32 protein-coding genes, 5 tRNA genes and 1 pseudogene are annotated in these 52,193 nt (G+C 61.6%); 22 read left to right on the forward strand and 16 right to left on the reverse strand.

Annotated features, from left to right (window positions below; translation table 11 throughout):
• Positions 1–325 precede the first annotated feature (325 nt).
• Positions 326–2,005 (forward strand): DEAD/DEAH box helicase, encoded by a 1,680-nt coding sequence (locus GYA94_RS13775; protein ID WP_029888096.1) that lies wholly within the window; start codon positions 326–328, stop codon positions 2,003–2,005.
• An 87-nt stretch (positions 2,006–2,092) separates the two neighbouring features.
• Here GYA94_RS13775 and GYA94_RS13780 read toward each other — a convergent pair whose 3' ends face one another.
• On the reverse strand, positions 2,093–2,860 hold the full coding sequence (locus tag GYA94_RS13780; protein WP_161892506.1) for a DODA-type extradiol aromatic ring-opening family dioxygenase: 768 nt from the start codon (positions 2,858–2,860) through the stop codon (positions 2,093–2,095).
• Between the two features lie 101 nt (positions 2,861–2,961).
• Here GYA94_RS13780 and GYA94_RS13785 point away from each other — a divergent pair, with 101 nt between their 5' ends.
• Positions 2,962–3,615: a thiopurine S-methyltransferase gene (locus GYA94_RS13785; RefSeq protein WP_161892507.1), complete on the forward strand. Its 654-nt coding sequence runs from the start codon at positions 2,962–2,964 to the stop codon at positions 3,613–3,615.
• 67 nt (positions 3,616–3,682) lie between these two features.
• Here GYA94_RS13785 and htpX read toward each other — a convergent pair whose 3' ends face one another.
• Positions 3,683–4,570 (reverse strand): protease HtpX, encoded by an 888-nt coding sequence (htpX, locus tag GYA94_RS13790; protein ID WP_047150248.1) that lies wholly within the window; start codon positions 4,568–4,570, stop codon positions 3,683–3,685.
• A 479-nt stretch (positions 4,571–5,049) separates the two neighbouring features.
• Positions 5,050–6,261: a pyridoxal phosphate-dependent aminotransferase gene (locus tag GYA94_RS13795; RefSeq protein WP_009682838.1), complete on the reverse strand. Its 1,212-nt coding sequence runs from the start codon at positions 6,259–6,261 to the stop codon at positions 5,050–5,052.
• 167 nt (positions 6,262–6,428) lie between these two features.
• On the opposite strand from GYA94_RS13795, the gene msrB reads away from it, so the two are divergent.
• Together msrB and GYA94_RS13805 are read left to right on the forward strand one after the other, a co-directional pair.
• On the forward strand, positions 6,429–6,824 hold the full coding sequence (gene msrB / locus GYA94_RS13800) for a peptide-methionine (R)-S-oxide reductase MsrB (RefSeq protein ID WP_009682839.1): 396 nt from the start codon (positions 6,429–6,431) through the stop codon (positions 6,822–6,824).
• Between the two features lie 13 nt (positions 6,825–6,837).
• Positions 6,838–7,326: a glutathione peroxidase gene (locus tag GYA94_RS13805; RefSeq protein ID WP_009682840.1), complete on the forward strand. Its 489-nt coding sequence runs from the start codon at positions 6,838–6,840 to the stop codon at positions 7,324–7,326.
• Here GYA94_RS13805 and GYA94_RS13810 read toward each other — a convergent pair.
• Positions 7,316–9,673 carry a hybrid sensor histidine kinase/response regulator gene (locus tag GYA94_RS13810; protein WP_110679717.1) on the reverse strand — a complete coding sequence of 786 codons (2,358 nt, stop codon included), beginning with the start codon at positions 9,671–9,673 and terminating at the stop codon, positions 7,316–7,318. The genes GYA94_RS13805 and GYA94_RS13810 overlap by 11 nt on opposite strands.
• A 176-nt stretch (positions 9,674–9,849) precedes the next feature.
• Between GYA94_RS13810 and GYA94_RS13815 the strand changes: the two genes are divergently transcribed.
• On the forward strand, positions 9,850–10,737 hold the full coding sequence (locus tag GYA94_RS13815; RefSeq protein WP_110679718.1) for an ATP-binding protein: 888 nt from the start codon (positions 9,850–9,852) through the stop codon (positions 10,735–10,737).
• Entirely contained in the window at positions 10,738–11,220 is a 483-nt protein-coding gene (locus GYA94_RS13820; RefSeq protein ID WP_110679719.1) for a free L-methionine (R)-S-oxide reductase MsrC, read from the forward strand.
• A gap of 138 nt (positions 11,221–11,358) precedes the next feature.
• On the opposite strand, the gene GYA94_RS13825 is transcribed toward GYA94_RS13820, so the two are convergent.
• On the reverse strand, positions 11,359–12,126 hold the full coding sequence (locus GYA94_RS13825) for a hypothetical protein (protein WP_110679720.1): 768 nt from the start codon (positions 12,124–12,126) through the stop codon (positions 11,359–11,361).
• A gap of 267 nt (positions 12,127–12,393) precedes the next feature.
• On the opposite strand from GYA94_RS13825, the gene GYA94_RS13830 reads away from it, so the two are divergent.
• The 6 genes from GYA94_RS13830 (at position 12,394) to GYA94_RS13855 (ending at position 15,553) form a co-directional block, all read left to right on the forward strand.
• Positions 12,394–12,469: transfer RNA gene (locus GYA94_RS13830), tRNA-Glu, on the forward strand.
• 4 nt (positions 12,470–12,473) lie between these two features.
• Positions 12,474–12,549 (forward strand) — tRNA-Gly (locus GYA94_RS13835).
• A gap of 91 nt (positions 12,550–12,640) precedes the next feature.
• A tRNA-Glu gene (locus GYA94_RS13840) sits at positions 12,641–12,716 on the forward strand.
• A gap of 3 nt (positions 12,717–12,719) precedes the next feature.
• A tRNA-Gly gene (locus GYA94_RS13845) sits at positions 12,720–12,795 on the forward strand.
• Positions 12,796–12,846: 51 nt separating this feature from the next.
• Positions 12,847–12,922 (forward strand) — tRNA-Gly (locus GYA94_RS13850).
• A 174-nt stretch (positions 12,923–13,096) separates the two neighbouring features.
• Positions 13,097–15,553 (forward strand): hypothetical protein, encoded by a 2,457-nt coding sequence (locus GYA94_RS13855; RefSeq protein WP_161892508.1) that lies wholly within the window; start codon positions 13,097–13,099, stop codon positions 15,551–15,553.
• A 50-nt stretch (positions 15,554–15,603) separates the two neighbouring features.
• Here GYA94_RS13855 and GYA94_RS13860 read toward each other — a convergent pair whose 3' ends face one another.
• From GYA94_RS13860 to GYA94_RS13875, 4 genes are all read right to left on the reverse strand, one after another.
• On the reverse strand, positions 15,604–17,028 hold the full coding sequence (locus GYA94_RS13860; RefSeq protein WP_110679722.1) for a hypothetical protein: 1,425 nt from the start codon (positions 17,026–17,028) through the stop codon (positions 15,604–15,606).
• A 52-nt stretch (positions 17,029–17,080) separates the two neighbouring features.
• Complete coding sequence (locus GYA94_RS13865) at positions 17,081–19,234, reverse strand: autotransporter outer membrane beta-barrel domain-containing protein (protein WP_110679723.1); 2,154 nt, start codon at positions 19,232–19,234, stop codon at positions 17,081–17,083.
• A gap of 141 nt (positions 19,235–19,375) precedes the next feature.
• Positions 19,376–21,364 carry a hypothetical protein gene (locus tag GYA94_RS13870; protein WP_110679724.1) on the reverse strand — a complete coding sequence of 663 codons (1,989 nt, stop codon included), beginning with the start codon at positions 21,362–21,364 and terminating at the stop codon, positions 19,376–19,378.
• Positions 21,365–21,721: 357 nt separating this feature from the next.
• A complete protein-coding gene (locus tag GYA94_RS13875; RefSeq protein WP_161892509.1) occupies positions 21,722–26,767 on the reverse strand; it encodes an RHS repeat domain-containing protein in 5,046 nt (1,681 codons plus the stop codon).
• Positions 26,768–26,966: 199 nt separating this feature from the next.
• On the opposite strand from GYA94_RS13875, the gene GYA94_RS13880 reads away from it, so the two are divergent.
• The 6 genes from GYA94_RS13880 (at position 26,967) to GYA94_RS13905 (ending at position 38,396) form a co-directional block, all read left to right on the forward strand.
• Positions 26,967–28,772: a hypothetical protein gene (locus GYA94_RS13880; RefSeq protein WP_161892510.1), complete on the forward strand. Its 1,806-nt coding sequence runs from the start codon at positions 26,967–26,969 to the stop codon at positions 28,770–28,772.
• A 74-nt stretch (positions 28,773–28,846) separates the two neighbouring features.
• Positions 28,847–29,470 (forward strand): hypothetical protein, encoded by a 624-nt coding sequence (locus tag GYA94_RS13885; protein ID WP_161892511.1) that lies wholly within the window; start codon positions 28,847–28,849, stop codon positions 29,468–29,470.
• Positions 29,421–31,145, forward strand: a complete 1,725-nt coding sequence (locus GYA94_RS13890; RefSeq protein ID WP_161892512.1) for a hypothetical protein — start codon at positions 29,421–29,423, stop codon at positions 31,143–31,145. Before GYA94_RS13885 ends, GYA94_RS13890 begins: the two co-directional genes overlap by 50 nt.
• A gap of 193 nt (positions 31,146–31,338) precedes the next feature.
• Complete coding sequence (locus GYA94_RS13895) at positions 31,339–34,029, forward strand: hypothetical protein (protein WP_146226865.1); 2,691 nt, start codon at positions 31,339–31,341, stop codon at positions 34,027–34,029.
• Positions 34,029–34,505: a hypothetical protein gene (locus GYA94_RS13900; protein ID WP_161892513.1), complete on the forward strand. Its 477-nt coding sequence runs from the start codon at positions 34,029–34,031 to the stop codon at positions 34,503–34,505. Before GYA94_RS13895 ends, GYA94_RS13900 begins: the two co-directional genes overlap by 1 nt.
• 36 nt (positions 34,506–34,541) lie before the next feature.
• Complete coding sequence (locus GYA94_RS13905; RefSeq protein ID WP_161892514.1) at positions 34,542–38,396, forward strand: RHS repeat domain-containing protein; 3,855 nt, start codon at positions 34,542–34,544, stop codon at positions 38,394–38,396.
• A 20-nt stretch (positions 38,397–38,416) separates the two neighbouring features.
• Here GYA94_RS13905 and GYA94_RS13910 read toward each other — a convergent pair whose 3' ends face one another.
• The 6 genes from GYA94_RS13910 to GYA94_RS13935 all read right to left on the reverse strand — a co-directional run bounded on the left by GYA94_RS13910 (position 38,417) and on the right by GYA94_RS13935 (position 46,624).
• Positions 38,417–39,517, reverse strand: a complete 1,101-nt coding sequence (locus GYA94_RS13910; RefSeq protein ID WP_161892515.1) for a fimbrial protein — start codon at positions 39,515–39,517, stop codon at positions 38,417–38,419.
• Positions 39,518–39,570: 53 nt separating this feature from the next.
• Positions 39,571–42,057, reverse strand: a complete 2,487-nt coding sequence (locus GYA94_RS13915; protein ID WP_161892516.1) for a fimbria/pilus outer membrane usher protein — start codon at positions 42,055–42,057, stop codon at positions 39,571–39,573.
• A 31-nt stretch (positions 42,058–42,088) separates the two neighbouring features.
• Positions 42,089–42,832 carry a fimbrial biogenesis chaperone gene (locus GYA94_RS13920; protein ID WP_110679734.1) on the reverse strand — a complete coding sequence of 248 codons (744 nt, stop codon included), beginning with the start codon at positions 42,830–42,832 and terminating at the stop codon, positions 42,089–42,091.
• A 69-nt stretch (positions 42,833–42,901) separates the two neighbouring features.
• Entirely contained in the window at positions 42,902–43,444 is a 543-nt protein-coding gene (locus GYA94_RS13925; protein WP_110679738.1) for a fimbrial protein, read from the reverse strand.
• Positions 43,445–43,679: 235 nt separating this feature from the next.
• Positions 43,680–44,084: a PA2817 family protein gene (locus GYA94_RS13930; protein ID WP_110679739.1), complete on the reverse strand. Its 405-nt coding sequence runs from the start codon at positions 44,082–44,084 to the stop codon at positions 43,680–43,682.
• 92 nt (positions 44,085–44,176) lie between these two features.
• On the reverse strand, positions 44,177–46,624 hold the full coding sequence (locus GYA94_RS13935; protein ID WP_110679735.1) for an acyl-CoA dehydrogenase: 2,448 nt from the start codon (positions 46,622–46,624) through the stop codon (positions 44,177–44,179).
• 286 nt (positions 46,625–46,910) lie between these two features.
• Here GYA94_RS13935 and GYA94_RS13940 point away from each other — a divergent pair, with 286 nt between their 5' ends.
• The 3 genes from GYA94_RS13940 to GYA94_RS13950 all read left to right on the forward strand — a co-directional run bounded on the left by GYA94_RS13940 (position 46,911) and on the right by GYA94_RS13950 (position 49,389).
• Complete coding sequence (locus GYA94_RS13940; protein ID WP_110679737.1) at positions 46,911–47,534, forward strand: glutathione S-transferase; 624 nt, start codon at positions 46,911–46,913, stop codon at positions 47,532–47,534.
• Positions 47,535–47,680: 146 nt separating this feature from the next.
• A complete protein-coding gene (locus tag GYA94_RS13945) occupies positions 47,681–48,613 on the forward strand; it encodes an ABC transporter ATP-binding protein (RefSeq protein ID WP_009681882.1) in 933 nt (310 codons plus the stop codon).
• Positions 48,610–49,389 (forward strand): ABC transporter permease, encoded by a 780-nt coding sequence (locus GYA94_RS13950; RefSeq protein ID WP_009681883.1) that lies wholly within the window; start codon positions 48,610–48,612, stop codon positions 49,387–49,389. The genes GYA94_RS13945 and GYA94_RS13950 overlap by 4 nt, the downstream gene beginning before the upstream one ends.
• 9 nt (positions 49,390–49,398) lie before the next feature.
• Here the strand turns inward: GYA94_RS13950 and GYA94_RS13955 are convergent.
• A pseudogene (locus tag GYA94_RS13955) lies at positions 49,399–49,905 on the reverse strand (DUF2062 domain-containing protein); the annotation flags it as partial.
• A 142-nt stretch (positions 49,906–50,047) separates the two neighbouring features.
• Here GYA94_RS13955 and GYA94_RS13960 point away from each other — a divergent pair.
• On the forward strand, positions 50,048–52,193 hold a 2,146-nt coding region (locus GYA94_RS13960), incomplete at its 3' end, for a DNA internalization-related competence protein ComEC/Rec2 (RefSeq protein ID WP_161892517.1).

The following is a 52,193-nucleotide window of genomic DNA, read 5'->3' on the forward strand; positions in this document are numbered from 1 at the left end:
GCCCCTTTCGCGACACAAGTCCGCTCCTACGGGGATCGTGGCAGCGTCAGGGATTATCGTTTCAGCCCCTGAAAATATTCCTCACCTAACCGTACATTTCAGGTATAGTACGCGCCGGTCTTTTAGCGGACCTCAAAATCAGGTGGTGCAAATCCTCCGAGTCCAGCTTCGGCTGCACGTCCGCTAGGCGGACCTTCCCAAGTTTTCTTTTTCAATCGTTTTCGCAAATCCCCGCCGCCAAAGCTGCCTGGGTGACCTGACGGTCTTTCAAGGCATGTGCAGCTTTGGAGCATGGGTCTTTGCGGATGCACCTAGAGGCAGACCCATGACCCAGGAAACCGGCGGCTTCGCCGCTCTCGATCTCAACCCGAATATCGTTGCTGCCGTAGTGGCTACCGGCTATGAAGAGCCGTCCGCCATTCAGCAGCAATCTATCCCGATCATCCTCGCCGGTCATGACATGATCGGCCAGGCGCAGACTGGCACCGGCAAGACCGCTGCCTTCGCCCTGCCGATCCTCAACAAGATCGATGTGAGCAAGCGCGAACCGCAAGCCCTGATCCTGGCGCCAACCCGTGAGTTGGCGCTGCAAGTTGCTACCGCTTTCGAAACCTACGCCAAGCAGATGCCAGGCGTGAACGTGGTTGCTGTGTACGGTGGTGCCCCAATGGGCCCACAGCTGCGCGCCATCCGCAACGGCGCGCAAATCGTCGTCGCCACCCCGGGCCGTCTGTGCGACCACCTGCGTCGCGACGAAAAAGTCCTGTCGACCGTGCAGTACCTGGTACTGGACGAAGCCGACGAGATGCTCAAGCTGGGCTTCATGGACGACCTCGAAGTGATCTTCGACGCCATCCCTGCTACCCGCCAGACCGTGCTGTTCTCCGCCACCCTGCCATCGTCGATCCGTTCGATCGCCGAGCGCCACCTGCGCGAACCCAAGCACGTCAAGATCCAGAGCAAGACCCAGACCGTTACCGCGATCGATCAGGCCCACCTGATGGTCCACGCCGACCAGAAGATCCCGGCTGTACTGCGTCTGCTGGAAGTGGAAGAGTTCGACGCGCTGATCGCCTTCGTGCGCACCAAGCAAGCCACCCTGGACCTGGCCGCCGCGCTGGAAGCCAAGGGCTACAAGGCTGCTGCGCTGAACGGCGACATCGCCCAGAACCAGCGTGAGCGCGTGATCGACTCGCTCAAGGATGGCCGCCTGGACATCGTTGTCGCCACCGACGTGGCGGCCCGTGGCCTGGACGTACCGCGCATCACTCACGTATTCAACGTTGACATGCCGTACGACCCGGAGTCCTACGTGCACCGTATCGGCCGTACCGGCCGTGCCGGTCGCGAAGGCCGTGCGCTGCTGCTGGTCACGCCACGTGAGCGCCGCATGCTGCAGGTGATCGAGCGTGTAACCGGGCAGAAGGTTGCCGAAGCGCGCCTGCCGAACGCCCAAGCGGTGCTCGATGCGCGCATCAAGAAGCTGACCAACAGCCTGGCGCCACTGGTTGCCGAGGCTGAAGCCACCCATGGTGACCTGTTCGACCGCCTGACCAACGACCTGGGTTGCAGCGCCCGTGCCCTGGCCTCGGCCCTGCTGCGCAAGGCCACCAACGGCCAGGCGCTGGACTTGGCGGCGGTAGAGCGTGAGCAGCCGCTGGTGCCGAGCTTCGCCCCGCGTGGTGAGCGTACCGAGCGTGGTGAGCGCAGCGAGCGCCCTGACCGCGGCGACCGCGAGCGTCGCGCGCCGCTGCCGTTGGCCGAAGGCCGCGTGCGTTGCCGTACCGCGCTGGGTGCCCGTGACGGCATCGCCGCTAAAAACCTGCTGGGCGCGATCCTCAACGAGGGTGGCCTGGCGCGTGACGCGATCGGTCGTATCCAGGTGCGCGACAGCTTCAGCCTGGTCGAGCTGCCGGAAGATGGCCTCGAGAAGCTGCTGTCCAAGCTCAAGGACACCCGCGTGGCCGGCAAGCAGCTGAAGCTGCGCCGCTACCGCGAGGATTGATCCTGGCGCAATGAAAAATCCCCGGCCTTGGCTGGGGATTTTTTTGCCTGTGCCATGGTGGGGTTGCGCGGCAGCCCCCGGCAATCGTCAGTCGAACCGGTAGATGTCCATCCCCAGCGCCCCCAAGGTAAAGCCTTGGTGCACAACGCCAAACTGCCCCCCCGCACCAAGGGCAAAAAACAGCGGCAACAAATGCTCATCGCTCGGGTGGTTGCGCACTGCAAACGGCGCCTGTTGCCGATAAGCCAGCAACCCCTCCCGGTCATCAGCCCGCAGTTTTTCCACTACCCAATCTCGAAACGCCAACGCCCACGGCTCGATCACGTCGGGCCCGGCATGCCAGTCCAGCTCGCCAAGGTTATGGGTAATGCTGCCCGAACCCACCAGCAGCACGCCCTCCTGGCGTAGCCCCGCCAGGGCCTGGCCAACCTTCACTTGCAGCGCCGGGCCCATCTGGGTGGGCAGCGAAACCTGCACCACCGGGATGCTCGCATCGGGATACATCAACGACAACGGCACCCAGGCGCCATGGTCGAACGGCCGCTGCGGGTCGAGGCGCGCGGCCAGCCCGGCGCCTTGCAACAGCTCGCCGACCCGGTCGGCGAGGGCAGGGTCACCGGGCGCAGGGTACTGCACCGCATACAAGGCCGGTGGGAAGCCGTAGAAGTCATGCCAGGTTTCTGGGTGTGCGCCACCGGTGATCAGCAGCTCGCGGCTTTCCCAGTGCGCCGACACCAGCACAATGGCTTGCGGCCGCGGCAGTGCGTTGGCGAGCCCTGCCAGCGCCGGGCCGCTGGCGCCGGGTTGCAGGGCAAGCATGGGGGAGCCGTGGGAAATGAACAGGCTGGGCAGCATGGCGGGGTCCTGAAGGTTAAGATGCACTCATCTTCGATCAACTAAAGATCGAAATCCAAACCAACTTTTACTGGCGAACCATCTAAAAATCGGGAGTGTTCATGGAACCAGCGTTCTGGCAGCAACGGTGGGCCGACAACCAGATCGGCTTCCACCAGGCGCAGGTGAACCCGTATCTGCAGCGGTACTGGCCAACATTGCAGCAGGTGCCCGGCAGCCGCGTGCTGGTGCCACTGTGCGGCAAAAGCCTCGATCTGGCCTGGTTGGCCGGGCAGGGGCACCGGGTATTGGGCGTGGAGCTTTCGCGGCGGGCCGTGGAGAGTTTCTTCCGCGAGCATGGGCTTGAGGCCGAGGTGCGGCAGCGTGGCGACTTTGAAGTATGGCGCAGTGGCGACGTGGAGCTGTGGTGTGGGGACTTCTTTGCCCTGCAGGCAGAAGATGTCGGCGACTGCGCGGGCCTGTACGACCGCGCGGCGCTGATTGCCCTGCCGCCGCCCATGCGTGCGCGCTACGCGCAGGCTCTGTCGGCGTTGTTGCCAGCCGGGTGCCTTGGCTTGGTGGTGACGTTGGATTACGACCAGTCGCTGCTGGCCGGGCCGCCGTTTTCGGTGGCGGATCAGGAGCTGAGGCAGGGCTTTGCGGGCTGCCAGGTGGATGAACTGGAGCAGGCGCAGGTGCTCGGGGAAAGTCCGAAGTTTCTGCAGGCCGGGGCATCCAGTGTGTTGGAGCGGGTGTACCGGGTCTGCCGGCTCTAGCGCGGGTAAGCCTGCACAGGCAGGCACAAAAAAGGGCGACCGAAGTCGCCCTTGCTTGCCTGTTGGATCAACCGCGACGGCGCAGGGCCTCGATACGGTCTTCCAGCGGCGGGTGGCTCATCAGCAAGCCGGCCAGGCCGTGCTTGAGGCCGCCGTTGATGCCGAAGGCCTTGAGCGTGTCCGGCATGTGCACCGGCAGGCCTTGTTCCACCCGCAGGCGCTGCAGGGCGCCGATCATCGCCGAAGTGCCGGCCAGTTGTGCACCGGCTTCGTCGGCGCGGTATTCGCGGCGGCGCGAGAACCACATGACGATCATGCTGGCCAGGATGCCCAATACCAGCTCGGCAACGATGGTTGCCACGTAGTAGGCGATGCCCTGGCCTTCTTCGTTCTTGAAGATGACCTTGTCGACGAAATTACCGATGATCCGGGCGAAGAACATCACGAAGGTGTTCACCACGCCCTGAACCAGCGCCAGGGTAACCATGTCGCCGTTGGCCACGTGGCCGATTTCGTGGGCCAGTACCGCACGCACTTCGTCGGGCGAGAAACGCTCCAGCAAGCCCTGGGACACCGCTACCAAGGCGTCGTTACGGTTCCAGCCGGTGGCGAAGGCGTTCGCCTCGTAGGCCGGGAAAATGCCCACTTCAGGCATTTTGATGCCCGCTTCCCGGGACAGCTCCTCGACCGTTTGCAACAGCCACTGCTCGTGGCGGGTGCGCGGCTGGGTGATGATCTGGGTGCCGGTGGTCATCTTCGCCATCCACTTGGAGATGAACAGCGAGACGAGGGAGCCGGCGAAGCCGAACACGGCGCAGAACACCAGCAGGCTGCTGAGGTTCAAGTCGACCCCGTTGGCGGCCATGAACCCGTTGAAACCGAACAGGCTCAGGGTAATGCTTGCAACCAGCACCACCGCGAGGTTGGTGGCTACAAACAACAGAATGCGCATCATGGTTGTTACGTTCTCCTGACGGATGAATTGTCGCTTACTGCGGGGTATATAAGGGGCCTGGGGTGCCGTTTCAATCGGGGGACTATTTCAAACTGTGTACGGCGGAGTATGGCAGAGGATGACGCGTGGGCAGTGGGATAGAGCGTTGCAGGATGTAAGAAACAGGTGGCGCAGATAACCGGGCTGCTTTGCAGCCCATCGCCGGCAAGCCAGCTCCCACAGGGACCTCACAAAATTCAGGCCTGTGATAACCCTGTGGCTGGCTCCCATAAGCACTCCCCAATCCTCAGGCCTGTAGTGATCCTGTGGGAGATTCTATGGTTCCTGGCAAGGGTAGCCGGAGCATCTTCAGCGCCTGTGAGATCGAGCGCCGCCCGCGCGGCGCTCGCTCTAACAGGCGCTGCATACCTTGTGGCAAACACCTGTCAGCCCTAAGGCGATCCCTGTGGGAGCTGGCTTGCCGGCGATGAGGCCGTTACTTACTGCGAGTAAGTGCGCAGGAAATTGCCGATCCGCCCAATCGCCGCTTCCAGGTCATCGACCCGCGGCAAGGTCACCACGCGGAAGTGGTCCGGCCACGGCCAGTTGAACGCGGTACCCTGAACGATCAGCAGCTTCTCCGACAGCAGCAGGTCAAGGGCGAACTTCTCGTCATTGAGGATCGGGCACACTTTCGGGTCGATCCGCGGGAACGCATACAGCGCACCCATCGGCTTCACGCAGCTTACCCCAGGGATGTCATTCAGCAGCTCGTAGGTGCGGTTGCGCTGCTCCAGCAGGCGCCCAGGTGGCAGCACCAGGTCATTGATGCTCTGGTAACCGCCCAGCGCGGTCTGGATGGCATGCTGCGCCGGCACGTTGGCACACAGGCGCATGTTGGCCAGCATGTCGATGCCTTCGATGTAGCTTTGCGCATGGTGCTTGGGCCCGGAAATGATCAGCCAGCCAGAGCGGAAGCCCGCCACCCGGTACGACTTGGACAGGCCGTTGAAGGTCAGGCACAGCAGGTCTGGCGCCAGCGAGGCGGTGCTGATGTGCACGGCTTCGTCGTACAGGATCTTGTCGTAGATCTCGTCGGAGAACACCACCAGGTTGTGCTGGCGGGCCAGCGCCAGCATGCCCAGCAGCAACTCCCTGGAATACACCGCGCCCGTCGGGTTGTTCGGGTTGATGATCACCAGGGCCTTGGTGTTCGGGGTGATCTTGGCCTTGATGTCCTCCAGGTCGGGGAACCAGTCGGCCTGCTCGTCGCACAGGTAGTGCACCGGCTTGCCGCCGGCCAGGCTCACGGCAGCGGTCCACAGTGGGTAATCGGGTGCCGGGATCAGCACCTCGTCACCGTTGTTGAGCAACGCCTGCATCGACATCACGATCAGCTCGGAGACACCGTTGCCGAGGTAGATGTCCTCGATGGTGACGCCTTCGATCTCTTTCTGCTGGCAGTACTGCATCACCGCCTTGCGTGCACTGAACAGGCCCTTGGAGTCGCTGTAGCCCTGCGCGGTGGGCAGGTTGCGGATCACATCCTGGAGAATTTCGTCGGGCGCCTCGAAGCCGAAGGGCGCTGGGTTGCCGATGTTCAGCTTGAGGATGCGGTGGCCTTCCTCTTCCAGGCGCTTGGCGTGCTTGAGCACTGGGCCGCGAATGTCATAGCAGACATTGGCGAGCTTGTTCGATTTGCTGAACTGCATGATGGGATCCCGATTGAGAATACGCGCTACGCCCCGCCGAAAGGTTTGAAAGGGCAGGAAGCGGGTGACAGACTGAACGCCTGGCACACGAAGCCACCTAATATACGTGCCGCCCGCGCCCTGGAAAAGACGGCGTGGGGTGAAATTCAGCCTGCCGAGGTTCCTGCATGAAAAAGATCGAGAAAACCCTGGAAGAATGGCGGTCGATGCTCGACCCCGAGCAGTACCAGGTTTGCCGCCTGAAGGGCACCGAACGGCCGTTCAGCGGCAAGTACAACAGCGAGCGCCGCGACGGCATTTACCATTGCATCTGCTGCAGCCTGCCGTTGTTCGACGCCCAGACCAAGTTCGATTCCGGCTGTGGCTGGCCGAGCTTCTACGCGCCGATCGAAGACAGCGCGATGATCGAGATCCGCGACACCTCCCATGGCATGATCCGTACCGAAGTCACCTGTGCCCGCTGCGATGCGCACCTGGGCCACGTGTTCCCCGACGGCCCGCCACCGACTGGCCTGCGCTACTGCATCAACTCGGTGTGCATCGACTTGCGCCCGCGCGACTGACCGGAGCCCGACCATGGCTGGATCGATACTGGACATTCCCTGCGTGACCCTGGGCGGCGAGCACAAGACCCTCGGCGACTACCCCGGCAAGGCGTTGCTGGTGGTCAATACCGCCAGCCAGTGCGGCTTTACCCCCCAGTACAAGGGGCTGGAGCAACTGTGGCAGGCCTACCGCGGGCGTGGCCTGGTAGTGCTGGGCTTTCCGTGCAACCAGTTCGGCCAGCAGGAGCCGGGCGAGGCGCGGGAAATTGCGCAGTTCTGCGAACGCAATTTCGGCGTGAGCTTCCCGCTGTTCCGCAAGGTGGACGTCAACGGCCCCGGCACCCACCCGTTGTATGTCGAACTGAAGCAGCGTGCCCCAGGCTTGCTTGGCTCGCAGAAGGTCAAGTGGAACTTCACCAAGTTCCTGCTCGACCCGGCCAGTGGCCAGGTCACGCGTTATGCGCCTTTCACCAAGCCGCAGGCACTGGAAGCGGACATCGAGCGCCTGCTCAGCCGCTGAGCGGCACCCAGTGGTCGACCAGCGCCAGCAGCTCTTCGCGGCGGAACGGTTTGGCCAGGTAGTCGTTCATGCCCGCGGCCCGGCAGCGCTCGCGCTCTTCGGGCATGGCGTTGGCGGTGAGGGCGACGATGGGCAGGTACGGCCAGCGGCCGCTCTGGCGAATGCGCCGGCTGGCCTCGTAGCCGTCCATCACCGGCATGTTGCAGTCCATCAGCACCAGGTCGAAGGGTTGCCGTTCCAGCGCCGCCAGGGCCTCGGCGCCCTGGGTTGCCAGTTCGACCTGGCAACCGAGCTTGGCCAGCATCCCCTTGGCCACCAGCTGGTTCACCGGGTTGTCTTCTACCAACAAGATGCGCGCGCGGCCTTCGCCCTGGGTCACGGGCGGCGTGGCCAGCGGGTGTTCTGGCTCATGGCCTTGCAAGGTTCGGCGCAAGGTCTGATACAAGGCGTTGCGCGCCAGCGGGCGGGCCAGCTGGTGCAGCGGTGCCAAAGCCAGCGACTGCTCTTGGGAAAGGAAGTTGCCGTAGGCGGTAACCAGCAGGATCGGCGCTTGCAGGGCCGGGCGCAGTTCGAATAGATGGTCCACGTCATCGGTGATCAACAGGTCGAACGCGGTGGCCTGCAGGGCCATGCGGCTGTCGTGCCGCTGGTAGCTCAAGCCCCAGGCGGGCAACGCGCGCTGCAGGAGCTCGTGCAGCCCGCTGCCCGCCGCACTGAGGGCGGCCACGCGGCCTTGCAGGGGCTGTGGCGGGATGGCTTCAGTGTGCGCAGCCAGCGGCAGCTCGGCGGTGAAGCAACTGCCAAAGCCCGCTTCGGAGCTTATCTGCAGGTGCCCCTGCATGGCTTTGCACAGGTTGCGGGTCAGGGCCAGGCCAAGGCCGGTGCCGCCGTACTGGCGGGTGATGCCGGCGCCGGCCTGGGTGAAGGGCTGGAAGATGCGCACCTGGGCCTCTTCAGGGATGCCGATGCCCGTGTCACGCACTTGCAGGCGCACGCCGCCGGCAATGCGCTCAAGGCGTATATCGACGCGGCCGAAGCGGGTGAACTTCAAGGCATTGGACAGCAGGTTGCTGACGATCTGCCGCACCCGCGTGGGGTCGCCCAGCACGCTGCTGGGGAAGTCGCCGGCGATCAGGCAGGTCAGTTCCACGCTCTGTGCGGTGTTCTGCGACAGCAGGTTGGCGGTGTCTTCGACCATCGAGCCCATGTCGAAGGCAATGCGCTCCAGTTCCAGCTGGCCGGCGTCGAACTTGGACAGGTCGAGAATATCGTTCAGCAGTTCGACCAGTACCTTGCCCGAGTCGTGGGCAATCGCCAGCTGCTGGCGTTGCTCGCTGGGCAACGGGTTATCCAGCGCCAGGGCGATCATGCCGAGCATGCCGTTGAGCGGGGTGCGGATTTCGTGGCTCATGTTGGCAAGAAAGGCGGCGCGGGCCTGGGCCATGTCCAGCGCCCGCCGGCGGGCCTGTTCCAGCTCCTGGTTGGTCAGGCTCAGGCTGCTGTTGCTGGCCTTCAGCTCGTTGGTGCGTGCCGAGACGATGTCTTCCAGCTCGTTGAGGTACTGGGTCAGGCGGTTTTCCGCGGTGCGCCGCTGCTCGATTTCGGTGGCCATGCTGACGAACTGCTGGTTGGCGACTTTCACCAGCACGCCGATTTCATCAAGTTCGTGGCCGTGCGGGCATTCCAGGCGGGTTTGCCGGGGTTTGCGCGGGTCGCTGCCGCTGAGCGCACTGATCACGGTGACCAGTGGCTTGGTCAGCATCAGGTAGAACAGTGCCAGCAGCAGGCCTGTCAGCACCAGGCTGCGGGCAAAACCGTTGAGCAGGGTAATGCCGGCACGGTCGAGAAAGCGGCTGCCGAAGGCGAAGGTGTCGACGTCCAGGTACAGGGTGCCAAGGTATTCCTCGGGCATATGGGTAAGGTACAGGCTTTCACTCAACTGGCGCTGTTCGCCGAACAGGAAGTCGCTCAGCGGCCGCAGACGGTCTTGCAGGCGTGGGCGCTCGACATCGGCCAGGACCGTCTGGTTGTTGTCGATCAGCCGTGCGCGGATCACCGCCGGCGACTGTAGCAGGCCGCGGGTCAGTTCCAGGGCCAGTTCCGAGTCGATGTTGTAGGCGATACGCGAGGCCGGGTTGTGGCTGATTTGCAGCAAGGCCCGCACTTCACGGTTGATGGATGCGTCTACGCTGGCATAATCGATGCCGATCTGGATGAGACTGAGCAATGTTCCCAGGATGAAGCCGACCAGGACTGTCAACCGGGCTTGCTTGTATGACAGGCGATTGGTGAACTTGATATCCATGAGTTCCGAGCTGGTTTCCCATTCCTTGCGCTGCGCAAGCATAGCCGATCATCCCCGGCTGCTGGTGGGTCTGTCTGTTCATTTCAGTTGATCGCCAAGCGTGGGCCGCTTTGCGCCCCTTCGCGGGCCCCCAGGCCTAACACAATCCCTGTAGGAGCGGGCAAGCCCGCGAAGGGGCGCGCAGCGGCCCCAAAAAACTGAAATTGCTAGGAGTCGTCATGGACGCTCGCTTGATCGCTTTCCTGGACCGCGCCGAATCGGTACTGACGCGCCTCGAACCCCTGCTGCCGGCCCCGCGCCCGCACATCGACTGGGCCACCACCCTGGCTGCCCGCTGGCAGCGCGATGGCCGCAGCGGCTACCTGCTGCCATTGGAAGTCAGCCTGGACATCCGCCTGACCGACCTGATCGGCGTCGACAAACAGCGTGACCAGCTGGGCCGCAACACGCACCAGTTCATCAAAGGCATGCCCGCCAACCACGCCTTGCTGTGGGGTTCGCGCGGCACCGGCAAGTCGTCGCTGGTGCGTGCGCTGCTGGCCGAGCACGCCAGCGCCGGTTTGCGCCTGATCGAAATCGAACGCGACCACCTGGCCGACCTGCCGCGCGTGGTCGAGCAACTGCAGAAGCTGCCGCAGCGCTTCATCCTGTTCTGCGACGACTTGTCGTTCGAGGCCGGGGAGGGCGACTACCGGGTGCTCAAGAGCGTGCTCGATGGCTCGCTGGAGCAGGCACCGGACAATGTCCTGCTGTACGCCACTTCCAACCGCCGCCACCTGGTGCCGGAAAAGGAGAGCGACAACGAAAACTGGAAAAGGGTCGACGGCGAGCTGCACCCCAGTGAAGCGGTGGAGGACAAGATCGCGCTGTCCGACCGCTTTGGCCTGTGGCTGTCGTTCTACCCGTTCACCCAGGCGCACTTCCTTGACGTGGTCGAGCACTGGATCGGCCAGCTGGCGGCCCCGGCCGGGCTGGCCTGGCAGCGTGACGAAGCGCTGGAAATTCTCGCCGTGCGCTGGGCTACCGGCCGCGGTAACCGTAATGGCCGTTGTGCCTATCAGTTCGCTCGCTACTGGGTCGGGCTGCAATTGCTGGAGCAAAAGTAAATGATCGACCTCAATGCCAGTGGCGTCGGCCTCGACGGCTACCACCTGCTGGCGGCGCAAGTGCAGGCGCTGTTTGCCGACGAACGTGATTTCATTGCCAATGCCGCGCAGTTTTCGGCATTTCTCTACCACCAGGTAGGCGATCTGAACTGGGCGGGCTTCTACCTCAACCGTAACGGGCAACTGGTGCTGGGCCCGTTCCAGGGCCAGGTGGCGTGCGTGCGCATTCCGTTCGGCAAAGGCGTGTGCGGCGCGGCGGCTGCCACCGGCAAGACCCAGCGGGTCGAGGACGTGCATGCGTTCCCGGGGCACATTGCCTGCGACAGTGCGTCGAACAGCGAGCTGGTGATACCGCTGGTGAAGGAGGGCAGGCTGATTGGTGTGCTGGACCTGGACAGCCCGAGGCTGGCGCGATTCAGCGAGGCGGACCAGGTGGGGCTGGAGCGCCTGGCGGCTATCTTCTTGGAGCTGACTGACTGCTGATTGTTGTGTTGCCTGGGCTGGCCCTATCGCCGGCAAGCCAGCTCCCACAAGGTAACCGCAGGCTCGAAGACCTGTGCAGTAACCTGTGGGAGCTGGCTTGCCGGCGATAGGGCCATCAAATCCACAACAAATTCCGGATCAGTCGTACATCACCTTCTTCTTCCAGGTCTCGTCCTCATCGGTCTTGAGGCCCTGAGTCAGTTCGTTGTGTTCGTCCTCAGCCGGTTCCATCTGGTCCAGCACCTGGGCGTTGGCCCGGCCCAGCAGTTTCTCCAGGTACGTCAGCTGCTCTTCATACACCTTCGGCTCCGGCTGCTTGCGCAGGTACTGCACCCCCCGTTCGAATGCCAGGCGGGCTTGGCCTGGCTGGCCTTTCTGCAGGGCCTGCTGGCCGAGGTTGTTGAAGAACTCGATATGCAGCAGCACCAGGATGTGGCGGATCTCCTTGACCCAGTGCTTGGCCTCCGGCGCAGGCAGGAAGCCCTCTTGCGCGGCGCGGGTCACCTGGTTGTGCAGTGCTTCCAGCAAGAAGCGCACATCCTTGGCCTTGACCTCGGTCTGGATCGGGTTGGGCGGGTTGTTCACCGGGATCTTTTCACCCAGGGCGATCAGCCCTTCCAGTTCGGCCATGCGTGCCTTCACCTGGGCATTGTGCTTGTCCACCGCCAGCTGGCGCTGGTTGAGGTTGAGCTCCAGGCGGGTCAGCAGCAGCTTCAGCGCCGGGGTCATGAACTGGCCTGGGAAGGTCTCGGTGATTTCGCCGCAGCGGCGCAGGCGGTCGGCCAGTTCGATCTTCAGGCGGGCGCGCTCCAGCTTGCCGTTCTCGACCACATTGTTGAGGTAGCCGATCACGATCAGCAACGCGATACCCGCTACGATGAGCAGGGTGATCAGAAGTGGTGTCACCGTTAATGCCTCATTGAAGAAGAATTACAGCGTTGAGTGTAGTGAGTTTGCCTCGGAGCGAATAGCGGCACAGGCAAACCCGTTCTCTATATCGACAAGCCAGCCCGCATCTGCACCCCGACCCACCCGGAAGTCATTGATTTAAATAAATTTCTACAAAGGGGTTGACGCCTGTATCAAGCATCCATAGAATGCGCGCCACTTGCAGCGTAAAGCACACAGCGAAACGCGGCAGGGAGTGAAAGCAGGCAGCGATGCCAGCAGCGTGTCCCCTTCGTCTAGTGGCCTAGGACACCGCCCTTTCACGGCGGTAACAGGGGTTCGAGTCCCCTAGGGGACGCCAAATTGCGGGAATAGCTCAGTTGGTAGAGCACGACCTTGCCAAGGTCGGGGTCGCGAGTTCGAGTCTCGTTTCCCGCTCCAGTTTCTCCGGCAACGCCTGATGGCGGGGCAGGAAAAGAAAATCCAGGCTGAATCGTGAGGTTCTGTTCTGGTGCACTGAAAAGTGTCGTGTGTCCCCTTCGTCTAGTGGCCTAGGACACCGCCCTTTCACGGCGGTAACAGGGGTTCGAGTCCCCTAGGGGACGCCATTTGCGGGAATAGCTCAGTTGGTAGAGCACGACCTTGCCAAGGTCGGGGTCGCGAGTTCGAGTCTCGTTTCCCGCTCCAGTCTTCCAAGGCTGTGGCGTTCAGCAAAACGGTACGGTCTGCTTCAAATATGCGGGAATAGCTCAGTTGGTAGAGCACGACCTTGCCAAGGTCGGGGTCGCGAGTTCGAGTCTCGTTTCCCGCTCCAAATCAAGAATGCCACTCTTTCGAGTGGCATTCTTCGTTGTGCCTGGGTGAAAAACAGGCGCATCGCTACTGATAAAACTGTCAGTACCCCCCTCTTTGCTCCCATGCGAACCTGCTCCGGTCACTCTGACAGCAGGGCATGACTCCCTGCGCACCTATCATCAGGAGGTCTGGCATGGCCAGCAAGAGCGAACTTATCGACTGGATGGCGATGGAAAGTCGGTTACTCAAGTGGGGAATGATCGCAGCATTCGATCGCGCGACGCTCAACCGTTTTTTGCTCCAGGAATACATCCGTCGTTTTTCCGATGAATCTTACTTTCCACCGATCTGTGGGATGGTCTCTTCGGCCAGTAACGACTGGCAGTACCGATTTGAAGGTTTCGTGCTCGACACCCCGAGAGTCTCGTTCGAAACGGCAGCCCTGGACAACTCCAAGGCTGACATGACCCTGCGAGTTATCGGCGGTAACTTACTGAGTAAAAAGAAAATCAACGGCCAGTGGCAGGTTCGGGAGATCGAATGGATCGACCCGCTTCAGGGGCCGGTGCTGAAGCTGCACCTGAAGTTGTCGGATGTTCCTGGGCTTGTCAGTGATGGCGGCGAGTTGCTGTTGGACCTGAAGCACAGCAGTGATTTCACGTTGACGTTCACCGACGAGTCTTATGAGAACTCGCTGGGGGGACTTGTCTTCAAGGAGCTGTTCGAGTCTTTACCCGACGCGCAACGGCGTTTTCTGCTGGGGCGCATACAGCGGGGTGAGCACGAGCTGATGCATCCACAGTCGTTCATCATGCGTACACAGTCTGCGGGGGAGGGCAGCGAGGGGGGTGTGCTCGGCTTGGTCAGGATGGAGAACGCCCGTTATAACGGCGACGAGCCCACCCCAGGGTCTGACTTCCGGTATCTGGTAGCCGATGACCATACCGCGACGGTCATGATGGATACGCGATATTTCTCAATACCTGCATTGGCCCGTGAGCTCCCGCAAGTCATATCAGGCGGCACATCCAAGATAAACTATGGCAATCAAGGGTTTCCATCTGGGCTTGAGGTGAGCGGCGGTGTTCTACCCTTGGCTGAAACAAGTTACACCGTTCGGATGCCAGTTCCGGAAGAGTTTGGTTATCCGGATCGGTACGTCAACATCCGGTACGCAATCCACGATATAAGCGTGCCCGCTGATGGATTGAAATTCGAGGCTCGCGACGGCAGGGTCGACTGTTCATGGCCAGTCAAGCAGATTTTTAACGTGCTTATCATGGGATTTGATAATGCCTGGTTTATGATGATGTATACGTTGGCCGTTACATATGCTGCGGTGTCACGCCCTGATCTGATTGAACGATTCCTGACCCTCGTACCGGTGACCGTTGATACCACTGTAACTGGGTATTATAGCGGTCAAAAAAATTCCGCTAACCTCGTCTATACCTCTACCAGCCCTGTTTCTGGCGGTCTGCCACAAACGGTCCAAGGCCACCAGCGAGTCAGAACTCATGAACCGACTCCGCCTGATGAAGATTTAGATCGTTTCTGGGAGTTTCTTCTTACCGTTCACGATGCCATCGGTGGCTTGGTCCTGAAGGATGGTCTCATCCTGCATGAGATCGCCAAAAGCATCGAAAATGAAGCGTTGAATTTGCTCCCCATCGAGATCTCCATGAAAGAGCCCATCAGTTCTGTCCTGAAGCTGAATTTCGGGGAGGTGGTGCAGGTGTCCGACATCGTGGCTCCCTATGACGCGGTGGCATTCGGAGACATCAGTCCCGCGCGCACCCAGGTGCAGCTGAATACTTATGAGCATATCCTGGCTGCTGGAGAGTCTTATCAGTTCTCCACCGCTTCCGCGTTGGTTAGGTGGTCGGTAGAGGCAGTTCCCGGCATGGGGGAGCCGGGTTCAATCGATTCGCGTGGCCTCTATACCGCACCGGCGGCAGAACTTATAGAGGGGGCGTTCACGCGTGTACGCGTCACAGCCGCTACAACCGGTTCCCAGGCCACTGCGTTGCTGACGATCATGCGCAACGTCTTGCAAGTCAACCCCCAAGTGAAAGCAGCGAGTAACACGGAAGAAGTGGAGCTCTTGGCGAGCACGCTTTCGACCGGTGGCAAACTGAGCTGGTCGGTGACCGAGCACGCCATGGCAGGTTCCCTCGAGCCCGCCGCCGATGGCCTGTCCGCCACCTACAGGGCGTACGAGCCCAAAGATGGTGAAAAAATGCCGAGCTACGTTCTGGACGAGATCACGGTGAGTGATACCTCGGGTAATACCAGAGTTTGCCATCAGATCGCCATGCATCGTGAGCCGCTGCTCGAAGTGCAGATCCACGCCATGAATGAGGGCAGCGTTCAGCTCGAAAGCCGGTTCAATGGCGGTCCGATAACGGGTGGGCTGTGGGAGGTGATAGCGGGGCCCGGCGACGTGGATGCCACGGGGCGCTACACAGTCGATGAAACGCTCCCTGCGTCCAGATACGCGGTGGTCGGCTGCGCGGTGGATGGAGGTCCACTCGGCATCTTCGACGGCTTCATCATTCTGCCCCTGCCGTTGACGGAGCCACAGCGTGCCTTGCCTGGATCGGTCGAGGTCGTCGCAGGGCAGGGCGTGCGTAAAGTCCATTCGTTGTAAGTTCTCGCCAACCTCTGGGTGATGGCCGACCGGTCATCACCCAGGGCCGATCAGTCTACGAGCAACGGAAAGATGATCGGCATCGGCTGCCAGCTTTTCTGGCTGTCGAAACTGATCGATGCCTCAATGCGCAGGGTTTCGTCGCGCTTATAGAGCGCCAGTTTGTCCTTGTCGATCTCACCCAGTTCAATACGGCCTTGCGTGCTAACGACTGCCTTCTCGCCAACTTGGGTACGCAGATTCGAGCCATCGGCAGCGCTACGCCCGTACAGTTCGATCTTGATGAACTGGCTCGTTGCGATGAACGGCCAGATGGCCGAATGCAGGCTGGCCTTGCCAGTACCCAGGCGGGTGAGGTTGAGTATGCCGGCGTCGATCGCATCGCTCTGCGGCGTAGGCAGGTGGTCGACGTTGTCCACGGTCAGGGTGTGGGCCGGCGACTTCTCCGTTTCTCTCTCGGTGAGTTCATAGTACAGCTCTATCTGCTTGCCAATATGAATGGCTACGAACTCAGGGGGCACATGATAAAGGCGGGCATCGGGCTGCAGCGGCTGGGGCTTGTACGAACCTTCCTCGCCCGGCTTGCCCCAGAATACCTCGATGCTTTCGTTAGGGCCGATGTCGGCGCTGTCCGGTATCCGCACGGTGGCGCCCTGGGCCGCCATATTCGGGCGCAAGATGCTTCGGCTCGCCCCCCCTTCGGCTTCGACCAGCGTGGGGGCTGGCAGTACCCGGCCTCGGGGTGTGGCGCGGGCGTACAGCGATTTTGGTATGGAAAAGTGTTCCAGGTTACCGGCGCGGTCTTGAACCCCATACCAGGCCCAGCGCCCGCCCTCGCCGCTGTCGCGAATGTCGGTTCCGGAGATCCTGGCGCGCAGAGGCTGGCCTAGGTCTTGCGGGGTGAGGGTGTAACGGTCGACGACCGTGCTGGTTTTGGCGTCGGGCACCTCGCCCCAGTAAATCTTCACCACATCGCCCGGGGCGGCATCGTCGTAAGGCGCGATGCTGCCCAGCAGCAGGTCGTCATGGGCCTTGAGGTAGCGGTCACTGACGCCATCCTGGATCACTTCCTCCGGAAAGTGGATCGCGTTGTCTTGCGGCAACTCCGGTGGTGCCAGGTCGATGGTGATCGGCAGTGGCTCGCAATAAGCTGGGTTGCCGTCACCTAGCACTACTTCATAGAACACTTCATGTTCGCCATCCACCAGATGCTCGACAGGGACTTCGACGAACAGTTCTTCCTCCTCGATTGGTGCCTCCCAGGTTTTGGAGTGGACGCATTGCTTGTTCCAATACAGGTTCAGTGTTTCCGGGGCTGCAGGGGTTGGCCTGGAATTGAGCCACATGACCATTTCGACCCGCAGCGGCGCCGCCAGTGCGTTGACCGGTAACAGGTTGGGCTGACCCCCGGGAATGTTCGGCAACAGGGCCGGGATGTTGGGAAGAGGGAGTTGTGCGAGTGGCGTGGGGCGCATGGTGTTTCTCCTTGATGTTACGTGGGAGCCGTGACGCCCCCACGCGAATGCGTTACCAGCGATAGTTGACGCCCAGTGACATGCCCCAAGGCTTTTCCAGCTTGTCCCCGTTGCTGTAGTCGAACTCGGCGTGCACCTGCCAGCGCTCCGCCCAGCGAGCGGCCAGGCCTGCGCCCACTTCGCCACGGGTGCCGGCAAGGTCGTTGTGGAAGCGATTGTCGTTGACCTTTACATCGTTGCCGCGCGCGAATTCGTGCAGTGCGGCGACCTTGATATACGGCTGCAAAGTGCCGCCGCCTTCGAGGGCGATGTCACGCCCCAGCGCGCTGCCTACCTTGCCCTGCAACGAGCGGCTGCGCTGGCTGTCGGCGCGCATGCCGTTGTCGAGGGTGACTTCGCGGCCTTGCACGATCAGGCCGGCGACCTGCGCGTAGGGTTCGACGAACCAGCCATCACCCAGTTTCAGATGGCGACCGGCCTCAAGCGAAACACCTGCACCGGTGGTATCGAAGTCGCCCTTGGCTCGCTGGCCATCGCTCAGGCGTACCTCGGCCTGGTTACGGAAGCGGTTGAGTTTGCCGACCGCGTCGAAATAGTAACCGGACTGCGGGTCGACCCAGGTGGCATAAACACCCAGGTGGTAGCTGTCGACTTCGCCGGAAGCGCCGCGTGGCAGGTTCAGGTCGGATTTGCTGTAGCCCGCGGTAACGCCGGCCAGCCACTGCCCCTGGCCCAACGGCATGTCGGCACCGAACGAGATGCCTTGCTGGGTCTGCTGATACTGCGTCGTGGAACTGGACGACACGTTGTATTGGTTGCCATAGCTGCGCAGCCAGGTGCCGGCCGTATCGCCACCCCGGCGTACGTCGCCCATCCGGCTGCGCAAGGTGGCCAATTCGCCGTACCACACTGTCGGGGCGGTGTTGAACAGCCCCAGCAAGGTTTGGGTGCCTGGGCTGACGGTTCTTGTGCTGGTGTCGAGGAACCAGTCGTTGTCGCGCTGGACCAGGTCGTAGGAGTAAGCGCCCAGGTCGACCGGCCCGCCGACCAGCGAGAAACGTGCATCACCCGAGCCGGTATGCACCAGGTGCATCTGGCTCTCGGCTTGCGGCTCGGTACCGCTGCTGCTGACCAGCAAACCATGGTCACCGGTAGCCTGGCCGGTAATGTTGAGGTAGTCATGTTGCAAGGTGTTGAAGTCCACAGCCATGACGAAGGTGCCGTTACCCTCCAGGCTGTCGGCGGTAAGGGTATGGAATTGGCCGTCCGCTTCGCCGAAGCGGATGCTGCCACCGTTCATCGACAAGGCGCCGATCTGGCTGTCTTCGACCAGCGTCCAGCTGGCGAGGCTGTCGATGGCTACCCGTTCGATGTTATCCAGGCGCCCACGCAGGGTCGCTCGGTTTTCCAGGGTCAGGCTGGCGTGCCCGTCGGGCTGCGCGACGATGTCACCTACCAGGTCGCTGGCGTTGACGCGTACGTTGGCGGTGGCATTGTCGCCGATGTCGATCAGTGCTTGGCCAGCACCGGCGCTGAGGGTCGAACCATTGAGTATGGCGATTTGTGCATCGGCGGGCGCGCCACCCTGGCCCACGCGGATGGCCGGCCCGGCTTGGCCGCTTGCCTGACTGGCGTCCAGCACCACGGAATTGGACGTACCGGTTGGCGTCGAACGTATCAATATCCCTTCGTTGACGCCTGAAATCACGCTGCCTTGACTGGCGCGCAGCGTGCCGTCGAGCACCACCAGGCCTGACGATGTGGCCGCGGTTGCACTGACCTGGGTGCGCGTGAGTTCCAGGGTGCTGGCATTGACCGTGGCGCCGCGCAAGGCACCGGTGATCTGGCTGTCGAACACTTGCGCCTGGCTACCCTCATTCATCAGCAAGCCTTGGTTGCTCTGGCTGCTGATCTGCGAACGGTTGACCACCGCAGAAGCGCCCAGCAACCGCAGGCCCGCGGCATTGGCGGCGACGGTGCTGTCGTTGAGCGCTACGCGAGTACCTGGTTCGGCGATGATTTCGTTGGTGGTGGCACCGTTGGCGGTGAGGCTGCCATCGATCACTTGCCAGCTCTGGCGGGGGGTGCTGGCGTCGATGGCTTGGTCGTCGAAAACAGGGGCTGCATCGGTCACTGAGCTGAACGGTAGCAGGAGAAAGCCGCTCAGCCCCAGGAGTGGGGCCGTGCGGGTACGATGGATTCGCATGAGTTATTTCCCTCAGGTCTAGGACGCAACTAAAGGTCTACGAAAAGGAAAACTGTATTCAGATTGGTCTCTAGGTTATGTAGGAAAAGTCACCAGTTGCCTGAGTGGTCATCGCTCTCGCGGACAGGAGAGCGATTCCGGTCAGGCCCCAGAAGGTATTTCGCACGAGCCACCACCATTGAAAATACTCACCGATATCTCAGCGGATAAGGCATTGATCGTTTCCGCTCCGCCGCTGATTTCATAGTCGACCCGTCCGCGCCCCCTGTTGGCGCCATCGTAGATAGGGTAGATTTTTTCGTCGTAAGGTTTTATTTCCCATCTCCCGCCGGTAGTGGGCAGGTCGGTGCCGATGGTCAGGTTCTGGAACAACTCAGCCACTTGCGTATCACCGCTTTCCCCCTTCAGCGCGGTCCAGGTGATCTTCAGCACATGGCCGGCCGAGACGCCAAGGTTTGTCAGGTCCGGGATTGTGACGAGGAACGCGGGCTCTTTGCTCCCATCATTTGGGTCCCAGAGGGAATTGCAATTCAACACCTCCGTGCCATCAGCGCGCTTGAAGGTACGCTCGAACTTCACCGCAGGTGCCCGCAGCACCACGGCATTCGCGTTCACCAAGGTGGCGAGAGAGTGCTCTTCGTTGGTTTCTCCGGGGGCGGTGATGCCGTAGTGCACCGGCAATTGCGGATCGTTACGTGCGTTATAGATATATTCCCATGGGATTTCGGCCGTCAGTTCAGCGGGCTCCTCGGTGTCGATGGTCAGATCGGCTTCCGGAACGTGTTCGCCTTTCCAGTAGAATTGAATCCGCTCGCCGTCCTTGGCCCCTGTGTAGCGAATCAGGGTGATGAGGGCAGGCTGGTTTTCATCTTCACGCGTGAGCGTATTGGCCTGGTCGGATGTCTTGCCGCGAACCTCTAGCGTGGGCAGGTTGGCGTTTCCGCCTGGCCAGTCCGGATCCGGATCAGGGCGCACAGGGCCTATGACCGAAAAGTCGACATCAACCTCCGTGTCCAGTGTTCCCTGTGACATCGTTCCCCTGAACAGCTCATAGGAGACCCGCGTACTTTGGCGGTCGGGTGCGTCGGTGTACTCAGCCTTCAAGGCTGCGGCAGGCACGCGCACCTCGAGGGGGAAGTGCGGGCTGGAGCCGATCTGCTCCCTGGGAAGCGGGGTGTTGCCCCAGCTCACGATGAGGGTGTCCGTGCTTTTCCAGTTCTCGAAGGCGGGAATTTCCACCAGCACCCCAGTTCGGGCATCCTCCAGATCCACCAAATTGTCGGGAGCGGCCAGTGGCACCACCGGGTCGCCCATACCGCTGGGCAGGGTGCCGAGCGCGACGTCCAGGGCAGTGTAAGTGGAAATGCGGCTGGCATTGCCCGCGATGTCTATCAGTACGTAGACCACATAGCAGCCACCGTCGCCATAGGTGCGCACGTCATCTTCACTGATGGTGATCTGCCTGTTGGCAGGTACGTCGATGAGGAGGATTGGGTCAGGGAGATCGTCTGAGCTATCCGGGGGGAGCTCATTGAAATAATAGACGGCAACCTTGTCGTTGCTCTTGCTGTCCTCATACTCGGGTATGGTACCCGTCACACCTTGCGGGTTTTGTTTCAGGTAGGCATCGGTGATGGGGGCGGCGGGCAGGACCAGCTTTTCAGGATACTGGTGGCCCCAAGGCGGTGTGCGGTCCACGCGCAGTGGCCGGGGGGCGGAGTCGATCGAATTGCCGTCGGCGTTCATCTGTTTGTAAAAAAGATCGAAGGCCCCCTCTTGCTCTAGATGCGCCTGGTCCATTGGCACATTCAGTGGGAATGTTGTGCTCTCGTCGACCGGGATCGATTCGCTCACAGCAATGCTTTCGTTGCTGCCATGCCTCTTGATATACAGTTGTACGGTGTCACCTTCGGCGATATTCGGCCATTCTGGGATGCCTACATCGAGGTCTTGATCGATCAGTCTCACATCCAGAGTGCCGTCGCCAGGGTCGACAATTGCCGCGACGGTTGGCTCAGCGAGGGCGTTAAAGGGCAGGCTGGCCAGGCGCTTGATCCGTTGCGCCTGGTACTGACGGCGGGCTTCGTCGGCGAGCTGTCGGGTGGGGTGGCGTGAGTCTTTACTGTTCATCCGTAAACTCCTTTGCAGGGTGCGAAGCACACAGGTGTCAGGTGAATTCGGCTCCTGGCATGCCAGGGGGCGCTGACGTTACGTTAGCGCCCGTTCAGGCCATCGGACTACTGTTAAAAATGCTAGGCATGTCCCGACCTGAATAAGGTTTACTTCCTCATTCATCAGAGCTACTGCGAAGCAAACCAGATGACCTGGCGCAGGCGAGAAAGATGGTTGATGAGGCGGTGCAGATGTCCAACGCAGAGCAGCCTCACTCCGGAAATTCGGGATGGGAGGTGTAAACCTTATTCAGGACGGGACAGTGAAAACCAAAACGCCCGATGCGGTGCATCGGGCATTTTTAGGCCGATCGGCCTACGGGAACAGACCCCTACCGTAGTGAACTTGTTGCCACTTGTACCGAATTTCCGAGGCCCTTGATTTAGTCACCTCAATCCACCCTTTAGGGGAGTCGTACCAGATTTGCCCGTACGAGTAAGTAAGCGGGACTTTGTCGAACTGCGCGAGATGAACACTTGACAGGGAACTGGACCGTGACGTTCTTGCAATCGCGGAAGAAGTTGCTGGCGAGCTCGGTGGAATGGTATTTTCGAGCTGATTCATTTCCGCGACGGCTGCTATCGATGAAGTTCGGCTGCTTGCCCCACTTGTTTGCGCATTTAGGCTGGCAGGTGAGATATACGAGGCTCGTGTTGACGTTGAAGCGCGGGGCGAGGTGGGGAGCACGGCGTCGTCAATTACCGGAGAAGCGCCCGTCGTGGAGTTGCTTCTTGATATTGATGAGCTCGATGACCGCGCCGCCGGCGACCCAGACTGTCTCCTGAATGACCTGAAAAGACTGGCCATTTTTGTAAACGCCGTGTACATGAATGACAGGACCGTCATTGCTACGTTGATCCCGAAAGCGATCGCGTTCGCTTTCTCGTCCTGCTTGATGGTGGCGTAGATTTGCATACCATACGAGATGACGGCGCCGGCAGCGATGATGGTCAGCACCGTGGCCTTGGCGATCGTTCCCGCGGTGACGCTGGCGGCTGCTACCAGTGCACTGATCGAGCTCCCTGCGGTAAACACCGCTGCGAGGGTGGCAATCAGCCCGACGCCCAGCATCAACCATCCTTCCCAGTTCCCACCGCCGCCACCGTGGGTGGCCACCTCGTCCTCGACCGGGGAGCGCAGCCGGCCGGTGCTGCCCACACCCTCGTGCCCACTGGGATCGCGGAAATTCACCGGGTCGTTGCGGCAGTAGCTGTAGGGGTTGATATCGCCGCCATCGAACACAGTCAGGCTGTCGGGGCTATGGAAGCGCCGGATACGTTCGTTGTAGACCCGATAGCCCCGCCCGAGCAGGTACCAGCCCAGTGCAGTCGTGGCCAGCTCGCCGTTGAAACGCAACAGGCCTTTGGCGGCGGCCTGTTCGCTTTCCGGCAGGCTGCCGTAAGCGCCATAGCTGAGCTTGCGCAACTCGCCCAGGTGATACTCGGCGATCACGCTGTGGCTGGCGTTGGTCTGCAACAGCAGCGTCTGGCCAGGTTCGCCACACGCCTGCTGGGCCAACGGCCCTTCGCCGTTGTATAGCACTCGTTGCGCCTGCGCGTTACCTATGGCCAGGCTCAGCCGATACCCTTCGAAAAACACCTGTGTGGCTTGTTGACCGGTGGCCTGGACCGCATGAAGGTCACCGTTACCGTCATAATGGTATTTGGTGAGTACCTGGCTGGAGGCGTCGGTCACTGACAGCAAACGGCTCTGGGTATCGTAGCAAAGCCGCCGCCCGGCTTCGTCGTTGAGCAGGTTGCCGTTGGCGTCGTACTCGAATGGCGGTATGGGAAGGCCCGGCCGTGCGGGCAGATGCTGGATGCTGGCAAGCTTGCAGGGGTCGTCTTCCCGGGGGGTGTAGAGGGTACGGTATCTCGTTCCTTCGATGGTAGTCGTGACCATTTTGATATTGTCGAAACCGTCGTAGAGGAAGATCTCTTGACTGATCGGTCGGCCAAGTTCGTCCCGGGGTAATTCGCTGCCAGTGCAGCTGTAGGTGCTCAGGCGAGCTCGGCTGTCGTAGGCGAACGTTTCACCCAGCAGCAGCGTGCCCTCTTCGGTCAGCGTGCGGCTTTTCAGGCGTTCACCTGGGTACCAGGTCTGTTCCAGGGTTCGCGTTGGTTGGCCGGTGACCCTGGTGGTACGGCTGGTCTCGCGGTCGTGGTCATCGTAGCCATGGGTGGTGACCTGCTCACTGCCACTGGCCAGATCGGAAGTGGTGACGTGCTCGAGCCGGCCGAGGGTATCGTAACGGTAAGTGACCGTTACCTGTTCGCAGGTCATGCTGCTCACCCTTCCGGCGGCGTCATAGGTATAGCGTGTGGGGGTGCGCGTCTGGTCCTCGCGCAGGTGGATACGCCCGTGCAGCGATGGCTGGTAACGAGTGGTCCAGGTGACCTGGTCCTTGCCTGTCCACTGCTCGCGGATCAAATGGCCAAAGCTGTCGTACTCGTACTGGCGCTCGCCCTCTTCGCTGGTGGCGCGTTCCAGTTGGGCGTTGCGTGGGTCGTAGCCGTAGCTGCAGGTTTGGTCGGGGGCCACACTGGCGACCGGCGCGCCGGTCAGGTTGAGCAGGTAGCTCAGTTCGATCTTCGCGCCGGCAGGTGTGGTGTAGCTTGCCGGTCGGTTGCGTCCGCCTTGGTAGTGGTAACGATGGCTCTGTTTGCCCACGTCGGTACGCGTGCGGCGATGCAGGCTATCGAACGCTTGAGAACCCAGTATCGCACGTTGGTTACGGTCCCCCTCGGGTATCAGGGCAACCTCGGTGAGCAGCGCGGCTTCAGCGTGGGCGGCGTAGCCATGCTCGAGGACCGTCCTATCCGGCAGGCTGGTGCTGCTTAGCCGCCCTAGTGCATCATAGGTGAAGCTTTGGGTGTCGCCATGTTCATCGGTTTGGCGGTCGATGCGTCCAAGGCCATCGTAGGTGAAGTTACGTGTCCACAATAGTTTGCCGCTGGCGTCCAGCGTGCGCAGCTGGTCCGGGGCCTGGAACCTGTTCATCGAAGCTTCGGTCATTGCGTTGATGCGATCGCCGCTGCTGCGCCAACTGCGAATCACCATGCCTTCGCGGGTCGGCTTGGCTTGTTCGTGGTGAATGACGCCGTCGGGGGTCGTGGTGCGATGGCACTGCCCCCAGTCGTCGTATTCGAAGCGGGTGACAAGCGGCTGCGGATTGTTCTGGTACCAGTCATGCTCGGTGCGTTCGATGGTTTGACCTAGCGCGTCATAGCGTACTTCCAGGGTTTCGTGCAGGCGCTGGGGGACGTCTTTGTCGATGTGGTCTCGGGCCTCGCCGATCACTCGTCCGAACCCGTCGACATACGTGCGGGTGGTGACCCCGCCGACAGAAGTCGAGGATGTGCCAGGGGCCTCGCCCATATCCGTACAATGCAGATAGTACTGCCAGGTGTTCTCGGCACGGTGTTGCGGGTCCTCGGGGGCGAGAATCTCGCGTAGCGGGCGCCCAAGGGCATCGTACTCATAGAGTACTTGAACCCCTTCGGCGTCCTCGCGCAGTACCACGTCCCCGGTGAACGCCGACTCCTGAACCAGGCTCGTCGATACGCTGCCGTCCCACCCGCTGAAAGTTTCCTGAGTCTGTACCACCGGTACATTGGCCAGTGTCTGGTCGGCACCCAGCTGGCTGAATGCATGCGTCACCACGGTAGGCAGGAAGTCGCGGGTGGTCACTTTCATCACCACCCGCCCATGCAGGAACGGTATGTCGATATCGTTGACATAGGTGTACTCATGCCGGGTCAGCTCGACTTCCTGTTGATTGTCCAGCTGCAGCGTTCGCTCTTGCGTCACGGTATGCCAGTCGGCCAGGTCGGCTCGCTCAGGGTCTCTCAGTGCCGGCAGGGTCCTGTAGTCGAAACGCTTGACCAGCGTTGCGGCATTTCCTGGCCCGGCTACGGGTATCGTCACCTGTCGCTTCAGGTAGCTCACGAAACCTTCAGGATGGGGGGGGCAGACACCCTCTTCGCCGTCTTCGCCCTCGGCAGGATAGTACTCGCTGATTTCCTGCACCCCGTCGCGCCGAGTGAGGGTCCTGAGGTTCCCTTGGTGGTCGTACGTGCGGGATTCCTTCTCATGGTAAACCTCGCTCGAAGCGCTCGTCAGCCACCAGGAATATTGCGTTTCGATGGGCAATTGGCAGGTGGCCGGCTGCTGATCGAAGTCGGTATCGTCGTGCAGGTTGTAGCTGATGGTCTGGCGTGCCACCGCCTCGCCCTGGCTTGTTTGCTCCAGCACCAGCAGGTGGTAACGGTTGTAATGTCGGTTGATCGAGCGCAGCGCACGTGGCGAGCCGTTACCGTCGTTTGTCCAGTACGTCTCGATGGTGCCGTACCGGTAATCGCCTCTGTGCTGGTAGAGGTAGTCCAGGCCATCGTCGAGCCAGCTGTAGTTCAATTCATAGCCCAGGAAGTTGCGGGCGTCCGGACGCTGCGCATCCATGCAGTATTGGTAGCGGATGTCGACAGGGTCGCCGTCAGCGGTAGGGTGCCGCAGGTGCCGGGTGACCCTGGGTAATGTGGGCCGGTTGGCACTGGTGGGGAAATGATGCCCACCGTCGGCGTACTCCAGCCGTTCCACACCGCCCATGGGCGTACGCATTTCCACGACACACCACATGTCCCTGATTTTTCGGTAGTCGAAGGCCCAGGTAGCCTTCTCGTCAGTAGGTAGCTCGAAGCGTTCGAGCTTGCCTTCGGCATCGAGGTGCAGAGTGTAGGAGGGGCCTGGCTGGTCGCTGATGTCGGGGTTGAACGACAGGACCACGCTGTTGCGGCCTGGGGCCCGTTCTATCCGTAACAGCGTCTCGCCGTCGCTCTGATGAACGCGTGACAGGTAGGGATGGCCGCCGTAGGTGTCGTAGTCGAGGTTCAGCCGCTGGCCCTGTGGGGTACAGATTTGCACCGGCACGGCAGTACGGAATTCGCCGCTGCCGCGCTCTTCCAGGAACTCCACCTCACCGCTGCGGTGCACCAGGCGAAAAACCGCTGCGCTGTCGCGATAGAAGTGAAAACTTTCGAGCTTCTGCTGGCCCACGGTCATGCGCCCGAGCTGTGTCGGGTCGCTGATGATCTTGAAGTTTTCGCCGCTGTTGGTAGTGAGCAGCCCCTTGCTTTGGCGAAACTGCGACAGGGGTATATCCCAGCCCAGCCCGTAGCCAGCGTCAATGGGGGTCAAGGCATTGTAGGCGAGCGCGATGTCCAGCGCCGGCCCTCGCCGATCATGCGCTTGGACGGTAGGCAGTTTCAGGTTCACGGTGAACTGACCGGTGCGTGGGTCGACACTGGTTTGCAGTTGTTCGATGAAATTACTGGCATTGCTGCGCACTTTGGAATTGAGCGTCATTGTGCTGACCTCGTAACAGGGGTACTGGGTCAGGCACCGGTCACGGTAGAAGCCGGGCCTGTTTGTCGCAGACCTTAGCAGCGTGATCCAGGTGTGCCACCTAGCATATTTGCCAGTTTCCCCGTGGGTGGGGCAGGGGTAAAAAAGGTTCCATTGCGAGCTTCTGAGACCTCAGTAGCGCTCATCGATGGAGTTCCCCATGCCGTTTTTACCGATGCCTGATGTTCCGGCACTCGATGCCAACAACAGCCTCGATGCCGATGCATTGGGTGAAATGCTCGACACACTGATCTGCTATCCGGGCATTGTCGAAGGTGACAAGCTCGATATCGATCTTCGCGGCTGTGCAGCCGACGGCAGCCCTTCGGATCACCTTCAAGTGCAATTGGCTGTAGATGAGTTGGATGACCAAGGGTGCTATCACTGCCTCATCCCGGCAGGGAGGTTCAGTGGCCTGAAAGGCGGGTGGGTGTTCTACGCTTACGCTGCGTATACCCGGGTAGGCACCCCGCGCGAAACCTGTGAAGCGTCATTGCGGCGGTTTTTCTATGTCAACCGTGAATTACCGGCACAGGGCGGCATACCGGTAGCGCAGCTCATGGAGTCGCATGACTTGACCGTGGTGGTCGATGATCTGGGCGGCCAGGATGCGCACCTTCTGCTGTTGCCCTATCAGGCAATGAGTGAAGGGGACCAGCTCACGTGCTCGTGGTCGCTTGTCTTCCCCGACAATGATTCAGAAGTCCAGAAAGGGACCATTGGCCACACGGTGGGGCCTGACGACATAGACCGTGTAGTCAGCTTGCTATTCCCCCATTCGATCCTCGCGACCGGGATCGGCCTGGCCTTGAAGGTTTGCTACCGCATCGCTTATGTGGGGAACAATCGCTTCAGCGATTCGCCCATGCAAACGCTGCTAGTAGAGAGCAGCGACCCTGGCCTGCCGGACTTGCTGCCCCCGCCACGGGTGCGCGACGTTCCCCCTGGTGCCGACGGCACGGTGATCATCGACCCCGATGCTTACCCTGAAGGTATCACCCTCGAGTTCGCAGCCTATGATGGCATGTCCGACAGAGATGGCGTGGTTCTGCTTCTGCAGTACGCCTCGGGGACCAGCGAGGCGCTCGGCATGCGGCTGGACCTTACGTCAGTGGACAGCCAGTTCTTTGCATTCAGTCTCGATGGGCAGTGGGTGCGTGACCATCGTGGCGACAAGGTGGTGCTCTCATACCAGTGCGCACGGGGTGGCTACGATAGCCGCTCGCAGGACCTGATCATCGACATCAGGACCCAACTGAAATTGCCCACTCCAAGCGTGGAAGACGCCGTGCCTGGCGACGACGGCGGAGAGTACGACGGCTCTATCGACGGCTGGAATTCGCTGAATTTCGGTTCGGCCATCTTGATACCTGACCTTTCAGACCTGCCGGTCGGAGCCGAACTCAGTGCTCACTGGCGGGGGTTCACCGAGGCGGGTTCGCGAAGCTTTCTGCTAGCGAGAGGCCAGAGGCGCTGCCCTGTCCCAGCCGACCTGATACTGCCGAATCTTGACCGGGTCGTAGAGGTTTCTTGCTCGGTCAGCTTGGGGGCGGAACACCTGGGCAGTTCCGACGCCTATCGGCTTCACGTTGCGGACACCGTCAAAGAGCGCCTCCCAAGCATCCAGTGCCAACCGGTCGAGAACGGCATTGTGTCGCTGGCGAAGGTGCCAGACAAGGGGCTGGAGCTAAGTGTTCCCTACTGGAAAGGCATGGCTGTCGATCAACTGGTCACCCTTGAAGTTCACGGACTCGTCGGTAGCGCCTCCAAAACCTTCTACCCGCGCTGCAAGGTGGCCGTCAGCGACGAGGAGGAAATGGCTGGGGAAATCGTTGCCCAGTTCGAAAAGGCCCAACTGAGTGAGTTGGCATTGAACCAGAGTTTCCAGGTTCGGGGCAGTGTGAGCTTCGACGAGGGCGCTTCTTTCAAACCGTTCAAAGCGCTAGCCCTGACCCTGATGTCGTAGCGGCTTCGATATGGCAGGCAGGGTGTCGTCCCTGATCGCCATCAGATCCATAACCAAGTAAGAGGACTATCTGCATGTCCGTACATACCGTAGAGGCAATATTAGAGTGGATGGGCCGTTATCCAGACTTGGCCAAGTGGGATTTCGTCCATGCCCTGGACGTCCGGGGGCTCAACGATTCGATGCACCAGGGGTATCTGTTGCGTTGGCGCGAAGGGAATGCCATCGACGAGATCAACGGCCAGTTCGACATCGAACATACCGATCTCTCATACAACTTGAATGATGTGCGCCTGGCGGCTCCACAGTTGGACCTGAGCATCGTTTCCGAAGCACGGCCAGTGGCGCGTGTGACGCTGCAGGTGGAAGGCACCGTGGTCATGCTGCAGCGCCTGCGCGGTATCCGTCAATTGGCCCATTACGATGCGCTGGACAGCCTGCGTTTGAGATCCGACCATACTTTGGTCGCTGCTGACGGCAGGCTTCAGCTCGACCTACCGAGCGGTGACGACTTTTTCATAGAAGGAATGGGCTCTTCGGTCGACGGTACGCTGGGGGGGGGTGTTTTTCCAGCGCCATTTCGCCCAGCTGAGCGATGCACAGCGTTACTTCCTGCTGGCCGGCATCCGCCCCTTGCCGGACAAGCCGTTGCGTGCTGGCAAGAATATGGTCGCCAGGCTGCAGCGCAGCGACGATGAGCAGCGCATGGCGCTCGTGCTGTGGTCGACGCTCGATAGTGGAGCCAACGGTGAGCTGCCGGGTGCCCCGTTACCTTTCCTGCTACCGGATGAGTTCGCCGGCCCGCAGCAGGTGACCAGTCTGTTATCGCTGGCCACTCTGCAACGTGTGGCGTTTGCCGAGGCCATTTTGGGGCTGATTCCTGATGGCAATTTCTCCTGGACGAGAGGCGAGGGTGGCAAGCTCGAGGGGCTTTCGGCGCGTGCAGGCCGGCTACATGTCCCTGGCAGTGACTACAGCTCGCAAGCGTTTGTCTTTCAGCTCGACGGTTTCGATCTAGAGGCCCAAACCCTACGAGCGACATTTTCGGCGCCGGCGAGCGAGCAGGCCTGGCGCCAGTCGTTCTCGTTGTCATTGAAATACCGCCCGCGCGAAAGCTCGTCCTGGAGCAGCCTGTCGCTGACAGGCTCGGTGACGCTGGCTCACCGTTTCGTATTGGGGCTGGCAAGTGATTCAGCCTTCATGACCGAGGGCAAACTGCAGACTTCGGCCATTGGTACACCGGTGGTCCAGCTCACCGGTGGGCTGCCGCCCGACCTGCCCATGGAGGCGCGCGCACAAATTGAAGAGGCGGTGGCGTATTCGATCCACAAGGCCTTCTACAACGCGTTGGCCCCCCACCTGACGGCGCATATCGGCGAGCAGTTACTGCAGGACTTCACAGTGGGTGAGGCCAGCCAACCGGTGCCCCAGCGGGTTGAGTCAGCGATCAACCCGGCGGTGTTCGGTAGCTTGCGGGCACAGGGCTCAACGCTACGGATTGTCGATGCACCGCTGGTGCTCAAGGCCAGAGATGTACATACCTTTACGGTCGAGCCCGCTGACGCCACGCTGCATTGGCGGTTGACCGGGTTGCCCGGCGGTTCGGGGGAGTGGGGGCGTATCGATGCCGACACTGGCACCTATACCGCGCCAAGCCTCAATGCCATGGGCGGTCTCGCCACACGCATCATGGTCACCGCGACCGATAGGGTTACCCAGCAGACGAGCGACGTCCTGGTTACCGTGTTGCCCCAAGGGATCAGCGTCAATCCCTTGATCAGGGTGCTGCAGCCAGGGGATGGAGTGCAGTTGAGCGCGGCATCGAACGGCGGCGGCAACCTGGCTTGGTCTATCGAGGACGCAGGGCCAGGAGCAGGCCACCTCGAACCGACCCCCGATGGAGCCTTCTGCACCTACACCGCAGGTAGCCCCGATCCCAAAAAGGCGTGGGTGATCGACGAAATCGTCGTGAGCGATGGGCGGGGAGTAAGCCGCAAGGTACACATGCTGGTGGAGCAGCGCCAGCCGCTGCTCGACATCGCCCTCGGCCCGCTGCAACCGGACGGCCGTGTGCAACTGGAGGCGCGTTTCAACGGCACCCTGCTGGATGAAGTGACGTGGCACCTGCCGCTAGGTGGCCCTGGCTCTATCGATAAGCAGGGCATGTACGCGGGCGATCCGTTGGCCGTCGAGCATTACGTCCTGGTCGCCGCCAGCTATCAGCAACCCGAGTACGGCACCTTTGAGGGCTACTCGATTCTGCCACTACCGCTTTCGGCCCACTCGGCACTGCTGTCGCAGCTCGTCTGGCACGAGGCAAACGTCACAGGCAGCAATGATCCGCAAATGACACGAGGCCATCGACATGCTTAGTAATTCACGTAACGACATTATCGCTCGGCTGCAAGGTCCGAGTACCCGCGGCTGGGGGGCGGTCTCGGTGTTCAGCCGCGCTCGGCTCAATCGGGCGCTGGAGCAGCAGTACTTGAGCCGTTTGGAAACGCTTACCTTCTTGCCGCCCTGCTCACTCGAATTCCAGGCAGCGGACAAGCGCATCGCCTTGGTCATGATCGAGTTCGGCACCCCGAGGCTGTCCTTCGAAACGGCCTCGCTCGATGATTCTCAGGCCAGCTTGACCATGAACATCATTGGCGGTGAGGTGCTCGAATACTGTGGTACTGGGGAGCTACTGGCCCGGTATGAGCTGTCCGAAAGCATGGGCTACACCCTGGAGATGGCCATCGAGTTGACCCAGGTGCAAGGTATCGTCGACCAACGCGGGCGCGTGGTGCTCGATCTGTCCCAAGGTACCCGCCTTGCCAGCAATCTGTACGAAGGGGAGCTCGCCGAGGCGTTGAACCCCCGGCTCGCTAGCTGGTTCGCCGGGTTACCTCGGCAACGCACCCTGTTCGACCTGGGCATCATCGACCTTCAAGGGGTGAGCCCGCTGACACCGGATCATTTCATCATTCGTACCCAGGCCGCGCCCGGGGCGCAACTGCTGGGTGCGAACAACTATGGGGCTGGGGCGGTGCTGGTGTTCATCAAGCTGCTAGGCAACGATGCAGATGGACTCGAGCCTGACCGCGACTTCCCCTACCTCATACCTGACGATGACGATGGTGAACGGTATTCCGCGTCGCTGCTGGTCCAGCGGGAGATGCTCGAGCATGTCACCGGCGACCGTCTCGATGTACTCAGCAGCCTGTTGTTTCCTGGTGGTCAGGTGTTCCAGGAGGTCGACCGGGCTTCACCCAGGGATCTGATCGTGTTTGGCGACATCGCGCCACACCGTAGTCTGTTGACCTTATCCCCGGCGACTCGAACGCTACAGGCCGGGGAGACGGTTCAGTTCACCTTGCATGATGCCGATGGCGCGTCGCTACAAGCGACGCGCTGGACGGCGATGAGCCTGCGCAGTCACCAGCGCAAGGCGGATGGCATGTTCGTGAGTGGCCGCCCGGGCTTGTACCAGGCCGCCGACGTAGAGGCCATTGGCCACAACTGCCTGACCGTGGTGATCACTGCCGAGCACGAGCAAGGCGGGGTTCTACGCACCGCCAGCGCCCGGTTGCTGGTGCAGCACCAGCCGGTCGCCTTCGCGCCTGCACTGTACAAGACCGTTGGTGGCCTGGAGCCGGTGATGTTGAACGCCTCGCGTACCGATGAGCGTGCCTTGTCCTGGCGCTTGCTGGAGCCTGCATTGGGCACCTTGGTGCCAGAGGCACGGCAAGCGAAATTCGAACCTGCTGCGGGCATAACCCACGACGTGGCGTTGCAACAGATCGCTGTCGACGCCGAAGGCAAGCAGCGCCTCGGCGTGGTGCTCAACAACAGCTATCAGCCGGCCCGCATCACTTCCAGCGAACAAGGCGCGATCAAGCCAGGCCAGCAACGCACGTTCATGCACGGCGATGCCACTTGGTTGCCCAGCGCCGAACGTCGTTGGCGCGCACTGGGCAATGGCGTACTCGATGCTCAGGGCCAGTACACCGCGCCCGCCGGCTTGCTCGCGGCCACGGATGTGGTAGCGCTGGCGTTTGTTCAGAATGGTGTGAGCTACCCTGGTGGGCACGCGGTGGTGACGGTCTCGAGCCTGGAACCGGAAAAGAGCTGGACAGATCTGACGATGTTTCAGGTAACGCTCAGTGGCGGTGTAGGGAGCACGCATGAGGGACGCGCATTCGCCAACGGTTACCACCAGTTGCAGGTAGACATCAAGGTGAAGCCGGTTCAGCCGGTTTCTGGAGACGAGGTCTACTGGCTCAGCCCTACGGAAATCGCCAGCATCCGCTTGCGCGATCGCCGGTCGGGGATAGACATCGACCTGTTGGATGAGAAGGTCGAAGGCATCGAGAGCGGCTCTACGTCTCTGTACGCAACGCGCACCACGCCCAATCGGTTCCGTATCTCCCAAGGCGGGCAGGGTCATACGCGTTTGGCCGACGCGGACGAGGGGGTTACCTTCAAAACGCTCTATTTGCACGCACGCTACGAGAACGCCCCGAGTGCCGAGTTCAACTTGGTTCTGGATAAGGATGGGGGCGGCGAGTTTGTTTCGACAGACAAGGCCCTTGATAACGTCTCGTTCACATTCAGGTATATACCACGCCCTATTTTCAAAGAGGAGCATTACAGCATGACGCGTTGGCGCGTCGAGGGCGGGTCAGCGGCCCCGGGCGACCCGGAAGAGGACAATTTCGACTTTCATCTGCGGACCCAGGATTACTTTCGTCTGGAGTACGCTCAGGGTAGTTTCGAGACATGCAAGTTCTATTGGCTCGCTGACTACGCCAAAGATTCAGTGGTAACACCGCCCTGCTCGCTGCTGACCTGGGAAAGCCGCTACAACAACGAGGTGATGGCCAGCTATACCGGCTGGATTTTCCGCGACCGCCTGGAAAAAAAGGAAGGCAGTGGCCCGCCGCCACTTGAAATAAAGTATGACAGCCGCCTGGGACCTTATGTGGAAAAAGTGATTTGGGACTTCGATCAGACGGTAAACCTGACTGGTTTCAAGGACGGCACGTTGGTAATCGTCAACTTCAGGCATGACGACTTTGCATTCAATGCGCAAGCCCTGTCTGTCGTCAATAAAGATCTAGGCGTCGAGTTGGTAGACCAGGACGGCAATGCCCACTATCTGCGTCTGTCTTACGGGCAGCCCACTCAGGTTGGGCGGCGCAATCAGGTGGAATTCAAAGTCGAGCCACCTCCGCAGAGCGTGATGCGGGCCACTTCGAGAGGAACGGTATAATGAAACTTCGTACAAGCTGCATGTTGGCGATATTGGGGCTGCTGACACTCGATACAGCGTTTGCCGGCAATATCGAATTCGCCGAAAAGTGGGACAGCGCCAATGGCCCCGGCGGGGATCGGTGTTCAATTAACGTCGAAGTAACTCAATACGAACAAATCTTTGACTTCAAAGATGCTAGTACTAATACCTGCAAGAATGATCAGATGACTTTCTTCAAGCTTAACAACGTGCCGTCATCGGCCGAGATCGGCTTGTACTCAGAGGCTAAATGTAGAGAGACAAACACACCGGATTGGTATTTCAAATTAAAGACGTATAAAGACCCTGTGTCTACGGCGTGGATAGAAATTCCTGGTTTGGAACATGTGCCTCCGAGTGGAATTGTCAAGGCGGGTTTGCGTCGCATGAGCTATGTTCATAATCAAGGAAAAATCAAAGGGAAATTGTCTTGTGTGTCAATCCATCTCTATTGACTGGTCGCACGCACAACCCTTTCTGGAGATACCAACATGACCGATTCCACTGCCGTTCATTCGAACGCCTTCAACTTCATGAGTTACCTCGCTTCCGGTGTCGACCCACGCACCGGCCAATATACATTCTCGGTAAACTTGCCCGGGCTCAATTGCAATTTCCTGCAGGGGCCGCTGTTCGAGTTCCCGTTGTTCTACAGTCCGCTCAATACCGTCGATTCGGGGTTCGGCAAGGGTTGGACGTTGCGGCTTTCGCAATTCAACCCCGCCACGGACGTCGTCTCGCTGGCCACCGGTGAAAGCTACAAGGTCACTGGCAAACCCGCCGGCAAACCCTGGGTGATGAAAGAGCAGAAACTCGAAACGTTCCATTTCTACGCGCACGGCAACGGAGGCTATCGTATCGTGCACAAATCGGGCGCTGTCGAAGTGCTCAAGCCGCAAGGCGCCCGCAACCTTGCCGTGCCCGTGGAAATCTACAATGCGCAAGGCCATGGCATACGCCTGTACTACGAGGACTTTGGTGGCTTCCCGCGGTTGGCATCGGTCACCCAGGACGATGGCGAGGTGGTGTTGCAGATCAAGCGAGAAGGGAATGCGCTGTCCGCCACGACTTTTCCCAACCTGGAAGACGCACAGGCCCGCACGGCATTCACGTTGCTTCTGGGCGGCGATGGGCAAGTGGAACGGCTCATACTGCCGACCGAGGAACAAGCTTCCTGGCGCTTGCGCTACGAAACCGTGCGCGACCTGCTGTGCATCGTCGAGGTGCAGACCCCGACGGGCGCCCTTGAAGTGTTGCGCTACGAAGACGAAGGCCATTTGTTTCCCGGCAATGCCCGCACCTCGCTCCCTCGGGTCACGCACCATTTGGTCCACCCCGGATTCGAGCAACCCACGATCGAGAAGCGCTACGGCTACGAACTCGACCCTGGCCGACCTGACAAGCACAATTTCCTCGGTAACGGGCTGCCTGTGACCTGGCAGGACGATGGCTTGGACAACCTGTTCCGCTATGTCGGCACCTATGCATACGGGTCGGTGGAAACCTGGTATGTCGCCGATGAGCAAGGCGTGGCCCAGCCCGTGCGCACCATTACCCGCGCGTTCGATCAGTTCCACCTGCAAACCAGTACACAGACCGTCCAGAACGACAGTGTTCAACGCTCGAGTACGGTGTACAACGTGCAGCTCGACAGTGACGGCAACATGATCGAGTTCGCCCAGCAACCGGCCAATGTGCAGTTGCCCACCCGGAGTACCGAGGCCTGGTGGCGCCATTCACAATCGGCTGTGCGCCGTGAACAGAGCGTCCTGACACGGTATGACGGGTTCGGCAACCTGCTGGAGCAGGTCGATGCCACTGGGGTGAAGACGCTGCAGCAGTGGTATGACGCGTCGGATCAGGACGGGCATGACGCCGACCCTGAAGGGTTCGCCCGAGACCTCAAGCAGAAGACCGTGGTGCCGGCCGAAAACGGTGTGGGGGCGGCCAGCGTCCTGGTAAGCCGTTACCGTTATGCGACGCTGGCGGCATTGGGCAATGATGGCGACGCGGGCGTGGAGCTTGCGCCGTGGTATGCACTCGACAGCGAGACCCTGGTGGAAATGTTGCCGGCCGACACTGAACGGCAGTGGCAGGAAATGACCTACGAGTACGAGACCGACCCCGCCGAACGCTGGACATACGCTCGACCGCGGCGCAAGGTTCAGCGCATGGAAGGTGGCGACCTCACCACGCGGTATGCGTATAGCCAGCAACCCTACACTGCTGGCCAGACCGCGCTGCTGGGCAATACCGTGCTCCAGGTCCAGGAAACCCTGACCGGTTCGCTGGAGGGCGACGATCAGCACTCGCCTACCCGAACCATCATGTCCCAGCATTCGGTAGTGCTTGACGAGCCTTTGCTGACGCGCGACGACAACGATGTCGAAATACGCTACGAATACGACGCCTTGCACCGGGTCACCTGCGAGACTGTCGCGCCCGACCGGCCCGAGCAAGCCAGTCGGCGTTACCAGTACCAGCTCTGTGCCGCTGCCGGCGAGCAGGCCAGCCAAGTAAGCTTTGACGTCAAGTCGGTGGTCACCCGCAGCGAGTTCGACGGTTTGAACCGGGTGATCGCTGAACTGCGTGAGGACGTCGATGCGCTCATTGATGGCAGTGGTGACCTGCATCCGACCTATCGCGCTGCCTTCAACGCGCTGGGAGAACAAATAGCGGAAGAAGACATCGACTGGGTAGACGGCAAGTTGTTGGAATTGCGCACCACATACCGTCATGACGACTGGGGGCAACGATGCTGCACGGTTGGGCCAGACCGGGTGCACCATTATGCCTATACCGACCCGGTTGGGGTCGCTGAGCACGACGGGGTGGTCACTCGGGCCTGGGACGAGGTCGAGGCGGTGGCTTCGGACGGAACCCGTCAGTGGCTCAAGTCCGGCGTGACGGTCACCTGGCTGAACCTTTTCGACAAAGAGGTACGCACCGAACGGCAAGACATCGAGGGCAACACGATCAGTATCCAGGAAGACAGCTACGATGGGTTGGGGCGCCACACCCGCGAGGTCATCGACACACGGGTCAACCAGTACCATTATGATGTCTTCGACCGCTTGCTCGAGCATAAGCTGCCGTATGATCACATTGTCGTCCGTACTTATGCCTCGCACAGTGCCGACGACCTGCCAACCTCCATAGCGATCAATGGCAAGACACTGGGCGAACAGAGCTTCGATGGCCTGGGGCGGATGAGCACCTCCACCACTGGCGGCCGACTGCAAACCTACACGTACAACGGCAGCCAACTGCGTCCGCAAACCGTGACCATGCCCAGCGGCGATTTGGTGGAATACGACTACCTGCCAACGCTTGTCGATGAGCCCGTCAGCAGGATTATCGCTCCGGCGGGAACCGATCGAGCAGGGCAGGCGAACGCGCAGGACATCTACGACTACGATCGCCAGAATGGACGGCTGTTGAGTTGCGTCGCGGGGGACCAGACAGTCGTGCGCAGCTATTACAGTACCGGGCAAGTGAAGGACGAAACACGGACTTACACTGCGCCAGCCGCGAACGGCGATGATCAGACCTTCACCATGAAGTACGGCTATAGCGTCAAGGAGCGCCTGACGAGTTATCAGGACGTTCTCGGCGGCGTGCAGACCTATCGCTATGATGAGAGCGGCCGCTTGTCCCGGACGACCCTGGGCTCCACCACGGCGGACTTCACCTACGACGCATTCGGACGCACCCATTCCATCACGACAAAAGACGGCGACCAGCAGTTGGTGACGACCTTGATGTATGACGAGTTCGATCGAGAGGTCTTACGTACGTTCGACTTCGGCGGTGGCCTGACGCAGAGCTTGACGCAGGTGTACAACGACATCGATAACTTGGTGCAACGTACGTTGTGCGAAGGCAGCACGGTACTGCGCGATGAGTTCTTTACCTACGACCTTCGTAACCGTTTGACGGTGTACCAGTGCAAGGGTGAGGGGGGGCAGCCTGCATTGCAGGCCCCCGAGGACCCATGGGGCAATGTGATCGCGCAGCAGGCATTCATGCTCGATGAGTTGGACAACATTACCATGGTGACCACCACCGATGCCGAAGGCCAGATCCACAGGACCCTGTACAATTTCGAAAACCCGTTGGATCCGGCACAGCTGACCGGTCTGGCCCATTACCCTGCAGATCGGTCGGTGCTGCCACCTGTGTCGTTCACCTACGATGCCAATGGCAATATGACGTGCGACGAGGCAGGCCGCACGCTGACCTATGATGGCCTGAACCGTCTGCGTGAAGTCGTCGATGGCCAGGCCAATCACCAGTACCACTACGATGCTCAGGACGTGCTGACGGGCACCTCTGGGCCGGCTTGAACCTATCGCGGTGTGGCACGCTAGCGGTAGCGCAGGGTGAAGTTCAGCGCGCCGCTGGCAGCGCCAGGGATAACGGTGTCCTCGGTCTGGAACAGATGGGCACCCAAGTCCAGGCGCATGTCGCCCGAGCTGAGCGGCAGCATGTCGTGCTCGACTTCCAGGGGGAAGGGCGAGCTGTCGTTCTTGACCACCTGGATGCCGACGCCGTCGGCGTCCGCGCCAGCGCCCATGCTGAAAACGCCGGGGTGGCGCGGGTCTGCCAGCGAGCCGTTGGTCGGGTCCAATTGCAGAGTCACCCGGCTATTGCCGCCAGGGTCGGCAACGCAACCTGTCAAGGCGATCGTGAAGGGTACGGTCGTGGTGCGCGACCCTGGTCCGGTGAAGTCGCTTTTCTGCCATTCCCCAAGCACCACGGGGTTCGGGCTCACTGCGTCGCCGACGATACTGCACTCGGCCTGGACGATGGTGGCCGATACCAGGAACTTGAACGCTTCACCGAAGTTATTGAAATCGAGGACGGCATTGAACATTTGCTTGGCGGCGATCCGGTGGGGGCCGGGTGCAATATCACCGGTTTTGACGAAGGTGATCTGTGTGTAAAGGAGGCCCAGTATTGTTCCGACAAGGCCGTTGTCGGTATCTCTGTAAGCGACGTAAGGCACACGCGTGTCACCGTTCTCTGGAATGAAGCTACTGGATATAACGCCGTCAAGCGGCCTCTTGACCCGGATGCGCACACCTATGCCGTCAATCCCGGTTTCGAGAATGTGTCCATCTGAGGGTTCACCGCCGATCGGTGGCAACGGGTGTGGGACAATGGGCACGCTCGCGTTGAGGTGCAAGCGCATGTAGGCGCCGTCGCCAAAATGAAAGCATGTAAGCCTTGCGCCGTCGGTCCTTTCCCAGGTTTCAGGGTCGAGTTGGCCGATGACCGTACCGACCGGGGCGTCGCGCGGCACGTGCAAGGTTCCCAGGTCACGGTGATAGGTCATGGGAATAGGCCCGGGAAGCGCCACGGTACAAAAGGAGGAATCTGCGCTTGGCGCTGCTTGGCCGTGCGGCAGGAATCCGAGCGTACAGATCAACGTGGTGATAGCGAGGGTATTGCGGGGGCTGAACATTGGATATCCTTGTCTGGCGGTCAACCCGTGGGCGACCGACCAAGGCTGGTGAGTCAGTTGCAGGTTAGGGTTTGCTGTCGGTACCCGTCCGAAATGGGCAGGCCAGCAGGGTTCAGTTGCACCTGGCAGCGTGGTTGGTCGTCTTCGCCCCAGTGCGCGGTCAGGGTGTGCTCACCCTCATCCAGGGCCAGCAATAGCTGCCCGCCCTGGCCGACCATGCCTACTACCTCTCCCGAGTGGTCGAGCAGTTGTGCGCCGAAGGGCAGCACGTGGCCGTCGGCGTTGTGCAGGGTCAGCACCATGCGGTTGATGCGGCGGGCCTCGAAGCGGTGCCTGACCACCGCTCCGCGCCGTGGCACAAGCTGGGCTGTGGCATTTTCGATGGTCACATCCGCCCCGAGTTGGTCGGTATCCAGTACCAAGGCATTAGGCTTGTAGGGGCGCAGGTGAGGAATCAGCGCGTAGCCGTTGGCGTCGGTACGGGCTGCGCCACCCTGGCGTATGCCGACGTCGGCGATCCCTGGCACCTGTACCAGGCCCATGGTGTCTCCCAGGTAGGGGCCGAAAGCCAGGCCGTCTTCATGCAGCAGCACGGCGCCGCTGGCATTTACCGATACGTTACGGTACCGCTCGCTAAGCACGCCTCCTGCACCGAGGCTGGCGTGCGGTGTTTGGTATGCCAAGGCCAGTGAAAGGGTGTCATTGCGCTGCTGATCACGCTGAACGCTGGCGTTATAGCCTAGCTCCGGTCCCGCTTGGCCGCTGAGTGAGGTGCGCAGGCTACTGCCACTGGCGCTGTACGACACGTCGGTCGACAGCCGGTGGGTGGCGCCGAACTCCAAGGGCATCGACAGGCTCAGGCCGATTTGGCGGTCACTGTGTGAGCCGGCGCTGGCCAGGGATTGCGAAGCATACAGGTTGTAGTTGAGCGAGCCATGATAGCCGCTGAAATTGAACTGGAACTGACGTTGTACGTCCTGGCGCTGCCAGTAGTTTTGCTGCGACAGGTTCAGGCTGATCGAGTGCCCTTTGCCGATTTTCTGGTAAACCGAGGCCTCGAGGCGGCTGCGACGACTGCCGAGAAAGCTGCGTTCATTGCTGCCTTGCCGGACCCATTCGTCGAAGTCCCGATACCCTTGGGTGGAATAGCGGTAACCGGCGAAGCGCAGGTGTGTGTCGGCGCCGAAGCTCTTGCTGTAACGCATCGAATAGCTCTGGCCCTGCAGGTCGCGGTGCGGCGCTGGCAGCTCGCTGCTGGCGTGGGTCACATCCAGTGAAAGCCCCCCCAGCTCGCCCAGGTCGCGCGCCACGCCCAGCGCGACTGCGCGATACCCGGTGCTGGACATCATCCCGCCGTACACCGACGAGCGCCAAGGTGTGCCCATGGCCAGGCCGGCCTGCCAGAATACCGGGGTATCGAACTTGTCGGGCGGGTTGTAGCGCCCCACTGCGGCGCTGTAGTTCCAGACCCCAGGCCGTAGAAGGTTGCCGATGCTGGCATAGGGTTGCTGAAAGCGGCGCACCTGCCCATCAGCTTCGGTCAGCACCACCTCCAGTTCTCCAGTACCTCCTACGCTCAAGTCGTCGATGGCATAGGGGCCAGGGCTGACATAGGTGGAGTAGATCGGGTAACCGTTCTGCCAAATTTCCAGCTTGGCGCGGCTCTGGGCGACGCCGCGGATCACAGGGGCATAACTGCGCAGGGCATCCGGCAGCATGTCCTGGTCTGCGTTCGCGCGTACACCGAGCATGGGAATGCTTCGAAACACTTGGCTGTCGGTGAACGACTCGCCCAGGGTCACGGCTCCCCACGTCCCGGGCAGGTCGTGCTGGGCGAAGGTATTGGTCCTGTCCCAGTGTGCCCCGCTGCCGCTGTCTTGTCGCCAGGATTGCTGGCTGCGTAGGCGCCAGCCCTGCACGTTCAGACCGGTATTCAGGTACAGGTCCTGGCTGTACTGGCTACTCTGGTAGCCGTCGCTGCGTCGCGCCGAGGCCTGGTAATTGACGAATGCTGCGTTGATGCCACTGTCCCAACGCTGAGGGTCGACATAGCCTGCCACATCACGGCGCAAGGCGATTTGCGGTATGGACAGCGATAGCTGGAGCTTTTCGCTGTCGAAGTTCACTTGCGCGCCGGGCACTACGCCCGGCAGGTCCAGGCACTGGAGGCTGGTGGCCGTCGGATCCTCCAGTGCATCCAGGCGCAACCCCAGCTCACCCAGGAGCGCCGGGGGGAGGCAGGCTTCGAGCGTTTGCGTGCGGGCATCGTTTTCGAACGTCAGCAAGTGCTCACCGATGTCCTCTAGATTGACGATCAGCCTCACCCGGTAACGCCCCGGCGGTAGTTGCTGTTCATCGCTCAAGGCGCCGAGCGCCAGGGCGCTGGCGCCAGGTTGGCGGGGGTCCTGGCGAAGAAAACCGGCTTCGAAAGGTGCAGCGATGGCTCTGCCCGGTTGCACGAGCAGGGGCAGTAGACAGCTGAGCGCGAGCAGCGCTCGCCGCACCGACTCGCTGTCAGGACAGGTTGGTGATGGGTTCATGTGTTCCATTCCTGAAGGCGACTCGCTACGCTCAGATAGCGTCCTGCACGGGGAGGGTCAGAGGCGGGGTCAGGCCACCGTAATCGTTGATGAACGTAACGGTGACCTTCAGGCCACTCGTGCCGAGTTGGCGCGGTATTGCATAGCGTTGCGTCTCTAGCGGGCGCAGCATGTCGGCCTCACGCAGCGGGTGACGCTGGTCGGCAAGCTGCAGCTCGAACCGGCTGAACACGTAGTGATAAGGCGTGGGATTACGTACTTGCAGGTAGCGGCGGCCGCCCTCCTGCACGGTGGAGAACTCCAGCTTCTTCAGCTCGCGTGCCGGGTTCCCGGCGATGGCGGTGGGCCGGTAGAACAGCTTGATGCGTGTACGCAGGGCGATGCGTAGCGTATTGCGAGCAGCCGAGTCCGGGTCGGCTTGTGGGACTTCCTGCAGGTTGAAGAAGAACAGCGACTCGCGATCCTGGGGTAACTCATTGGGTAACCCATTGATCTGCACGGTCTGCTCTCGGCCGGGGTTCAGGCGAAACAGTGCAGGGGTGGTGACGAGCGGCACGCTGGTAGTGGTGTCGTCAGCCTCGGTGTTGACCCAAGCCTGTGCGGCATAAGGCTGCGCCGAGGGATTGGCGACAACTACCGAGGCACTGCGTTGATGAGCATCGTAGACGATGCGGGTGGTGCTGATGGTGAGCGCTGCCTGGGCACCGTTAGGCGCCAGGGCGAGCGGCAACAGACAAGCGCACAGCAAGCGCCTGCCTGACGTCAGAACATTCATGTCGAGACCGTTCGAGGTGAGGTTGTAGCGGAAAACTCCAGGTGCGCGGGCGGCACCTGGAGTGAATCGTCAGGGCAGTTCGACCGAGAAATTGACGCGGGCCTCTGCGAGGCCTTCGGTCACTACCGTTTCTGTCGATTGGTAAGCTGCATAGAACTGCATGTCAGTAGGTTGCGACGGAGAAATGTCGTACTCTTCCGACTCCATGTCGGGCTTGAGGATGTTGTGATTCTGATCCTTGATCAGTACGCCCAGGCCCGATGCTGTGCCGTCGCCCCGGCGCAGCCCGTAGAGCTCGTCGCCACCCACTACGCCATGCAAAGCTTCAAAAGTGACCTTGGCTTTGGTGCTGGGCGTACAAGTCGCGTCGGGCGTAATGCGCAGTGCGAAAGCCTTTTCCGGTGAAGTGGTACCCACTACCGGGAAGTGCTTGGGCAGGAAGTTGCCCATGGAAACGGAAGGCAGGACGCCCATGCCCGGCTCTACCACCTCGATTGGGCAGGTGCCGCCAGCGTAGATGTAACCCGTGAAGTCGATGCGGCCGGTTTCCGTCGCCGCTGAAACGGTTGTACTCGCCAGTGCGAGGGCCAGCGGGAAAAGCAGTCTTTTCATCGTGATGTCCATAATAAAGTTCAGGTGGCTGCGTGAGCTCCGCAGGTTCCGGATCGCGAGTGAGCAGTGCACTTCCGGAACTCGAACAGTTTATGGACGGGCGAATAGGGCGAATGTAGGAAGACCGCGAATAACGGTAAGTAATGGGACAAGAGCGCGTAGGAAATAATGCTCTATTCGCGAAGGGCAGTTTCCCGGGGACGCTTCAACACAGTGTCACCGGGGAAACGTGGCATCAGTGGGGTAGGTCGGGCGAACCAAGCGTACGTTTCTGCAGGTTCCAGTCGAAGGGTTCGCCTCTGCGTTCAGCTTCGTAGCGCAGTTCTTCCAGGCGCTGATAGAGATCGAGTTCTTCGTCGGGCATGTAATGCAGGCAATCGCCGCCGAAGAACCATAGCAGGTCGCGGGGCACCAAGTGTGCGATCTGCGGGTACCGCTGGATCACCTGGCAGATCAGGTCCTGGCCCAGGTACTGGCTTTCCAGCGGGTCTTGCGGCAGCAGGGTCAGCAGTTCGTCGAAGCGTTCGAGGAACAGAGCGTGGCTTTCCTCTGGTACCTGCTCGGCTTCACTCAAAGCCACCAGGATGGTGCGCAGGTGGTTCAGCAGTTGCAGGTGGTATTCCAGATTGGGGGTGGCCATGGGGCGGTCCTCGGTGTCGTTGAAACGGTCGCGGAGTATACGCCAGATCATGTCTTTTGGAGACAGTGCGGCCCGCCATGGGCCGCTCCGGTCTAGCGGACCTTGCCGGGCTCGGGCAACAACTGCTCCTTGTCGAAGGCGTCCACGTCGATCACAGCCCGCCGTGCTGCCTCGGCTGCCAGCAACCGTTGCCCCTCGGTCGACTGCAGCACACCCGCCGCCACGGCGGCCTCTATGGTCGATTGCCCGGGCGCGGGCCGCACTCGGCCATCTTTGAGCGCCTGGTGCACGTCTTTTTGCAGGGGGGCCGCTTCACCCAGCAAGTCACAGGCCCGTTGCAGGGCCGCTACCGGGTCTCCCTCAGCCTGGGGCCTGAAGCAGCCGGCCAGCAGTTCTTCCAGCGCTGGGTCGCCTTTATGACGGCCGATCAGTGCAGCCACCTCGGCGTCCAGTTCATCGCTCGGCCCGGTGTGACGGCGCCCGAATGGGAAAACCAGCACGCGCAGGGCGCAGCCGACGAAGCGGTTCGGGAAGTTGTCGAGCAGGCTATCCAGGGCCTTTTCCGCTTGGCCCAAGCTCTCTTCCATGGCCCAACGCAACAGCGGCCGCATATGCTCGGGTGAGCCAAGGTCGTGGTAGCGCTTCAGGGCGGCACTGGACAGGTAAAGATGGCTGAGCACATCCCCCAGGCGCGCACTCAAACGTTCGCGCCGCTTCAGCGCGCCGCCGAGCAGCATCATGGAGAGGTCCGCGAGCATCGCGAACGCGGCAGCCTGGCGGTTCAGTGCATGGAAATACCCTTGGCTCAAGGCATCGCCCGGCACCTTCTCAAAACGACCCAGGCCGATGCCGTGGATGAACGTACTGGCCGCATTGCCGGCGGCGAACATGATGTGCTGCATCAACAGGTCGTCGAACTCGCGCAGTGCCTGGTCGTGGTCCTGGCGGCCGGCCAGGGCCATTTCCTTGAGCACGAACGGGTGGCAACGGATGGCGCCCTGGCCGAAGATCATCAGGTTGCGCGAGAGAATGTTGGCGCCCTCGACGGTGATGAAGATCGGCGCCCCCTGCCAGTTCCGGCCCAGGTAGTTGTTCGGGCCCATGATGATGCCCTTGCCGCCGTGCACGTCCATGGCATGCTGGATGCATTCACGGCCGCGCTCGGTGAGGTGGTACTTGAGAATCGCCGACAGCACCGAGGGCTTTTCGCCCAGGTCCACGGCCTTGGCGGTGAGCAGGCGGGCGCTGTCCATCAGCCAGGCGTTGCCGCCGATGCGTGCCAGGGATTCCTGGATGCCTTCGAAGGCCGCCAGCGGCACATTGAACTGCTCGCGGATAGTGGCGTACTGGCCGGTAACCAGGCTGGTGTACTTGGCCGCACCCGTGCCGACGGCGGGCAGGGAAATCGAGCGGCCCACCGACAGGCAGTTCATCAGCATCATCCAGCCCTTGCCGAGCATGGCCTGGCCACCGATCAGGAAGCTCAGCGGCACGAACACGTCCTTGCCGCTGTTGGGGCCGTTCATGAAGGCAGCGCCCAGCGGCAGGTGGCGCTTGCCGATTTCGACGCCGGGGGTGTCGGTGGGGATCAGGGCCAGGCTGATGCCCAGTTCTTCCTGCTCGCCCAGCAAATGGTCCGGGTCGTAGGCCTTGAAGGCCAGGCCCAGCAGGGTCGCGACCGGGCCGAGGGTGATATAGCGCTTTTCCCAGTTCAGGCGCAGGCCGAGGACTTCTTCGCCTTGCCATTGGCCTTTGCAGATGACACCAGTGTCGGGCATGGCGCCAGCGTCGGAGCCGGCCAATGGGCCGGTGAGGGCGAAGCAGGGGATTTCTTCGCCACGGGCCAGGCGCGGCAGGTAGTGGTTACGTTGCTCATCGGTGCCGTAGTGCAGCAGCAACTCAGCGGGCCCCAGGGAGTTGGGCACCATCACGGTCGAGGCCAGGTCGCCGCTGCGGGTGGCCAGCTTCATCGCCACCTGGGAGTGGGCATAGGCGGAGAAACCTTTACCGCCATATTCCTTGGGGATGATCAGGGCAAAGAAACCGTTCGACTTGATATGCGCCCACGCTTCGGGCGGCAGGTCGAGGTCCTGGCCGATCTGCCAGTCGCTGACCATGGCGCACAGCTCTTCTGTCGGTCCATCGATGAAGGCCTGTTCTTCCTCGGTCAGCTTCGGTGCCGGGTAGGCGAGCAGGGTGCGCCAGTCGGGGCGGCCACTGAACAGCTCGCCGTCCCACCAGACGGTGCCTGCGTCGATCGCTTCGCGCTCGGTTTGCGACATGGGCGGCAGGGTGCGCTGGAACCAGTTGAATACCCGGCCGGTGAACACCTTGCGGCGCCAGTCGGGCAGCGCCACCACGGCCACCTTGAACGCCAGCACGATCCAGATCAGCGCCAGCAGCCAGCCGGGGGCGCTGCTGAAAATGCTCATCAGCAGGACGTAGGCCGCCACGATGCCGAGAATCTGCAGGGGCGCCAGGCGCCGGTGCGTGAGGTATGCCGCGCCGATCACCAGCACTACCAACCATAACAGCAACATAATCGGTCCTCCTTGGAACCAGGGGAGCTTGAACCGTCCCAGACAGCTTAGACGTAACGCCGTGAACGGCAGGGTCAGAACAGTGACAGGGTGTGGCGGTGGGAGTTTCAGGATATTTTCAGCCTGTGCCGGCCTCTTCGCGGGCACGCCCGCTCCCACAGGGGTATCACAGGGTTCGAGACGGGTGAGACGCCTGTGGGAGCGGGCGCGCCCGCGAAGAGGCCGGTACAGGCGAGAAAACTCTGGAGTAGACTGTGCAGCCCTCCACATTCATAAGGACGTTGCCATGCTGAAGATCTGGGGCCGCAAGAATTCGAGCAATGTGCGCAAGGCGCTGTGGATTGCCCACGAACTGGGCCTGGACTTCGCGTCCATCGACGCCGGCGGCGCTTTCGGCGTGGTCAACGAGCCGCACTACCGCGCGCGCAACCCCAATGGCCTGGTGCCCCTGCTGGAGGACGGCGACCTGGTCCTGTGGGAGTCCAACGCCATCGTCCGCTACCTGTGCGCCGAGTACGGCGCCGAGCAAGGCTGGTACCTGGAAGACCCGCGCCAGCGCGCCCTGGCCGACAAGTGGATGGACTGGACCACATCAGCCTTGGCAACCCCCTTCCGCCCGCTGTTCTGGGGCCTGCTGCGTACCCCGGAAGACCAGCGCGACTGGGTGGCGATCAACGCTGCGCACAAGCGCTGTGCCGAGCTGCTGGCGATGGCCGATGCTGCCCTGGCCCAGCAGCCGTATCTTTCCGGTGACCAGATCGGCATGGGCGACATCCCACTGGGGTGCTTCGCCTACGCCTGGTTCGAGCTGCCCATCGAGCGCCCGGCCATGCGGCATCTGGAAGCGTGGTACGCACGCCTCAAGGCACGCCCGGCCTACCAGGCTGCGGTGATGACGGCGCTGACCTGAATCGAACACCACGGCTGTTTCGATAGTCACTATCAATACACATGACTGTACTTGTGCGGCCAGGCCTTGCACCATTGGCCGCACTCACTGCGCCAGTGACGTTATCTGGCGTGTCCTGCACCTTATTCTTCGGTAAGTGACCCGCTATGAGTTCTGCCCTGTCCATCCGACAGCTCACCAAAACCTACGGCAACGGCTTCCAGGCCCTCAAGGGCATCGACCTGGACGTTGCCGAAGGTGACTTCTTCGCCTTGCTCGGCCCCAACGGCGCCGGCAAGTCCACCACCATCGGCATCCTGTCCACGCTGGTGAACAAGACCAGCGGCACGGTCAACGTATTCGGCCATGACCTGGACCGCGAGCCCGCCGCGCTAAAGCGCTGCCTGGGCGTGGTGCCGCAGGAATTCAACTTCAACCAGTTCGAGAAAACCTTCGATATCGTGGTGACCCAGGCCGGCTACTACGGTATCCCGCCCAAACTGGCCAAGGAGCGCGCCGAGCAATACCTGACCCAGCTGGGCCTGTGGGACAAGCGCGACGTGCAGTCGCGTTCGTTGTCTGGTGGCATGAAGCGCCGCCTGATGATTGCCCGCGCGCTGATTCACGAACCGCGCCTGCTGATCCTGGACGAACCTACCGCCGGGGTGGACATCGAGCTGCGCCGGTCGATGTGGAGCTTTCTCACCGAGCTGAACCAGAAGGGCATCACCATCATCCTCACCACCCATTACCTGGAAGAGGCTGAGCAGCTGTGCCGTAACATCGGCATCATCGACCACGGCACCATCGTCGAGAACACCAGCATGCGCCAGTTGCTGGGCAAGCTGCATGTCGAAACCTTCGTCCTCGACCTCAAGCAGGACCTGGCCACGGCGCCGGTGTTGCAAGGCTACCCTTGCCGGCTGCTGACCCCGCACACGCTGGAAGTGCAGGTGGACAAGGACATCGGCATTACCGCGCTGTTCGGCCAGCTGGCCCTGCAGAACATCGAAGTGCAAAGCCTGCGCAACAAGACCAACCGACTCGAGGAGCTGTTCGTGTCCCTGGTGGAAAAAAACCTGTCGAAGGTGGCCGTATGAGTGTGGAACTGCGTACCAACTGGGTCGCCCTGAACACCATCGTCTACCGTGAAGTGCGGCGTTTTCTGCGCATCTGGCCGCAGACCCTGCTGCCGCCCGCGATCACCATGGTCCTGTACTTCGTGATTTTCGGTAACCTGATCGGCCGGCAGATCGGTGACATGGGTGGTTTCACCTACATGCAGTACATAGTGCCCGGGCTGATCATGATGTCGGTGATCACCAACTCTTATGGCAACGTGGTGTCGAGCTTCTTCGGCAGCAAGTTCCAGCGCTCGATCGAAGAACTGATGGTGTCGCCGGTATCGCCGCACATCATTCTCGTCGGCTATGTGCTGGGCGGCGTGTTGCGTGGCCTGGCGGTGGGGGTGATCGTGACCATCCTGTCGATGTTCTTCACCGACCTGCAGGTGCACCACCTGGGCGTGACCGTGGCCGTGGTGCTGTTGACCGCGACCATTTTCTCGCTGCTGGGCTTCGTCAACGCGGTGTTCGCGCGCAACTTCGATGACATTTCGATCATCCCGACCTTCGTGCTGACGCCACTGACTTACCTGGGCGGGGTGTTCTATTCGATCAACCTGCTGCCGCCGTTCTGGCAGACCGTGTCGCTGGCCAACCCGGTGCTGCACATGGTCAACTCGTTCCGCTACGGCATCCTAGGGGTGTCGGATATCAGCATCGGCACGGCGATCACCTTCATGCTGGTGGCCACCGCGGTGCTCTACCTGCTGTGTGTGCGCCTGCTGGTCAGCGGCCGCGGCATGCGCGCCTGAGGCCTTGCACCGGCATTGGCGCCGCCGCCACTGCCGGCCCACCCACCAGCGCCAGTACAGCATGGTGCCGAAGTAGCCAAGGATGCCCAGCACCACGCCGCACACCACCGAGCCGAGCAGGAAGGGTTGCCACAGCGTCGACAGCTGGTCGGTGATCCACTCGAAGGTCAGTTCGTCAGGCAATGTGCGCGGTGGTACCTGCATCAGCCAGGCGCCGGTCATGTAGGTGACGAAGAACACCGGCGGCATCGTCAGTGGGTTGGTCAACCACACCAGGCTGACCGCGATCGGCAGATTGCCGCGTACCGGAATGGCCAGCGCGGCGGCCAGCAGCATCTGCGCCGGCATCGGGATCAGTGCCGCGAACAGGCCAACGCCCATGGCCCGTGCCACCGAATGGCGGTTCAGGTGCCAGAGGTTCGGGTCGTGCAGCAACTTGCCGAAAAAGCGTAAGGACTTGTGTTCCCGAATACTGGTCGGGTCCGGCATGTAGCGTTTGAAAAGTCGGCGCGGCATGTAGGCTCCCGGAGCGTTGACCCGGGCAGTATGCCCTTATTCCCGCTCAGCCTCGTTCAGAGTTTGTGACAATTGTTGAGCAAGCCGTGCCGGCAATTGGGCTATGCCTCAGAAGGTGATTTCGCTTCTGGAGCTCTACCTCATGCGCACAGGGATGTTGGCGCTTGCGCTCGGGCTGCTGTGCCTGGGCTTTCTTCCTGCATTGCCACCGGACGGGTGGTTGTGGGTGCTGGCGGCTTGCGCTGGCGTCTGCCTGTTCACCCGCGGGTGGCCATTGGGCTGTTTTCTGTTGGGGCTGTGCTGGGCCAGCTGGTCTGCCCAGCAGGCCCTGGATGACCGGCTGGCGGCCGCTTTGGATGGCCGCACCTTGTGGCTGGAGGGGCGGGTGGTCGGCTTGCCGGCGCGCACGGCGCACGGTGTGCGTTTCGAGCTGGAGGCCGCCCGTTCGCGCCGTGCCGAACTGCCACAACGCCTGCAAGTCAGCTGGTTCGACGGGCCGCCGGTACGGGCCGGCGAGCAGTGGCGGCTGGCGGTGACCTTGCAGCGCCCGGCCGGGTTGTTGAACCCGCATGGGCCGGACCGTGAAGCGCAGCTGTTGGCCCGGCGGGTCGGCGCTACCGGTACGGTGAAGGCGGGGCAGCTGCTGGCGCCGGCCAGCTATGGGTGGCGGGACTCGCTGCGCCAGCGCTTGCTGGCGGTCGATGCCAACGGCCGGCAGGCCGCGCTGGTGGCCCTGGTGCTCGGCGACGGGGCCGGCCTGGCGCGGGAAGATTGGCAGACGTTGCAGGCCACCGGCACGGTGCACTTGTTGGTCATTTCCGGCCAGCACATTGGCCTGGTCGCCGGTTTGCTCTATGGCCTGGTCGCCGGGTTGGCCCGCTGGGGGCTGTGGCCCGCACGGCTGCCATGGCTGCCCTCGGCGTGCGCGCTGGCCATGGGTGCGGCACTGGCCTACGGCTGGCTGGCCGGCGCGGGGGTGCCGGTGCAGCGTGCCTGCCTGATGCTGGCCGTGGTGTTGCTCTGGCGGCTGCGTTTTCGGCACCTGGGGGCGTTCCTGCCACTGTTGCTGGCGCTGGTGGCCGTGTTGCTGGTCGAGCCGCTGGCGGCGCTGCTTCCGGGCTTCTGGCTGTCGTTCGGCGCCGTGGCCACGCTGGTGTTTTGCTTCAGTGCCCGCCTGGGGGCATGGCGGCCATGGCAGGCCTGGACGCGGGCGCAGTGGGTGATTGCCATCGGTTTGTTGCCGGTGCTGCTGGCCGTGGGCTTGCCGGTGAGCCTGAGTGCGCCGCTGGCCAACCTGGTGGCGGTGCCATGGGTGAGCCTGGCGGTACTGCCGTTGGCCTTGCTGGGCACCTTGCTGTTGCCGTTGGGTGAGGCTGGGGAGGCCTTTTTGTGGCTGGCAGGTGGCTTGCTGGACGTGCTGTTTCGGGTGCTGGCGCTGGTTGCGCAGCAACGCCCGGCATGGGTGCCGCCAGCCCTGCCGCTATGGGCCTGGCTGCTGGTCTGCCTGGGGGCTTTGCTGGTGCTGCTGCCCCGTGGTGTGCCGCTGCGAGGGTTGGGCGGGGTGATGCTGTTGGCCCTCTGGGTGCCGCGCGAGCCGGTGCCTTTCGGGCAGGTGGAGGTCTGGCAACTGGACGTCGGCCAAGGCTTGGCGGTGCTGTTGTGCACCCGGCATCACAATCTGCTCTATGACGCCGGGCCGGCGAGGGGCGACTACGACTTGGGGGAGCGGGTGGTGTTGCCGACCTTGCGCAAGTTGGGGGTGAGTCACCTGGACGTGATGCTGATCAGCCATGCCCACGCTGATCATGCCGGCGGTGCTGGGGCGATACAGCGGGGTTTGCCGGTCGAGCGGGTTATCGGTGGGGAAGCGCTGGATGATGTTCAGTTGCAACCCTGTGCCAGTGGCGAGCAATGGGAATGGGATGGCGTGGGTTTTTCGCTGTGGCGCTGGGCGGATGGGCGCAGCAGTAATGACCGCTCCTGTGTGTTGCTGGTCGAGGCGCAGGGCGAGCGGTTGTTGCTGGCCGGCGACATGGAGGCAGGGGCGGAGCGTGCCTGGCTGGCGGCGACCGAAGCGCCACGCATCGACTGGCTGCAGTCGCCGCACCATGGCAGCCGCAGTTCTTCCAGCGAGGCCTTCATGCGTGCCACGGCGCCGCGTGGGGTGCTGATATCGCGGGGGCGCAACAATAGTTTTGGGCACCCGCATGCGCAGGTGGTGGAGCGGTACAGGCGGCATGGGGTGGTGGTGCATGACACGCCGGCAGAGGGGGCTTTGCGGTTGGTGC

It is taken from the genome of Pseudomonas juntendi, from assembly GCF_009932375.1.
In the GTDB taxonomy this organism is placed as follows: Bacteria; Pseudomonadota; Gammaproteobacteria; order Pseudomonadales; family Pseudomonadaceae; genus Aquipseudomonas; species Aquipseudomonas juntendi.

Bases quoted from the DNA above. Each gene is read 5' to 3' on its own strand.
- GYA94_RS13775 (WP_029888096.1), top strand. From the start codon at position 326: ATGACCCAGGAAACCGGCGGCTTCGCCGCTCTCGATCTCAACCCGAAT.
- GYA94_RS13780 (WP_161892506.1), bottom strand. From the start codon at position 2,860: ATGCTGCCCAGCCTGTTCATTTCCCACGGCTCCCCCATGCTTGCCCTG.
- GYA94_RS13785 (WP_161892507.1), top strand. From the start codon at position 2,962: ATGGAACCAGCGTTCTGGCAGCAACGGTGGGCCGACAACCAGATCGGC.
- htpX (WP_047150248.1), bottom strand. From the start codon at position 4,570: ATGATGCGCATTCTGTTGTTTGTAGCCACCAACCTCGCGGTGGTGCTG.
- GYA94_RS13795 (WP_009682838.1), bottom strand. From the start codon at position 6,261: ATGCAGTTCAGCAAATCGAACAAGCTCGCCAATGTCTGCTATGACATT.
- msrB (WP_009682839.1), top strand. From the start codon at position 6,429: ATGAAAAAGATCGAGAAAACCCTGGAAGAATGGCGGTCGATGCTCGAC.
- GYA94_RS13805 (WP_009682840.1), top strand. From the start codon at position 6,838: ATGGCTGGATCGATACTGGACATTCCCTGCGTGACCCTGGGCGGCGAG.
- GYA94_RS13810 (WP_110679717.1), bottom strand. From the start codon at position 9,673: ATGCTTGCGCAGCGCAAGGAATGGGAAACCAGCTCGGAACTCATGGAT.
- GYA94_RS13815 (WP_110679718.1), top strand. From the start codon at position 9,850: ATGGACGCTCGCTTGATCGCTTTCCTGGACCGCGCCGAATCGGTACTG.
- GYA94_RS13820 (WP_110679719.1), top strand. From the start codon at position 10,738: ATGATCGACCTCAATGCCAGTGGCGTCGGCCTCGACGGCTACCACCTG.
- GYA94_RS13855 (WP_161892508.1), top strand. From the start codon at position 13,097: ATGGCCAGCAAGAGCGAACTTATCGACTGGATGGCGATGGAAAGTCGG.
- GYA94_RS13860 (WP_110679722.1), bottom strand. From the start codon at position 17,028: ATGCGCCCCACGCCACTCGCACAACTCCCTCTTCCCAACATCCCGGCC.
- GYA94_RS13865 (WP_110679723.1), bottom strand. From the start codon at position 19,234: ATGCGAATCCATCGTACCCGCACGGCCCCACTCCTGGGGCTGAGCGGC.
- GYA94_RS13870 (WP_110679724.1), bottom strand. From the start codon at position 21,364: ATGAACAGTAAAGACTCACGCCACCCCACCCGACAGCTCGCCGACGAA.
- GYA94_RS13875 (WP_161892509.1), bottom strand. From the start codon at position 26,767: ATGACGCTCAATTCCAAAGTGCGCAGCAATGCCAGTAATTTCATCGAA.
- GYA94_RS13880 (WP_161892510.1), top strand. From the start codon at position 26,967: ATGCCGTTTTTACCGATGCCTGATGTTCCGGCACTCGATGCCAACAAC.
- GYA94_RS13885 (WP_161892511.1), top strand. From the start codon at position 28,847: ATGTCCGTACATACCGTAGAGGCAATATTAGAGTGGATGGGCCGTTAT.
- GYA94_RS13895 (WP_146226865.1), top strand. From the start codon at position 31,339: ATGATCGAGTTCGGCACCCCGAGGCTGTCCTTCGAAACGGCCTCGCTC.
- GYA94_RS13900 (WP_161892513.1), top strand. From the start codon at position 34,029: ATGAAACTTCGTACAAGCTGCATGTTGGCGATATTGGGGCTGCTGACA.
- GYA94_RS13905 (WP_161892514.1), top strand. From the start codon at position 34,542: ATGACCGATTCCACTGCCGTTCATTCGAACGCCTTCAACTTCATGAGT.
- GYA94_RS13910 (WP_161892515.1), bottom strand. From the start codon at position 39,517: ATGTTCAGCCCCCGCAATACCCTCGCTATCACCACGTTGATCTGTACG.
- GYA94_RS13915 (WP_161892516.1), bottom strand. From the start codon at position 42,057: ATGAACCCATCACCAACCTGTCCTGACAGCGAGTCGGTGCGGCGAGCG.
- GYA94_RS13920 (WP_110679734.1), bottom strand. From the start codon at position 42,832: ATGAATGTTCTGACGTCAGGCAGGCGCTTGCTGTGCGCTTGTCTGTTG.
- GYA94_RS13925 (WP_110679738.1), bottom strand. From the start codon at position 43,444: ATGAAAAGACTGCTTTTCCCGCTGGCCCTCGCACTGGCGAGTACAACC.
- GYA94_RS13930 (WP_110679739.1), bottom strand. From the start codon at position 44,084: ATGGCCACCCCCAATCTGGAATACCACCTGCAACTGCTGAACCACCTG.
- GYA94_RS13935 (WP_110679735.1), bottom strand. From the start codon at position 46,624: ATGTTGCTGTTATGGTTGGTAGTGCTGGTGATCGGCGCGGCATACCTC.
- GYA94_RS13940 (WP_110679737.1), top strand. From the start codon at position 46,911: ATGCTGAAGATCTGGGGCCGCAAGAATTCGAGCAATGTGCGCAAGGCG.
- GYA94_RS13945 (WP_009681882.1), top strand. From the start codon at position 47,681: ATGAGTTCTGCCCTGTCCATCCGACAGCTCACCAAAACCTACGGCAAC.
- GYA94_RS13950 (WP_009681883.1), top strand. From the start codon at position 48,610: ATGAGTGTGGAACTGCGTACCAACTGGGTCGCCCTGAACACCATCGTC.